Annotated in this window: 59 protein-coding genes, 1 tRNA gene and 1 pseudogene; 33 read left to right on the top strand and 28 right to left on the bottom strand. The window is 59.3% G+C overall.

Going from position 1 to position 54,545, the window contains the following annotated elements; all coding sequences use genetic code 11:
* Positions 1-167: 167 nt before the first annotated feature.
* Entirely contained in the window at positions 168-545 is a 378-nt protein-coding gene (locus tag HCN50_RS16565) for a rhodanese-like domain-containing protein (protein WP_171710752.1), read from the top strand.
* Between the two features lie 162 nt (positions 546-707).
* Here HCN50_RS16565 and HCN50_RS16560 read toward each other — a convergent pair whose 3' ends face one another.
* The gene (locus HCN50_RS16560) at positions 708-1,910 is read right to left on the bottom strand and encodes a M24 family metallopeptidase (protein WP_171710751.1); all 1,203 of its coding nucleotides are present in this window, start codon (positions 1,908-1,910) and stop codon (positions 708-710) included.
* A 447-nt stretch (positions 1,911-2,357) separates the two neighbouring features.
* Here HCN50_RS16560 and HCN50_RS16555 point away from each other — a divergent pair, with 447 nt between their 5' ends.
* From HCN50_RS16555 to HCN50_RS16545, 3 genes are read left to right on the top strand one after another with little or no spacing between them, the layout of a single operon-like run.
* Positions 2,358-3,377, top strand: a complete 1,020-nt coding sequence (locus HCN50_RS16555; protein WP_171710750.1) for a TRAP transporter substrate-binding protein — start codon at positions 2,358-2,360, stop codon at positions 3,375-3,377.
* 36 nt (positions 3,378-3,413) lie between these two features.
* Positions 3,414-5,312 (top strand): TRAP transporter large permease, encoded by a 1,899-nt coding sequence (locus tag HCN50_RS16550; RefSeq protein WP_171710749.1) that lies wholly within the window; start codon positions 3,414-3,416, stop codon positions 5,310-5,312.
* Positions 5,313-5,341: 29 nt separating this feature from the next.
* Positions 5,342-6,991 carry an acyl-CoA synthetase gene (locus HCN50_RS16545; protein WP_171710748.1) on the top strand — a complete coding sequence of 550 codons (1,650 nt, stop codon included), beginning with the start codon at positions 5,342-5,344 and terminating at the stop codon, positions 6,989-6,991.
* A 127-nt stretch (positions 6,992-7,118) separates the two neighbouring features.
* On the opposite strand, the gene HCN50_RS16540 is transcribed toward HCN50_RS16545, so the two are convergent.
* From HCN50_RS16540 to HCN50_RS16510, 7 genes are all read right to left on the bottom strand, one after another.
* Positions 7,119-7,751 carry an antibiotic biosynthesis monooxygenase family protein gene (locus tag HCN50_RS16540; protein WP_171710747.1) on the bottom strand — a complete coding sequence of 211 codons (633 nt, stop codon included), beginning with the start codon at positions 7,749-7,751 and terminating at the stop codon, positions 7,119-7,121.
* Between the two features lie 185 nt (positions 7,752-7,936).
* On the bottom strand, positions 7,937-8,734 hold the full coding sequence (locus HCN50_RS16535; RefSeq protein WP_171710746.1) for an MBL fold metallo-hydrolase: 798 nt from the start codon (positions 8,732-8,734) through the stop codon (positions 7,937-7,939).
* Positions 8,731-9,522 carry a TatD family hydrolase gene (locus HCN50_RS16530; RefSeq protein ID WP_171711409.1) on the bottom strand — a complete coding sequence of 264 codons (792 nt, stop codon included), beginning with the start codon at positions 9,520-9,522 and terminating at the stop codon, positions 8,731-8,733. The genes HCN50_RS16535 and HCN50_RS16530 overlap by 4 nt, the downstream gene beginning before the upstream one ends.
* A 14-nt stretch (positions 9,523-9,536) precedes the next feature.
* A complete protein-coding gene (gene metG / locus HCN50_RS16525; RefSeq protein WP_171710745.1) occupies positions 9,537-11,480 on the bottom strand; it encodes a methionine--tRNA ligase in 1,944 nt (647 codons plus the stop codon).
* 51 nt (positions 11,481-11,531) lie between these two features.
* The gene (locus tag HCN50_RS16520) at positions 11,532-12,572 is read right to left on the bottom strand and encodes a DNA polymerase III subunit delta' (protein WP_171710744.1); all 1,041 of its coding nucleotides are present in this window, start codon (positions 12,570-12,572) and stop codon (positions 11,532-11,534) included.
* A complete protein-coding gene (tmk, locus tag HCN50_RS16515; RefSeq protein WP_171710743.1) occupies positions 12,569-13,255 on the bottom strand; it encodes a dTMP kinase in 687 nt (228 codons plus the stop codon). Before tmk ends, HCN50_RS16520 begins: the two co-directional genes overlap by 4 nt.
* A 2-nt stretch (positions 13,256-13,257) precedes the next feature.
* A complete protein-coding gene (locus HCN50_RS16510; RefSeq protein ID WP_171710742.1) occupies positions 13,258-14,520 on the bottom strand; it encodes a D-alanyl-D-alanine carboxypeptidase family protein in 1,263 nt (420 codons plus the stop codon).
* 166 nt (positions 14,521-14,686) lie between these two features.
* Here HCN50_RS16510 and HCN50_RS16505 point away from each other — a divergent pair, with 166 nt between their 5' ends.
* Positions 14,687-15,631 (top strand): alpha/beta fold hydrolase, encoded by a 945-nt coding sequence (locus HCN50_RS16505; RefSeq protein ID WP_171710741.1) that lies wholly within the window; start codon positions 14,687-14,689, stop codon positions 15,629-15,631.
* Between the two features lie 82 nt (positions 15,632-15,713).
* On the opposite strand, the gene HCN50_RS16500 is transcribed toward HCN50_RS16505, so the two are convergent.
* The 3 genes from HCN50_RS16500 to HCN50_RS16490 form a co-directional block, all read right to left on the bottom strand.
* On the bottom strand, positions 15,714-16,637 hold the full coding sequence (locus HCN50_RS16500; RefSeq protein WP_171710740.1) for a septal ring lytic transglycosylase RlpA family protein: 924 nt from the start codon (positions 16,635-16,637) through the stop codon (positions 15,714-15,716).
* A gap of 940 nt (positions 16,638-17,577) precedes the next feature.
* Positions 17,578-18,018 (bottom strand): arsenate-mycothiol transferase ArsC, encoded by a 441-nt coding sequence (locus tag HCN50_RS16495; RefSeq protein WP_171710739.1) that lies wholly within the window; start codon positions 18,016-18,018, stop codon positions 17,578-17,580.
* Between the two features lie 167 nt (positions 18,019-18,185).
* On the bottom strand, positions 18,186-18,398 hold the full coding sequence (locus HCN50_RS16490) for a hypothetical protein (protein ID WP_171710738.1): 213 nt from the start codon (positions 18,396-18,398) through the stop codon (positions 18,186-18,188).
* A gap of 197 nt (positions 18,399-18,595) precedes the next feature.
* Here HCN50_RS16490 and HCN50_RS16485 point away from each other — a divergent pair.
* The 6 genes from HCN50_RS16485 to HCN50_RS16460 all read left to right on the top strand — a co-directional run bounded on the left by HCN50_RS16485 (position 18,596) and on the right by HCN50_RS16460 (position 24,657).
* Positions 18,596-18,685, top strand: a tRNA-Ser gene (locus HCN50_RS16485).
* A 161-nt stretch (positions 18,686-18,846) separates the two neighbouring features.
* A complete protein-coding gene (locus HCN50_RS16480) occupies positions 18,847-20,058 on the top strand; it encodes a tyrosine-type recombinase/integrase (protein WP_171710737.1) in 1,212 nt (403 codons plus the stop codon).
* A gap of 279 nt (positions 20,059-20,337) precedes the next feature.
* Positions 20,338-20,550, top strand: coding sequence for a helix-turn-helix domain-containing protein (locus tag HCN50_RS34480; RefSeq protein ID WP_210264975.1), 213 nt, complete (start codon positions 20,338-20,340; stop codon positions 20,548-20,550).
* A gap of 1,261 nt (positions 20,551-21,811) precedes the next feature.
* Positions 21,812-22,354: a hypothetical protein gene (locus HCN50_RS16470; RefSeq protein ID WP_171710736.1), complete on the top strand. Its 543-nt coding sequence runs from the start codon at positions 21,812-21,814 to the stop codon at positions 22,352-22,354.
* 1,211 nt (positions 22,355-23,565) lie between these two features.
* Positions 23,566-23,703: a hypothetical protein gene (locus tag HCN50_RS16465; protein ID WP_171710735.1), complete on the top strand. Its 138-nt coding sequence runs from the start codon at positions 23,566-23,568 to the stop codon at positions 23,701-23,703.
* A 162-nt stretch (positions 23,704-23,865) separates the two neighbouring features.
* Entirely contained in the window at positions 23,866-24,657 is a 792-nt protein-coding gene (locus HCN50_RS16460; RefSeq protein WP_171710734.1) for an AbiU2 domain-containing protein, read from the top strand.
* Between the two features lie 293 nt (positions 24,658-24,950).
* Here HCN50_RS16460 and HCN50_RS16455 read toward each other — a convergent pair whose 3' ends face one another.
* Positions 24,951-25,760, bottom strand: coding sequence for a hypothetical protein (locus HCN50_RS16455; RefSeq protein ID WP_171710733.1), 810 nt, complete (start codon positions 25,758-25,760; stop codon positions 24,951-24,953).
* A 186-nt stretch (positions 25,761-25,946) separates the two neighbouring features.
* Here HCN50_RS16455 and HCN50_RS16450 point away from each other — a divergent pair, with 186 nt between their 5' ends.
* From HCN50_RS16450 to HCN50_RS16430, 5 genes are all read left to right on the top strand, one after another.
* Positions 25,947-26,324: a hypothetical protein gene (locus tag HCN50_RS16450; protein ID WP_171710732.1), complete on the top strand. Its 378-nt coding sequence runs from the start codon at positions 25,947-25,949 to the stop codon at positions 26,322-26,324.
* Between the two features lie 379 nt (positions 26,325-26,703).
* A complete protein-coding gene (locus tag HCN50_RS16445; protein WP_171710731.1) occupies positions 26,704-27,204 on the top strand; it encodes a hypothetical protein in 501 nt (166 codons plus the stop codon).
* Positions 27,201-27,614 carry a DUF4236 domain-containing protein gene (locus tag HCN50_RS16440; RefSeq protein ID WP_235977032.1) on the top strand — a complete coding sequence of 138 codons (414 nt, stop codon included), beginning with the start codon at positions 27,201-27,203 and terminating at the stop codon, positions 27,612-27,614. Before HCN50_RS16445 ends, HCN50_RS16440 begins: the two co-directional genes overlap by 4 nt.
* Positions 27,615-27,651: 37 nt before the next feature.
* The gene (locus HCN50_RS16435) at positions 27,652-28,413 is read left to right on the top strand and encodes a hypothetical protein (RefSeq protein WP_171710730.1); all 762 of its coding nucleotides are present in this window, start codon (positions 27,652-27,654) and stop codon (positions 28,411-28,413) included.
* Positions 28,414-29,346: 933 nt separating this feature from the next.
* A complete protein-coding gene (locus HCN50_RS16430) occupies positions 29,347-29,574 on the top strand; it encodes a hypothetical protein (protein WP_171710729.1) in 228 nt (75 codons plus the stop codon).
* 57 nt (positions 29,575-29,631) lie between these two features.
* On the opposite strand, the gene HCN50_RS16425 is transcribed toward HCN50_RS16430, so the two are convergent.
* The 4 genes from HCN50_RS16425 to HCN50_RS16410 form a co-directional block, all read right to left on the bottom strand.
* Positions 29,632-29,835: a hypothetical protein gene (locus HCN50_RS16425; RefSeq protein ID WP_171710728.1), complete on the bottom strand. Its 204-nt coding sequence runs from the start codon at positions 29,833-29,835 to the stop codon at positions 29,632-29,634.
* A gap of 405 nt (positions 29,836-30,240) precedes the next feature.
* Positions 30,241-31,482 carry a HEPN/Toprim-associated domain-containing protein gene (locus HCN50_RS16420; RefSeq protein ID WP_210264974.1) on the bottom strand — a complete coding sequence of 414 codons (1,242 nt, stop codon included), beginning with the start codon at positions 31,480-31,482 and terminating at the stop codon, positions 30,241-30,243.
* Between the two features lie 225 nt (positions 31,483-31,707).
* On the bottom strand, positions 31,708-32,268 hold the full coding sequence (locus HCN50_RS16415; protein WP_171710726.1) for a hypothetical protein: 561 nt from the start codon (positions 32,266-32,268) through the stop codon (positions 31,708-31,710).
* A complete protein-coding gene (locus tag HCN50_RS16410; protein WP_171710725.1) occupies positions 32,265-32,651 on the bottom strand; it encodes a hypothetical protein in 387 nt (128 codons plus the stop codon). Before HCN50_RS16410 ends, HCN50_RS16415 begins: the two co-directional genes overlap by 4 nt.
* Positions 32,652-32,897: 246 nt before the next feature.
* On the opposite strand from HCN50_RS16410, the pseudogene HCN50_RS16405 reads away from it, so the two are divergent.
* The 3 genes and pseudogenes from HCN50_RS16405 to HCN50_RS16395 all read left to right on the top strand — a co-directional run bounded on the left by HCN50_RS16405 (position 32,898) and on the right by HCN50_RS16395 (position 34,444).
* Positions 32,898-33,349 (top strand): annotated as a pseudogene (locus HCN50_RS16405) (hypothetical protein).
* A complete protein-coding gene (locus HCN50_RS16400; RefSeq protein ID WP_171710724.1) occupies positions 33,346-33,789 on the top strand; it encodes a hypothetical protein in 444 nt (147 codons plus the stop codon). Before HCN50_RS16405 ends, HCN50_RS16400 begins: the two are co-directional and overlap by 4 nt.
* On the top strand, positions 33,782-34,444 hold the full coding sequence (locus tag HCN50_RS16395) for an SOS response-associated peptidase (protein WP_171710723.1): 663 nt from the start codon (positions 33,782-33,784) through the stop codon (positions 34,442-34,444). Before HCN50_RS16400 ends, HCN50_RS16395 begins: the two co-directional genes overlap by 8 nt.
* 41 nt (positions 34,445-34,485) lie before the next feature.
* Here the strand turns inward: HCN50_RS16395 and HCN50_RS16390 are convergent, their stop codons facing one another.
* Positions 34,486-34,707 carry a hypothetical protein gene (locus tag HCN50_RS16390; RefSeq protein ID WP_171710722.1) on the bottom strand — a complete coding sequence of 74 codons (222 nt, stop codon included), beginning with the start codon at positions 34,705-34,707 and terminating at the stop codon, positions 34,486-34,488.
* Positions 34,708-35,893: 1,186 nt separating this feature from the next.
* Positions 35,894-36,139, bottom strand: coding sequence for a DUF6894 family protein (locus HCN50_RS16385; RefSeq protein ID WP_171710721.1), 246 nt, complete (start codon positions 36,137-36,139; stop codon positions 35,894-35,896).
* A gap of 117 nt (positions 36,140-36,256) precedes the next feature.
* On the opposite strand from HCN50_RS16385, the gene HCN50_RS16380 reads away from it, so the two are divergent.
* A complete protein-coding gene (locus tag HCN50_RS16380) occupies positions 36,257-36,451 on the top strand; it encodes a hypothetical protein (RefSeq protein WP_171710720.1) in 195 nt (64 codons plus the stop codon).
* A 925-nt stretch (positions 36,452-37,376) separates the two neighbouring features.
* Here HCN50_RS16380 and HCN50_RS16375 read toward each other — a convergent pair.
* Together HCN50_RS16375 and HCN50_RS16370 are read right to left on the bottom strand one after the other, a co-directional pair.
* Complete coding sequence (locus HCN50_RS16375; RefSeq protein ID WP_171710719.1) at positions 37,377-37,628, bottom strand: hypothetical protein; 252 nt, start codon at positions 37,626-37,628, stop codon at positions 37,377-37,379.
* Between the two features lie 284 nt (positions 37,629-37,912).
* Positions 37,913-38,626, bottom strand: coding sequence for a hypothetical protein (locus HCN50_RS16370; RefSeq protein ID WP_171710718.1), 714 nt, complete (start codon positions 38,624-38,626; stop codon positions 37,913-37,915).
* 1,001 nt (positions 38,627-39,627) lie between these two features.
* On the opposite strand from HCN50_RS16370, the gene HCN50_RS16365 reads away from it, so the two are divergent.
* Together HCN50_RS16365 and HCN50_RS16360 are read left to right on the top strand one after the other, a co-directional pair.
* Positions 39,628-39,885, top strand: a complete 258-nt coding sequence (locus HCN50_RS16365) for a hypothetical protein (protein WP_235977030.1) — start codon at positions 39,628-39,630, stop codon at positions 39,883-39,885.
* 123 nt (positions 39,886-40,008) lie between these two features.
* Complete coding sequence (locus HCN50_RS16360) at positions 40,009-40,215, top strand: GFA family protein (protein ID WP_210264973.1); 207 nt, start codon at positions 40,009-40,011, stop codon at positions 40,213-40,215.
* 170 nt (positions 40,216-40,385) lie between these two features.
* Here the strand turns inward: HCN50_RS16360 and HCN50_RS16355 are convergent, their stop codons facing one another.
* Together HCN50_RS16355 and HCN50_RS16350 are read right to left on the bottom strand one after the other, a co-directional pair.
* Complete coding sequence (locus HCN50_RS16355; protein ID WP_171710717.1) at positions 40,386-40,688, bottom strand: hypothetical protein; 303 nt, start codon at positions 40,686-40,688, stop codon at positions 40,386-40,388.
* Positions 40,685-40,885 carry a hypothetical protein gene (locus HCN50_RS16350; protein WP_171710716.1) on the bottom strand — a complete coding sequence of 67 codons (201 nt, stop codon included), beginning with the start codon at positions 40,883-40,885 and terminating at the stop codon, positions 40,685-40,687. Before HCN50_RS16350 ends, HCN50_RS16355 begins: the two co-directional genes overlap by 4 nt.
* 364 nt (positions 40,886-41,249) lie before the next feature.
* Here HCN50_RS16350 and HCN50_RS16345 point away from each other — a divergent pair, with 364 nt between their 5' ends.
* On the top strand, positions 41,250-41,993 hold the full coding sequence (locus HCN50_RS16345) for a class I SAM-dependent methyltransferase (protein WP_171710715.1): 744 nt from the start codon (positions 41,250-41,252) through the stop codon (positions 41,991-41,993).
* Positions 41,994-42,186: 193 nt separating this feature from the next.
* Here the strand turns inward: HCN50_RS16345 and HCN50_RS16340 are convergent, their stop codons facing one another.
* A complete protein-coding gene (locus HCN50_RS16340) occupies positions 42,187-42,630 on the bottom strand; it encodes a hypothetical protein (RefSeq protein WP_171710714.1) in 444 nt (147 codons plus the stop codon).
* A 322-nt stretch (positions 42,631-42,952) separates the two neighbouring features.
* On the opposite strand from HCN50_RS16340, the gene HCN50_RS16335 reads away from it, so the two are divergent.
* A complete protein-coding gene (locus HCN50_RS16335) occupies positions 42,953-43,693 on the top strand; it encodes a hypothetical protein (RefSeq protein ID WP_171710713.1) in 741 nt (246 codons plus the stop codon).
* 203 nt (positions 43,694-43,896) lie between these two features.
* Here HCN50_RS16335 and HCN50_RS16330 read toward each other — a convergent pair whose 3' ends face one another.
* Positions 43,897-44,364, bottom strand: coding sequence for a cupin domain-containing protein (locus HCN50_RS16330; RefSeq protein ID WP_171710712.1), 468 nt, complete (start codon positions 44,362-44,364; stop codon positions 43,897-43,899).
* A 476-nt stretch (positions 44,365-44,840) separates the two neighbouring features.
* Between HCN50_RS16330 and HCN50_RS16325 the strand changes: the two genes are divergently transcribed.
* Complete coding sequence (locus tag HCN50_RS16325; protein ID WP_171710711.1) at positions 44,841-45,647, top strand: helix-turn-helix transcriptional regulator; 807 nt, start codon at positions 44,841-44,843, stop codon at positions 45,645-45,647.
* Between the two features lie 125 nt (positions 45,648-45,772).
* Positions 45,773-46,804, top strand: coding sequence for an MBL fold metallo-hydrolase (locus tag HCN50_RS16320; RefSeq protein WP_171710710.1), 1,032 nt, complete (start codon positions 45,773-45,775; stop codon positions 46,802-46,804).
* 121 nt (positions 46,805-46,925) lie between these two features.
* On the opposite strand, the gene HCN50_RS16315 is transcribed toward HCN50_RS16320, so the two are convergent.
* The gene (locus tag HCN50_RS16315; protein WP_171710709.1) at positions 46,926-47,825 is read right to left on the bottom strand and encodes a LysR family transcriptional regulator; all 900 of its coding nucleotides are present in this window, start codon (positions 47,823-47,825) and stop codon (positions 46,926-46,928) included.
* 111 nt (positions 47,826-47,936) lie between these two features.
* On the opposite strand from HCN50_RS16315, the gene HCN50_RS16310 reads away from it, so the two are divergent.
* The 5 genes from HCN50_RS16310 (at position 47,937) to HCN50_RS16290 (ending at position 51,202) form a co-directional block, all read left to right on the top strand.
* Positions 47,937-49,154, top strand: coding sequence for an arabinose transporter (locus HCN50_RS16310; RefSeq protein WP_171710708.1), 1,218 nt, complete (start codon positions 47,937-47,939; stop codon positions 49,152-49,154).
* Positions 49,151-49,927 carry a carboxymuconolactone decarboxylase family protein gene (locus HCN50_RS16305; protein ID WP_171710707.1) on the top strand — a complete coding sequence of 259 codons (777 nt, stop codon included), beginning with the start codon at positions 49,151-49,153 and terminating at the stop codon, positions 49,925-49,927. Before HCN50_RS16310 ends, HCN50_RS16305 begins: the two co-directional genes overlap by 4 nt.
* A gap of 56 nt (positions 49,928-49,983) precedes the next feature.
* Positions 49,984-50,214 (top strand): tautomerase family protein, encoded by a 231-nt coding sequence (locus tag HCN50_RS16300; protein ID WP_171710706.1) that lies wholly within the window; start codon positions 49,984-49,986, stop codon positions 50,212-50,214.
* A 121-nt stretch (positions 50,215-50,335) separates the two neighbouring features.
* Positions 50,336-50,731: a (R)-mandelonitrile lyase gene (locus tag HCN50_RS16295; protein ID WP_210264994.1), complete on the top strand. Its 396-nt coding sequence runs from the start codon at positions 50,336-50,338 to the stop codon at positions 50,729-50,731.
* 186 nt (positions 50,732-50,917) lie between these two features.
* Positions 50,918-51,202, top strand: a complete 285-nt coding sequence (locus HCN50_RS16290; protein WP_171710704.1) for a hypothetical protein — start codon at positions 50,918-50,920, stop codon at positions 51,200-51,202.
* Positions 51,203-51,289: 87 nt separating this feature from the next.
* Here the strand turns inward: HCN50_RS16290 and HCN50_RS16285 are convergent, their stop codons facing one another.
* Positions 51,290-51,658, bottom strand: a complete 369-nt coding sequence (locus HCN50_RS16285) for a hypothetical protein (RefSeq protein ID WP_171710703.1) — start codon at positions 51,656-51,658, stop codon at positions 51,290-51,292.
* A gap of 339 nt (positions 51,659-51,997) precedes the next feature.
* Here HCN50_RS16285 and HCN50_RS16280 point away from each other — a divergent pair, with 339 nt between their 5' ends.
* On the top strand, positions 51,998-52,378 hold the full coding sequence (locus HCN50_RS16280; RefSeq protein WP_171710702.1) for a nuclear transport factor 2 family protein: 381 nt from the start codon (positions 51,998-52,000) through the stop codon (positions 52,376-52,378).
* A 250-nt stretch (positions 52,379-52,628) separates the two neighbouring features.
* Here HCN50_RS16280 and HCN50_RS16275 read toward each other — a convergent pair whose 3' ends face one another.
* A complete protein-coding gene (locus tag HCN50_RS16275) occupies positions 52,629-52,940 on the bottom strand; it encodes a hypothetical protein (protein WP_171710701.1) in 312 nt (103 codons plus the stop codon).
* A gap of 931 nt (positions 52,941-53,871) precedes the next feature.
* On the opposite strand from HCN50_RS16275, the gene HCN50_RS16270 reads away from it, so the two are divergent.
* Complete coding sequence (locus tag HCN50_RS16270; protein ID WP_171710700.1) at positions 53,872-54,021, top strand: hypothetical protein; 150 nt, start codon at positions 53,872-53,874, stop codon at positions 54,019-54,021.
* Between the two features lie 14 nt (positions 54,022-54,035).
* Here the strand turns inward: HCN50_RS16270 and HCN50_RS16265 are convergent, their stop codons facing one another.
* Complete coding sequence (locus HCN50_RS16265) at positions 54,036-54,194, bottom strand: hypothetical protein (RefSeq protein WP_171710699.1); 159 nt, start codon at positions 54,192-54,194, stop codon at positions 54,036-54,038.
* Positions 54,195-54,545: the final 351 nt, after the last annotated feature.

The raw sequence follows: 54,545 nt of genomic DNA, 5'->3' as shown, positions 1-54,545 counted from the left end.
CGCGACAACCAGTGGGATTGCCACACCCAAAAATATAGCGCAGCATCCTCCAATTGCATGACCGAAATCAAATTGGCCCCTTGCAACCTGCGAGAATTGCGTGCCTCGCGGGAGCTTGGATTAGAATACCCGCCGTTGCTGGTGAGCCCAGATATGGAGAAGGCCCAATGAAAACCGTACAAGCGATGCTCGCCGAAGCCGATGCCGAAGTCCCGCGTATCAGTCCCGACGAAGCTAAGGGATTGCTGGGAAGGGCCGATGTGCTTTTCCTCGATGTTCGGGAGCCAGCGGAAGTTACCGCCTCTGGAAAAGTTCCGGGTGCCATCGCCATACCGCGCGGCCTCGTGGAGTTCAAGGCGGATCCTGCCTCAGCAATGCATGATAAGGCCTTCGACCGGACCAAGACGGTTATTGCTTACTGCGCATCCGGCGGGCGTTCCGCGCTGGTGGGAAAGACGCTGAAGGATATGGGTTACAGCAACGTACGCAATCTCGGCGGCTTCAAAGGCTGGTTGGACGCAGGCGGAGACGTCGAAAAGGGCTGAGGCGCAGGCCAACGTTCGCGCACGACCGTGCATCGCGCGACGGTCGTCGCAACCTTCAAGTCACATGGTCTTCGGTCAATAGACTCGCCGCCGCCAAGCGGCGGTCCACAGAGTTGGCGTGAAGCTGGGCCTTTTTTGACTTCAAAATCCCAACGAACAATCTCACCGCGCCAGTGCACTGCCGCCGATGTTCCAGCCGCGGCTGCCTTCGCCGAATATCTCGTAGCCTGTTGCTGTCACGGCAACCGTGTCCTCCAGTTTGATGAAACCGCGCGTCGGATGTTTCATCGTCGTTTCGATCGAGACCACCATGCCAGGCTCCAATGGCCGGCGCGCGTCCGGATCATCGTAGGGAATGGGGCCCTTGGCCGTCAGGCGAGGGGCCTCGTGGCTGACCAGCCCCATGCCGTGCGCGAGAAATTCGGTGCAGTCGCGTTGGCTCGACTGCGCGAGCAGGTTGTCCGCCGCCGCATAGATTTCGCCGCCCATCGCACCCGGCCGAACTGCGGCAAAGGCGCCCCGCTGGATGGCTTCGATTTCGGCCAGCAGATCCTTGAGCTCGCTATCCGGCTCGCCCAGCACCGCCATCCGCGCCAGGTCGCCAATATAGCCGTGATAATTGCCGCCGGAATCCAGCGACAGCACGTCGCCGCTCTGCCAACGCTCAGCGGAAGGCGCCCGGTTATGGCTGGCGCCGCAAGCCAGCAGGCAATACTCGAAGGTCAATCCGCACTTGACCTCCGCGACCCTCAGCGCGTCGAAAAGCTGCTGCTTCGTCGTGCCCGAGCCATGCTTTGCGATCACCTCGTCCATCGATTCGATAACCAGTTCCGAGGCCTTCTTCAGCTTGGCCAATTCAGCCGGCGCCTTCACGGCGCGCAGGCGTTCAAGCACAAGCAGCGCATCCTTGATCTCGCTGTCGGGTAGGGCGTCCGAAAGGGCCCTGCCAGCGTCCATCGGCAGGAATGGCATCTCGATGCCGATCCGCTTCCTCGGCACGCCCGCGGCCTTGATCAAGCCTGCTGCCAGCGAAACGGCATCCACCGAACCGTTTCCCTCGGTACGCACCTGTGGCACCCACAATGGTGCGACGGCCCTCTGATGCGTTTCCAGCCGGTGCCCGATATAGGCCGCCTTGTCAGGCGCGCCCTTCGGATAGACCACCACGGGCAAATAGCGGCTGACGCCGAGCGCGTCCATGTAATCGAAGAAGATCGCGCGCTCCGCACCGAGCAGATACTGGACATTGTGCTTGGAGGTCGCGACCAGGACATCGAGACCCGCCGCGTCCATGAGCGAATCGAGCTTGGCTGTGTCGAATGGAATGATGCGAGACTCGGTCGGATGACTGACGCGTTCCTGCATGATGAACCTCCGTCGCGGCGGTCCTTAACTAACCGGCCTCGGGGCTTTGTGTTTCGCTTGGAGACTTGCATCGTGGGCGGAAGCAGGAGTGCGCACCAGCGACGAAATGGGCGAGCTCCAATGCGCGATTGCCGTACCCCGGTCGCATCAGCCGAAATATCAAGAATTCGCATAAGGTATATTATGGAATATTTATATCTACAATTAGATCAGATATTTAGGTGGATATGCTGGCAATTCCCGTGAGCTTTGGCGTCGACGCGACCGGAATTGGCTGCCATGGACGATCCGGCTTCGCTGCCATTTCGAACGTTCCTGTTGCCGACACTTGCCGATGCTTGCTGACGCTGCAATAAGCGCGCGAGCGGCGGTGACCGCTGACGATCCCGCGGCCAGCAGGTCCGAAGCTCGGATCTCAAGAACAATAACTCTCAAGGGAGAACTGGAATGAGTTTTTCACGACGCACGCTTCTCAAGGCATCCGCTGCGTCAGCGGTTTTGGGCGGCATCGGCGCGCCATTGGTGGCCCGGGCCCAGACCGCCGAATTTACCTACAAATACGCCAATAATCTCCCGGACGGACATCCCATGAATGCCCGCGCCAAGGAAATGGCGGCGGCGATCAAGGCCGAGACCAACGGCCGGTTCGATCTGCAGATTTTTCCGAATAACCAGCTCGGTTCCGATACGGACATGCTGAGCCAAATTCGCTCGGGCGGCGTCGAATTCTTCACGTTGTCGGGGTTGATTCTGGCGACGCTGGTGCCGGCGGCGTCGATCAGCGGCATCGGCTTTGCGTTCCCGGATTACGACACGGTCTGGAAAGCCATGGACGGCGGCCTGGGCGCCCATGTCCGCGCCGAGATCGCCAAGGCGAATCTGGTGGTGATGGACAAGATCTGGGACAACGGCTTCCGCCAGACCACGTCGTCGACCAAACCGATCAACGGCCCGGAAGATTTCAAGGGCTTCAAGATTCGCGTGCCGGTCTCGCCGCTCTGGACCTCGATGTTCAAGGCATTCGATGCAGCGCCCGCCTCGATCAATTTCAGCGAAGTCTATTCCGCGCTGCAGACCAAGATCGTCGAGGGGCAGGAAAATCCGCTGGCGATCATCTCGACGGCAAAGCTGTACGAAGTGCAGAAGTTCTGTTCGCTGACCAACCACATGTGGGACGGCTTCTGGTTCCTGGCGAACCGCCGTGCCTGGGAAAAGCTGCCCGAGGATATCAGGACGATCGTGGCCAAGAACATCAATACAGCGGCCGTCAAGGAGCGCGAGGACGTCGCCAAGCTGAATGCCGGGCTGCAGCAGGAACTGGCCGGCAAAGGCCTCATCTTCAACCAGCCCAACGTGACGCCGTTCCGTGACAAGCTGCGCTCCGCCGGCTTCTACGCGGAATGGAAAGGTAAATACGGCGACCAGGCCTGGGAGCTGCTCGAAAAGTCTGTCGGCAAGCTGTCGTAATTGCATCGCGTCAAAACAAGGGTGCAGGGGGCCGCAATGGCTCACGCCGAGCTCAGTGAATTGATTGGCGGTGAGGCGGCTAAGTCCCCTCGCCGCCGTTCGTTGCTGGCGTCCATCGAACACGCCGTGGGAATGCTGGTTGAGATCCCGGCGGCGCTGCTCGTCGTCGCCGAAATCGTCATCCTCTTCGCCGGCGTGGTGGCGCGCTACGCGCTGCACCGGCCGCTGATCTGGTCGGACGAACTGGCCTCGATCCTGTTCCTGTGGCTCGCCATGCTGGGTGCTGCCGTCGCGTTCCGCCGCGCTGAGCACATGCGGATGACGGCGGTGGTCGCGAACGCCCGGCCCGCCATGCGCGCCTATCTCGATCTGGTCGCGACAGCAGCGGCGCTGGCGTTTCTCATCCTGATCGCCTGGCCGGCTTACGAATACGCCTACGAGGAAAGCTACATCACGACGCCAGCGCTGCAGATCCTCAATAGTTGGCGTGCCGCGGCGCTACCGGTCGGCATTGGCCTGATGGCGCTGTTTGCCTTCCTGCGGCTCGTCCGTGCCAGCAACGCTCGCACGGTGCTGGGCGCAATCCTGTCGGTCGCACTCGTCATCGGAATATTCTGGCTGCTCAGGGGATCGCTCAAGCCGCTCGGCAATCTCAATCTGATCATCTTCTTTGTCGGCGTCGCCGGCTTCTGCGTGTTTGCCGGCGTGCCGATCGCGTTCGGCTTCGGACTTGCGACCTATGGCTATCTGGCGCTGACGACCGGCACGCCGCTGATGGTGCTGGTCGGGCGGATGGACGAGGGCATGAGCCATCTCATTCTCTTGTCGGTGCCCCTCTTCGTCTTCCTCGGTCTGCTGATCGAAATGACCGGCATGGCGCGCGCCATGGTGGCGTTCCTGGCGAGCCTCTTGGGCCACGTCCGCGGCGGGCTGCATTACGTGCTGGTCGGGGCGATGTATCTGGTCTCGGGCATCTCAGGCTCGAAGGCTGCCGACATGGCGGCCGTGGCGCCGGTGCTGTTTCCGGAAATGAAGGCGCGGCGCGCCAAGCCGGGCGATCTGGTCGCCCTCCTCTCCGCAACCGGTGCGCAGACCGAAACCATTCCGCCAAGTCTGGTGCTGATCACCATCGGTTCAGTCACCGGCGTCTCGATTGCGGCGCTGTTCACCGGCGGCCTGCTGCCCGGCCTGGTGCTGGCGCTCACGTTGTCGGCGTTGGTGTGGTGGCGCTACCGGAACGAGGATCTGCGGCACGTCACGCGGGCAAGCGCTGCCGAGATCGCGCGGACTTTCGCGATCGCCCTGCCCGCCATCGCGCTGCCGTTCGTGATCCGTTACGCCGTGGTGGAAGGTATTGCGACCGCGACCGAGGTGTCCACCATCGGCATCGTTTACGCGTTCATCGTCGGCTATTTGATTTACGGCCTCTTGATCTACCGCAATTTCGACTGGCGGCGGATCATGCCAATGTTGGTCGAGACTGCGTGCCTGTCGGGCGCGATCTTGCTGATCATCGGCTGCGCCACCGGCATGGCCTGGGGCCTTACCCAGTCCGGCTTTTCGCGGACGCTGGCGGCCGCCATGACCGGCCTGCCCGGTGGATCGGCGACGTTCATCGCGGTCTCCATCGTGGCCTTTGTGATCCTGGGCAGCGTGCTCGAGGGCATCCCGGCGATCGTGCTGTTTGGACCGCTGCTGTTTCCGATCGCCCGGGCGGTCGGCGTCCATGAGGTCCACTACGCGATGATCGTAATTCTCGCGATGGGTATCGGGCTATTCGCGCCACCGTTCGGAGTAGGCTATTATGCGGCCTGCGCCATCGGACGCGTCGATCCGGCCGAGGGTATCCGGCCGATCTGGGGCTACCTGCTGGCGCTGATGGTCGGTCTGATCATCGTGGCGATCTTCCCGTGGATTTCCATCGGGTTCTTGTAGAGTCGAATTTCTCGGATGGGACAAAGCCGATGAGCGCAGCCCACAACCAGTATTCCATCGGATTGGACAAGACGCCGGCGAATTACGTGCCGCTGACTCCGCTGAGCTTCCTGGCCCGCAGCGCCGCCGTCTATCCCGATCTCGTCAGCACAGTCTATGAAGGCCGCAGCTTCACCTGGGCCGAGACCTATGTGCGGTGCCGGCGCTTTGCGTCCTGGCTCGCCGGGCGGGGCATTGGCCCCGGCGATACGGTCGCGGCGATGCTGCCGAATGTTCCGGCCATGAACGAGGTGCATTTTGCCGTGCCGATGGCAGGCGCTGTGTTGAACGCGCTGAACATCCGCCTCGATGCACCCTCGATTGCCTTCCAGCTCGACCATGGCGGCGCGAAAATCATCCTGGTCGATCCGGAGTTCTCCTGCGTGATTGCGGAAGCACTGACGCTGATGAAGGGGCCAAAACCCTTCGTCGTCGATGTCGACGACGCGGCGTTTGCAGGCGACAAGCGGATTGGTGAAATCGAATTTGAGGCGGCGGTCGCTGCGGGCGATCCGACCTTCGTGGCAAGGCTTCCCGGGGACGAATGGGACGCGATTGCGCTCAGCTATACCTCGGGCACGACCGGCAACCCAAAGGGTGTCGTGACCCATCACCGCGGCGCTTATCTCAACGCGGTCAGCAATATTCTAGCCGGCAACCTCGGCCAGCATCCGGTGTATCTGTGGACGCTGCCGATGTTCCATTGCAATGGCTGGTGCTTTCCGTGGACGGTGGCGGCGTCAGCCGGCATCAACGTCTGCCTGCGCAAGGTCGATCCGGCCAAGATTTTTGAGCTGATCGCAAAGCACGGCGTCACCCACATGTGCGGCGCGCCGATCGTCTACAACACGCTGATCAACGCGCCCGGTGCGCCCAAGGGCGACAAGGCGCGCCGCGTGGTCGGCCTGATCGCGGGCGCAGCACCTCCGGTGGCCGTGCTCGAAGGTGCCGAAAGCATCGGCATCAAGCTGACGCATGTCTATGGGCTGACTGAAGTCTACGGGCCCGCCTCTGTCTGCGCCGAGCAGCCGGGCTGGGACGAACTGCCTCCCGACCAGCGCGCGCAGCTCAAGCGCCGGCAGGGCGTGCCCTACCCGCTGGAGGAAGCCGTCACCGTGCTCGACCCTGAGACCATGCAGGAGGTGCCCCGCGATGGCGAAACCATCGGCGAGGTGATGTTCCGCGGCAACATCGTCATGAAGGGCTATCTGAAGAACGAGAAGGCGACGCAGGAAGCCTTCGCCGGCGGCTGGTTCCACACCGGCGATCTCGGCGTGCTCGACGAGCACGGCTATGTCATCATCAAGGACCGCTCCAAGGACATCATCATCTCCGGCGGCGAAAACATTTCCTCCGTCGAGGTCGAGGACGTCCTCTACAAGCATCCGGCAGTGCTGTTTGCCGCCGTCGTCGCCAAGCCCGATTCCAAGTGGGGTGAAGTGCCCTGCGCCTTTATCGAGTTGAAGGAAGGCGCCAAGGCAACGGAGGCCGAGATCATCGCCTTCTGCCGAAGCCACATGTCCGGCTTCAAGACGCCGAAGGCCGTCGTGTTCGGCCCGATCCCAAAGACGTCGACCGGCAAGATCCAGAAGTTCATGCTGCGCAATCAGGTGGAATCGGCGAAGGCGATATCGGCTTAGATTTGTAACGTGGACAAAGCCGACGGGTCTCGCGAATGCGTGCCCGATGACAGGCTCCACGTGCCCACATGCGTTTCGGAATTCGCGAGCGATGGTGGGCGCGGCACTTTGCGCGCCTTTGCCCAGCCTACGGCCTCTCGGTCTTGACCGGCGGATAATATTGCGGCGCCTCAGCGCGTTCGAACATGCCATAATCGCGCATGACCTCGAACACGCGGAAGTACTCCGTGCTCGGATCGGCAAACAATCGGGGACCGAATTTGATGCCGGCTTGATCGTCGGGCAAGTCGACCAGATGCGCAAAGTGCCCGGCGCGGTAGACGCTCGCGAAAGCGTCGCGCCGCCATTCGGTTTCGGCCGGTAGCGTGGCATGCCTCGATTCCGAGGCGAGAATATAGGTAGGCTTGCGTCTTGCCGGATCATTATAGGGGGTGCGTCGTTCGGGCCGCCAAACCGATTGTCCGGGCCGTTCCTCGTGGATGACCTGGGCGACGCGGATGCGGTAGTCCGCAAAGACCCTCTCGCGGCCGATGGTTTGGACATCATGATGCCGGGCGTGGGCCCTCCAGGCCGTCAACGTCCCCTCGTCTTGCCAGATTTGGTAGGACAATAGCAGGTTCTCCCGCGTCAAACTTTTGAAGCGATCGATGAAGCGGCAGCCGCCCATCGCCTCAAGATCGGGCTTCAGCGAGGCCGCAAGATCGAGATATTGATCGCGGTGCCCAGGCTTTGTCTGGACTTCAAAGAACAAGCCAATCATCGACATTCCTCCGCGGCCTGCGGGTCGGGTGTACGATGCGACCGACCCTGCTCTGTCTGGGTTCTCAAGCGCCAGCTTGATCCCCTCATAGGCCGGCATGAGGCCCCGCGAAAGGCCCCGCCGGGGTGTCTTTTAGTCGACAATGTGCGCTGCTGAGGAAGGCCAGGAATCCCGTCCTGCGAGTCCTAACCAAGCTCCAGCCGCATTCCGTCATAGGCCGGCACCACCCCCTCCGGCAGGCTCTGCCGCAGCACCTCGTAGTCGAGATCGGAATGCATGTTGGTGATGACGGCGCGCTTCGGCTTGAAGCGCTCGATCCACGACAGCGCATCCTTGACGCTGAAATGGCTGGGATGACCGGCATAGCGCAGCCCGTCGACGATCCACAGGTCGAGATTCTCAAGCGCCGGCCAGCTCTCCTCGGGAATGTCGTGAAGGTCGGGCGTGTACGCGGCGCTCCCAATCCGGAAACCCAGTGCAGGTATCTTGCCGTGGTGAACCAGGAAGGCGGAGAGTTTCAGAGGGCCGCCCTTCCCTTCGGTCGTGTGGCTCTCGCCCGCCTCGATCGAATGGCGCGTCAGGATCGGCGGATAGTCGCTGCCTTCCGGCGAGATGAAGCAGTAGGAGAACCGCGCCATGATGTCTTTGGCGGTCGACTGGTTGAAATAGACGGGAATGCGCCGGCGCTGATGCAGCACGACGGAACGCAGGTCGTCGATGCCGTGGGTCTGGTCGGCGTGCTCATGCGTCAGGAATACCGCGTCGATATGGTCGACCTCGGCATCGATCAACTGTTCGCGCAGGTCGGGCGAAGTGTCGATCACGATCCGCGTGGTGCCGTGGGAACCGTTGCGCTCGACCAGCAGCGAGCAACGGCGGCGACGATTCTTCGGATTGTTGGGATCGCAGGCGCCCCAGCCGAGCGCCGGGCGCGGCACGCCGGCGGAGGAGCCGCAGCCAAGGATCGTCAGCGTCACCGTCATGCGGCAACCTTCGGTGCCGGTACCTTGGAGAACAGGCGAAAGAAGTTTTCAGTCGTCTGCCGCGAAATCTCCTCCAGCGAAACGCCGCGCGTCTCTGCCAGCACCTTGGCGACTTCAACCACGTAAGATGGCTCGTTGCGCTTGCCGCGAAACTTGCCGGGCGCCAGATATGGTGCATCGGTTTCGACCATGATGCGGTCGGCCGGGAGTTCGGCGGCGAGTTCGCGCAGTGCGTCGGATTTCTTGAAGGTCAGAATGCCCGTGAACGAGATCGACAAGCCCAGACTAATCGCCTTCATCGCCAGTTCGCGTCCGCCGGTGTAGCAATGCAGCACCGCGCGGAACGGGCCTTTTGCCACCTCGTCTTCAAGAATGCGGCTGCAGTCCTCATCGGCTTCGCGGGTATGGATCACCAGCGGCAGGCCAGTGGCGCGCGCGGCTGCGATATGTGCGCGAAAGCCGCGTTCTTGCGCCTCGCGCGAGCCGTGCTGGTAGAAATAGTCCAGCCCCGCCTCGCCGAGCGCCACGACCTTCGGATGCTTGGTCAGCTCGATCAGCTCGCTCGCGGGAATGCCGTCCTCCTCATCGGCGTGATGCGGATGGGTACCGACGGAGCAATAGACGTTGGGAAACCGCTCGGCGATCGCCAGCAGGCCGCCGAGCCGCTTGACCCGGGTCGAGATGGTGACGATGCGGCCGATACCTGCCGTCTCGGCGCGCGCGACCAGGGCGTCGAGATCCTCGGCAAAATCCGGAAAGTCGAGATGGCAGTGGCTGTCGACGAGCATGGCTTGCAAACGGCTCAATCGGCCTTTGGTTCGACGTAGCGCGGAAATACGCCGACCGGCGCAGGAAGCGTCGTGCCCGCCTTGATCCGCGTGCCAAGCGCCGCGAAGTCCCTGAAGTCTTGGGGAATGCCAAGACTGTCGAGCAGCTTGCTCGACGCATCCGGCATCGCGGGCTGGGTCAGGATCGCGACCTGGCGCACGACTTCAGCGGTGACATACAGCACGGTCTTCTGCCGCGCAGGATCGGTCTTGGCGAGCGCCCATGGCGCCTCGCCCGCGAAGTAACGGTTGGCTTCCGCCACGACCGCCCATACCGCGTTCAGCCACTGATGGATCTGCTGCGTCGCCATCGCGCTGCGCGAGGCCTCCAGCATGGCGTCGGCCTGCGCCAGGATCGCCCTGTCGTTGTCGGAGAACTCGCCGGGCTCCGGCAGCACACCGCCAAGCTGCTTCGCAATCATCGATAGCGAACGCTGCGCCAGATTGCCGAGATCGTTGGCGAGGTCGGCATTGATGCGCGCGACGATTGCTTCGTGGTTGTAGTTGCCGTCCTGGCCGAACGGCACCTCGCGCAGGAAGAAGTAGCGCATCTGGTCGACGCCGTATTGGTCGGCCAGATTGAAGGGGTCAACGACATTGCCGACCGACTTCGACATCTTCTCGCCCCTGCTGAACAGGAAGCCGTGCGCGTAAACCCGCTTCTGTACGGGAATGCCGGCCGACATCAGGAATGCCGGCCAATATACCGCGTGAAAGCGGATGATGTCCTTGCCGATAATGTGCACGTCCGCAGGCCAGTAGCGCCAGTTCGGATCGTTTTCATCGGGAAAGCCGACACCTGTAATGTAATTGGTCAGCGCATCGACCCACACATACATCACGTGCGCGGGATCGTTGGGCACCTTGACGCCCCAGTCGAACGTCGTGCGCGAAATCGACAGATCCTTCAGACCGCTCTTTACGAAACTGATGACCTCGTTGCGGCGCGAATCCGGGCCGATGAAATCCGGCCGGCTTTCGTAGAGCTGCAGCAAGCGATCCTGATAGGCGGACAATTTGAAGAAGTAGCTCTTCTCCTCGACCCACTCGACCGGGGTGCCCTGCGGGCCGCGACGCACATTGTCCTCGCCGAGGACGGTTTCCTCCTCCGCGTAATAGGCTTCGTCGCGCACCGAGTACCAGCCGGAATAGGTGTCGATATAGATGTCGCCGTTCTGCTGCATCCGGTTCCAGACCACCTGGACCGAACGATGATGGTCAGGCTCCGTGGTGCGGATGAAGCGGTCGAACGACACGTTGAGGCGCTGATCCATTTCCATGAACCGGCCGGCGTTGCGTGCGGCAAGCTCAGCGACGCCCATGCCTTCGGCTTCGGCGGTCTGCACCATCTTCAGACCGTGCTCGTCGGTGCCGGTGAGGAAAAACACGTCCTTGCCGTTCAGCCGCTGAAACCGCGCCAGCGCGTCGGTCGCGATCGCCTCATAGGCGTGACCGATATGCGGGATGCCGTTGGGATAGGCGATCGCGGTGGTGATGAAATAGGTGTCGCGTTCGGCAGCAGCCGCCGGCGCGGCCGACGGAGCCGGCGTTGCGCGCGGTGCGGCGGCCTTCGGCGTTTCTGCCACGGGCGTCGGCTGCACCTCTGGCGTCACTTCGGTCGCTGCGGCACGCTTCTTCGATGCGGCTTTTTTTGCAGGCTTTTCAGCCGCTGTCACGGCAGGTGCTTTGGCCGCTTTCTTGGTGGCCTTTTTCGCCAGTTTCTTCGTTGCTTTCTTGGGCGCTTTTTTCACGACCTTGCCGGCAGTCGTCTTCGCCGCCTTGCCACCCTTCTTCGCGACGCGCTTGCTCTTGGCCGCCCGCTTCTTCACCGCCGTCTTCTTGCCGGCGCGGTTGGCTGGCGACTTGCGAACCTTCTTCGCCTTGCGCTTTTTCGAAGCTTTCTTTCCAGCCTTCGCCACCACGAATTCCTTTATATGTCAAAATTGTCGGGATTGTTGTCGGAGGGAGCGTTACCGCGTTGCTTCCGCGAGCATTCCGAACACCGAGAAAACCAGCGGTTTTCGCTCGAGATTGTACGATTCGGTGTCGCGCGCGGCGCGGACGATCTTTTCCCATACCTCCGCCAGCCGTGCAAGGCGGGGCAGATTTGCGTTGGCGTCGCCGGCGCGCAGCTTTTCGGCGATCCAGCGATCGATGCCGTCGATGAAAGCAGCCAGCGCCACCCGGTCGCTGGTGCCAAGCGCATCGCCGAGCGCGTGCAACTCGCGCGGATCGACCTGCGGCAGCGTCGCCAGCAGCGCCGCGGTCCGCTGCTGCAGCTTCAGCGCGTCGCCGCCGAGCAGCGTCAGCGCACGGGACACGCTGCCCTCCGCAGCATCGGCGGCCTCCGACAGCGCCGGATCGTCGGGCGCGATGTCGGCGGCCCGCGCCGCCGCGCGAATGACGTCGTCGGCCGCGAGCGGCCGCAGCGGCAGCTTGCGGCAGCGGGACAGGATTGTCGGCAAGGCACGCGCCGGCGAATGGCTGACGAGCAGGAACAGCGATCGATGCGGCGGCTCCTCGAGAATTTTCAGCAGCGCGTTGGCAGCGTTCGGATTGAGCTCGTCGACGGTGTCAACAATACAGACGCGCCAGCCGTCCACCGCCGCGGTCGAACCGAAGAACGAAATCGTCTCGCGCGTCTCGTCAACGGTGATGACGGTTCGCATGACGCCGCGATCATTGAGGCCGCGTTCCAGCACCAATAGCCCGCCATGCGCGCCGGCAGTGATCTGACGCGCGACGGAACCGTCCGGATCGATCGCGAGCGTCTCGACGCGCTGTACCGAAGCTTCGGTGGGCTTAGGGTTCGCGAGCACGAAACGGGCCATGCGATAGGCCAGCGTTGCCTTGCCGATGCCCTGCGGGCCACCGATCAGCCAGGCATGCGGAATGCGCCCGCTGCGATAGGCATTCAGCAGCGCCGCTTCGGCCTCGCGGTGGCCGAACAGATCGGCCGTTTCGCGCGGATGCCTGACCGCTGGCTCCTGCTCGGTCTTGCGTGCGCTCATGCCGTGCCCGCCGGAGTGGGAATCGTGAACACACGCTCGCGCAGCGCCGTCCAGACGCGCGCGCCGACCATGTCGGCATCGGCGTCGGCGTCGATCAGCACGCAGCGTTGCGGATCCTCGGCTGCGATCTGCCGGTAAGCGTCACGCAGATTCTGATGAAACTGCAGATCCTCCGCCTCGAAACGATCCGGCGCGCCGCTGCCGCGGCGAGCCGCGGCCCGCTGCAGGCCGACTTCCACCGGGATGTCCAGGATGACGGTCAGGTCGGGCTTGAGATCGCCGATGGTCACACGCTGCATGGCGTTAAGCACGATCGGAGAGACCTGGCCTAGACTTCCCTGATAGGCGCGGGTCGAATCCGAGAAGCGGTCGCACAGCACCCACGTTCCCTGGCTGAGCGCGGGCTGGATCACGGTGCGAACGTGATCGTCGCGGGCGGCCGCAAACAGCAACGTTTCCGCATCCGGCCCCAACAGCTTGCCCATGCCCGACAGCACGAGGTGCCGCATGATTTCCGCACCCGGCGAGCCGCCCGGCTCGCGGGTGACGATGGCGCGCAGCCTGGCCGCCGCAAGGCGTTCGGCCAGCTTCTTGATCTGCGTGGACTTGCCTGAGCCCTCGCCGCCTTCAAAGGTAATGAACTTCCCGCGTCCGGAAGGCCGCTGCAGCGTTGCCTGGGTCATGCTCAGAGCTTCTCTGCACTCGCGCGGAACATACCGATGACGAGCTCGCTGGCTCCGTCGATCGCGCGGCGCATGGTCGAACCGGTGCCGATCGCTTCAGCGGCATAGACCGGCGTCTCCCCCGCGATATGGGTGCCGCGCCAGACCTTGACGACGCCGACCGGCTGGCCGGCCTGCACCGGCGCCCGCACCGGGCCATTGTAGACGATGCGCGCAATCAGTTTTTCACTGCCGTTCTTCGGCACCATCACCTTGATCGGCACGGGGCTGGCAAGCTTCACCGAACGGCTTTCACCACCGAACACCTTGGCATAGCCGACAGGCTGATCGGCCGCGAACAACGTGCGCGTTTCGAAATTGCGGAACCCCCATTCCAGCATCTTCTTGGCCTCAGAAGCGCGGTCGTCGGGATCCTCCAGGCCATTGATCACGACGATCAGCCGCGTGTCGTTCTGCACGGCGGAGCCGACCATGCCGTAGCCACCCTCCTTGGTGTACCCCGTCTTCAACCCGTCGGCGCCGTTGAGCGTGTTCAGAAGCGGATTGCGATTCTGCTGCCGGATCTTGTTCCAGGTAAATTCCCTCTCGCCGAACAATTTGTACATGTCGGGATAGGTCAGGATCAGGTGGCGGGCGAGCTTTGCCAGCTCCCGCACCGTCATCTTGTTGGCCGGATCGGGCAAGCCGTTGGAATTGCCGAATGTCGACTTGGTGAGGCCCAGTTCGCGGGCGCGCTTGGTCAGGAAGTCGGCAGCGAAAATCCGCTCGTTGCCGGCCATTCCCTCAGCAAGCGCAATGCAGGAATCATTGCCGCTCTGGATGATCGCGCCCTTCAGCAGGTCCTCCACCGAGACCTTGCTGTTGAGGATGGCAAACATTGTCGAGCCGCCGGCCGGCGCGCCGCCCTTGCGCCAGGCGTTCTCGCTGATCCGGTATTCGTCGGTCAGCTTGACCTTGCCTTCCTTGATGGCGTTGAAGACGACCTCGACCGTCATCAGCTTCATCATGCTGGAGGGCGCGCGCAATTCGTCGGCGTTCTTCTCGAACAGCACGCTGCCGCTGGAAGCTTCCATCAGGATCGCAGTCGGCGCATCACCGTCGAAGCCGCCATCTTCCTTCTTCGGCGCTCCTTGCACGCTGTTGTTGGCGGCGTACACGATCCCGCCCCAGCCGACGGCGAGCGCGAGCACGCCGGCCATCAGGCCGCGCCATTGGATGACGGCCGCGGCGCCGGATCTGCGGGGAACGGAAGTCTCTGCTGCCATCGGCGATGTCCTGAATCCGCGCGTTCTAACAGTTGGAAGTGTCGCAAACAACACAGGTTTCTTGGATTTAGCGCCGTGTCGACCGGATTGCGGCAGCGCGTGAAGGAACGTATCGTGGCGATGCTGCAAGTTCCCCACAAGATACGAAAAACGGGGCGGAAACGCGATGCCATCCTCACGCACTATTTCCGCCAACGGGTTGGACTTCTTTGTTGTTGAGCAGGGCGAGGGTCCGCTGGTGCTGCTCTGCCACGGCTGGCCCGAACTGTCCTACTCCTGGCGGCACCAGATCCCCGCGATCGCGGAGGCCGGTTTCCATGTCGTCGCCCCCGACATGCGCGGGTTTGGCCGGACCAGCGCGCCGGCCGACGTCGGCGCCTACACCCTCTTTCACAATGTCGGTGACATGGTCGCGCTGGTGGATGCGCTGGGACAAAAGCAGGCCGTCATTGTCGGCCATGATTGGGGCGCGCCGGTCGCCTGGCACGCGGCGATGTTCCGGCCCGATATCTTCACCAAGGTTGCGGGCTTGAGCGTTCCACCGCCCTCCCGCGGACGCGGCTTGCCGCTCGAAACCCTGCGCAAAAACGGCATTACCAATTTTTACTGGCAGTATTTTCAGACCCCCGGCGTGGCAGAGGCTGAGCTTGAGCGCGATGTCGCGGCGACAATGCGGATCGTGCTGGGCGGACGCGGGCTCGCCGATCCGGCGGCCCATCAATTCGTTCTTGAGGGCCAGGGGTTCCTCGCCGGGGCCGCTCCGAATCGGCCGTTGCCGAACTGGTTGACCGAGGCCGACATCGCCTATTTCGCGGCCGTCTATCAGGAGGCCGGCTTTCGCGGCGGGCTGAACTGGTATCGCAACATCGACCGCAACTGGGAACTGACGGCGCCGTGGCAGGGCGCGCAAATCCATCAGCCCTCCCTGTTCATCGCGGGGTCGAGGGATGGCGTCATTACCGGATTGATTGGCACCAAGCAGGTCAAAGAGATGGACCGCGTGCTGCTGAACTTGCGGCAGAAGCTCATTCTCGCCGGGGCCGGCCACTGGATTCAGCAGGAGCGGCCCGATGAGGTCAACGCCGCCCTGCTCGCCTTCCTGAAGGAGTAGCTATAGTTGACGCGTTTTCTTGACGCGAACGGGGCACAATCGCGGAATAAGTCCGGGATAGGCTTTCGCTAGAAAACGCTACCTAATATAGGCCGCGGCCACTGAGGACTTCGCTTGGCCCCCGCGGATCGACCGGCAGGTGAGCCGGGCCGGGAGCGGCATAGCTCGGATTGCTTTCGTAAGATACGGCGCGCAGGTTCTCCGCCGCCCGGCCGCGCGAGCGGCTGGAGGCCGACATTTCGGAGGTCGCGTTGATCGAGGCGTAGTCGGCCGAGGTGTTGCCGAGGTTGTAAGGCCGGCCCTCCGGCAGCGGAATTTCGCCCCGGATCCGGCCCGCGGACGACGGCATTTCGGGAACAAACGGACGGGCCGAGGCGACCCGGACTGTAGACGGGGACGGCGCCGGCTCGCCGGTCCGGAGCGTCGCCAGGAGCTGGCGGTCGTCGGAACCCTCGAGCGGCGCCCGGCCGACATATTCGACCCGCACACGAGCGACGCCATTTGCTTTGAATTCAAGCAGTTCTGCGGCCTTGTTCGAGACGTCGATGAGGCGATTGCCATGATAAGGGCCGCGGTCGTTAACCCGAACGATCAGCGACTTGCCGTTCCGGACATTGGTGACGCGGGCGTAGCTCGGGATCGGCAGCGTGGGGTGGGCCGCGGTCAGCGAGGTCATGTCAAAAACCTCGCCATTGGCGGTCAACCGGCCATGGAAGTCGTCACCGTACCAGGAGGCCATTCCCTCGGCGCGGTAGTTCGGGTCCTCTTCCGGTACGTAGATCCGGCCTGCGACGGTGTAGGGCTTGCCGACGCGATAGGTCCCCCCGCCCTTCGGAACGGGCTCTCCGAACGCCACCACACGAGGGCTGGAGGAGACGCCATATTTGGGATCGATGCGTTTGGCGAACTTGTCGGACGAAGCGCAATTGGCAAGGACAAGGCATGTTGCCACGGCAACTGTACCCCGAACCGCCCGCAGGATCGTTATTGGCCGTCGAATCCCCATCACCCCAATTACCATTTTCAGCGGCCGACTGCCTGTGTCGAAGCGTTGCGGCCTTACCCCACGATGCGGCCCACCTCCGCATCACGTCGTGAAGATATCGCAACCGGAACACGGCGGAAATGGGGTCTGGCCCGGCATGGTGAATGAATGGTTGCTTTCTGCACTCGTCGACTGACCGGCGAAAACGTCTCGATTCACGATGTATGCGCCCTTCGTCGTAGCCTTTCTGTGCCGCTTTCAAACAATCTGTTGCATCAAATCATCACTCACGGCCGATCTGCGAATCCTGCCGGTGAATCTTTTTGACTGTGCAACGCTGCAGTCGTTCTGTGCGTTGCAGGGGCGCATAAGGATTTGTGCGATGATCGAGACGGTTACAGCAGTGATGGGTTTGGTGAGTGCAGGCATTTTCTTGGCCCACGCATTTGAAGGCTATCGTTATAGGGCTTGAGGCTTGAACGTCTGGCGGTTTGGGGACCGCCCGACTTCGGATCTATGGCCCGTCCGGCTCCGTGCAGGATTCGGAAAGCTTTAATAAATTCGGACGAGCATCGGATGTGGTAGGTGTCTCATGCGCAACCACGACATGGTCTCAAACGGATTTCTCGCTCTGACCACGGCAAGCTTCGTGCTGCTGTGCTCGAGCCTGCTGGCGGTGGCGTTCGGCTAATCCAAGCGCCCGACCAATTGCGGCGACCGCGCCGGGATAAGCGCATGCCGGCCAAGACCAGCAACTACCGACCTCGCCGGCCCATTGCGACCAAGGCCATCGCCGCGCGTTCGTGGCACGTATGAAGTGCTCCATACAGTGTGCACGTGAAGGCACTGAAGAGTTGCCCAGCGGTTTGAAGCACCGATCTTCAAATTCTGGAATGGCCATCTCGCTTAATATCGAGACGGTCTATTAAAGAGTGCCCAAAGAAGGTTCGATGCGGTGCAATCAAGAGCTTCGCAATTGTGCAAGCAGGCCATCAACCCGTTCGTCGATCAGCGCCAGTGCAGTTGCTGGCTCGGCAACCGCGACATCGTCGACTTCCCAATATTCTACTCTCGAACGTATCTCGGGGAAGCGCCGCCCGACCATTGGTCGATGCTCGTCATCTTTCAGTGCGATGATGAGGTCCGCCATCTCGAAATCGGCGGCTGAACACGAGATTGGGAGCCGATCGTGTCCCTCCAGCTCGATGTTTCTCGCCAATAAAGCCTGCAGGGCAATCGGCGAAATAGGCCCGACATTCTCGGGCGAGCCTTTCTCCGCCAATCCTCGCGAAAATGCCCGCCAGGCCAATCCCACTTTTCTGGCGCGGGAATTGAACAGGACTTCCGCGTAACGGCTTCGGTAGTAGTTGCCGGTACAGAGGAACAAGATCTGGCGCTTCACTGCTTGCACTCTCGTCAGGGCGGCCCGACGCACGACGGTTCCGGACGACACGCGCCGGGCCTACCACCAGGGGTCACCCCCCGGAATGGTCTAATCAGGCTGGGGCTGATTCTTGGCAGAATTGGGCGCGCGCTCAAAACAGGGAAACGGGGCCGCCATCCCGATTGTCAACGAGCGGCATCCTTGACCTTCGGGCGAGCGGCTTCCTTCGCTCGCTCGGCTTGCCACGCGTCGTAGGCTGGCGTCCCGGGCCTCGGGGGCGCATCGGCCGGCAGCCCGCCCAGCCAGCTCGGCATGTCGGCAACCGGATTGCTGCCACTGCTCGCACAGCCTGCAAGGCAGGTCGCGCCAAGCAGCAGGATTGGCAAGCCGCGCGTCATGGGACCCTCAAGGAGCCAGAGTGCTCCACGAGCCTACAACAGCGCAAGCTCCGAAAGAGTTGCTGGACATGCGCGTGGCAGATGTGGTGATTGTGCGCTGGCCTCAGGGTCGCCCGAGAAAAGGGTAGCAAAGCGGTAGCATCGTGCTAGGTTCGTTCTCTGCCGCGATATAAGAACGATAACGATCTCAAGGTCTTGGAAGGGTGGCCGAGTGGTTTAAGGCACCGGTCTTGAAAACCGGCGTGCCTGCAAGGGTACCGTGGGTTCGAATCCCACCCCTTCCGCCACTACACTGTTCTCCCACGTTCGCCACTGTTCGGAAGACTCAATAAAAACAGCATGTTGCCTGGCTTGGTGCCTTTACTAGTTCACCGACGTTCGCCAGAATTGACCGTGCTGTTCGTGGTTTTTTCCGTGAGTTTGGCGGACGATTTCGTCGGAGAGAGCAATGGCTGGAAGGCTGAATCCGCTGGAAGTCGCTCGTCAGGTCACGCCAGGTAAATACCCTGACGGCGATGGTCTCTACTTGGTCGTCGCTGGCGCGAAATCCCGAAACTGGTCGTACCGATACTGGGTCCGGGGGAAAGAGCGTTGGCACGGGCTTGGCTCGTTAAACGACGTTTCGCTGAAAGAGGCCCGGATCAAGCGCGATGCAGCTCGACAAAAGGTGCGCGCTGGTGTCGACATCGTTCAGGCGAAGCGATCGGCACGTGAAGAGGCGAAGGCAGCGGCTGCGGTGGCCGACCTTCCGACGTTCAAACAGTGCGCCGAGAAGTATATTGAGGAGAACTGGGGAAAGTGGAGCAAGAAGCACCGCGCCCAATGGCCCTCGTCGCTGCAGCGGTACGCCTACCCGACGATCGGCCATCTCTTGATTGGCGACATCAGGCCGAGCCACATTTTTCAACTGCTTCAGCCGATCTGGGTCGAAAAGGCGGAAACGGCGAACCGAGTTCGCGGACGGATAGAGACCGTTATCGCGAAGAACGTCGATATTGATGACAGTGAATTCCGAAATCCTGCTGAATTAACAAGGCAACTTCGGGAAAAGCTGCCTAAGCGTCCTAAGCGTACGCAAAGGCATCATCCTGCTCTTCCGTACGCCGAGGCGGCGCAGTTTATGGCGGAATTGATGCAGGCAGCTGGGACTGCGGCCGCGGCCTTGCAGTTCCTGATCCTTACGATAGCTCGCACCAACGAGGTGCTCGGGGCCCGGTGGTCAGAGATCGACGCCCCCCGAGCTATCTGGCGCGTTCCAGGCACGCGAATGAAGATGGGCGAAGACCACAGCGTGCCACTTTCCGGACCTGCAGTGGCAGTACTGAACGATATGCGAAACGGCAGCCAGAGCGATTTCATCTTCCCGGCCAGCGATGGCGGACCCTTCTCCGATATGGCGATGCTTGCGGTTCTCAAGCGTATGAACCGCCGCCATGTCACGGTGCATGGCTTCCGCGCGAAATTTGCTACCTGGGTAGAGGAATGCACTGAATACCCCGACGGCGTGCGTGAAGCTGCCCTTGCGCATAAGTATAAGGACGAGACCACAGCCGCCTATCAACGCGGCGAAAAACTCGAAAAGCGTCGCGCGCTGATGAGCGACTGGGCAAACCATCTATTCAGCAATCAAGCGAATGTGACAGCACGGGACGCGGCGTAACGAGTTGAGCAAGCATTGGGTGGACGCCCGCGTACGTCCTCTTTCCTTTTCGTTCGCCATGATCTATAAGTCGTGGTGTCAGATGGTTCGCGTAAGCATTCGTGAACTTGGATCGCGCGCCGCGGTCGTCGCATCTGACCCACCATCCTATTTCTCGCGCCGAGAAAAGGTGGAGCAACCCACGGCGGTCGTCATTGACCGGCTAGGTTTGCTTTGCCAGATCTCGCACGGCGAGCAATCGAGCCGAGATATTGAAACCGCCTCACCTGGAGGCGCAAAGTGGCTATTCTCGACAAGATTCCAGAACCTGTAAGCCAAAAACATAAGGTGTCGGAACCAGAGCAAGGGCTCCGCGATCAACACCGAGCTTGGAGCATTGGTCAGTTTTGCCAGTACTTCGGCATTGGTCGAACGACAGTGTACGAGCAGATCAAACTAGGTCGACTTCGCGCGCGGAAGATCGGCAAGCGGACCATCATTACTTATCGCTGAAGAGTGGCTCCGGAACCTCCCGCGCGTGGAGACGAAGCCATGAGCATTGTCTCCGCCGCCAACCATGCATGGGTTCCTTGTTTTCAACACGGGCGACACGAATTGAGCGAACTATGGATCGTGGTCACTCCGGCTCTTGATCCTTGGGCTCGTCGCCGACACGGTCAGTTCGAGGCTCGCCGTTCTGGGGACGATGAAGTTCTTTGTGTGTCTCGGCGACCCTCATTGGACGCTTCTCGCGTTTTACTAAGTCGCGGATTTGGATCGTCCAACATGATCGCCATGGTCCACGCCAGCAACTCATCGGTGGTGACTCTTAGATCCTCAATCGGCGTTGCGGCTGCTCTAGACGTCATGGGTATGCGCTTCGTCCGCCGCAAGGCCAGTCCAAGGCCTATGGCGAGCTCTACGGCGCGTCCGAGTGGCACCGGTGTATCTGGCCTGCCTGAGCAAAGATGTGAGGCTGTAGGAGCCCCGCATAACCCCGAGGCCATCGCAGCACATTGGCAGCTCGAGGAAACAATACGACACGCCAGCACCAGAGCAGGTGCGCCTCCGGCAGGTTCGCGCTGACCTACGACCGCGTCGTCTATGGTGAGCGCGCTCTGATGGATGGTGCTCGGATGTCCCACCACCATCAACGCCTCACCCAGCGTCGACGCGAGAATAGCGACGGGTCGAGATCGGCCATGATCCCGTTGCCGGTGAATTGAGGTTTCTCGATTGCCGACGATGAATGACCGCAAGGCGCCGCACCTCAAAGCGGCAGCGTGCCAGCGCTAGACCGGCCAGTCCGGAACGGAATCAAACAGGTATCCCGTGGCCCATAGGGACCTGACCCATACGGTACCGCGCAACCCGCGGAACGGTCGAGGGCATCGGATATCGGCAGCGGGATGACCTCCCGTTCGGTCCCGATGTGAGAGCGCCGAAAAAAGCTCTCGGAGCCGGCACGGGGACAACGTGGCGGGCCTGCGATGGCAAAGGGAAACGAGTATCCGGTCTGTCTACAGGCAGACTCTGCTTGGTCAGCAGCTGCGGTAAGGGCGATAGCTCAGACCGTGGGGAGAAAGGGCGAAGCCTTGGGTTAAAGCTGCAATTTGGCCTGAGAGAGCCGACACGGCGCTTAAACCACCGACATTATGAAACTGAACGCGTTGGACTGGCGAGGCCATAAGTGCACCTCCCTCTCCCCCTCGAGTTCGCGCTCTGGATATCTTCGTGATAAGGATTGATGTGTAGTAACGTTTGAGCGCACCGTATGCCAGCACTGTCCAAACCTAAGTATGAGATCGTCGCTCAAGCTCTAGCTGCAGGTAAGAGTCAGGCCGATGCCTATCGAGCCGGCGGCTACATCTATAAACCGGCCAACGCAAACAGGCTTTGCAGAAGTCCTATAATTGAGGCTCGTGTCGAGGAAATCATTGAAGAGCGTGCCGCAGGTGAAGCCAGGGCTAGGGGGCTAGGGATACAACGCGCCGGGCTAACCGAAGAATGGATTATTGTGCGGCTAAAGCATGTGATCGATCTTTCGATCCGCGGGCTTCCTGTCTACGACCGCAAGGGCAATCACCTCGGAGTGTTCAAATCCAATTTGGACGCAGCTATAAACGGGCTAAAGGCGGCAGCTCACATCGCCGGATTGCTGGTCCAAAAGCACGAGATTGGCGCGTCCGGAGCATTCGCGCGGATGACTGATAAAGAACTCGAGGACGCATTGATTGAGCAATGTAAGGCAATCGGGCTGTCCGATAGGTCGGTGAGAGAGATTCAGGCCTCCATGGAAAAGCTCCCCGGAACGTAGTCGCTGGAGTCGCCCGGTCGCATATCTAAAGATCCCGAGGCGGAGCCGCCCTCCTCCATAAATGGTGAGGAAAGCCCTGCGATATCGGAAAAATCGCCCATCACGGTCAACAAAACTACGGTCGTTAGCCACGGCCACCGCGCTTGAGGGGCCTTGCTTCCGGTAGCTCTGAATAGGATCCTCAATTTAAACGGTTTTGCAGTTCTAGCAGCCTCATCCTGGCCAGTACCAGCCAATCCCACTTGGCCTTGATCTATCTGAACAATCCGACGGCTAAGCGCTGTCCAATGTAGGCTTATCACAACTCGTCCCAACCGGTTGGGTAGCAAACATGGTAGCAAGCGGTAGCTGAATCGCTCGATCTACCGTATGTCCTATGTGGTCCAGCGAATGCCTCCCTCCTCTCCGGTTGTCACCCCAGGGACGAAGCCGAAAGCGCTGGTGCTAAACTCCGCGCCCGCGGGTTATTGGCGGCATCGCCGAACGCGGGGCCTCTCAATCCCGTGAACTGACTTCACTGCCTCGGTTCCGAAGAAGCGATCCCGCAGCCATTTTCCTTTTGAGTGAAGACGGCCGGAAACAATCTCCTGCCATTCTTACTCGTGACGGGCTCAAGAGGCGCTTTGCTTCTCGGCGCGTTCCTCCCAAGACTTGGGCCGCCGAACGCCGGCGGCCCTTTTTTGCGAGCGGAGTTGCCATCACCAGGCGGCGCCGGGCCGCTGCCGGGTTGCGCTTCCAGTGAATGGCCGTGTTGGGTCGTGGGGCGCCTGGTGAAACGGCTCTGGCGCGCGGCTGGGGGCTAATGGCGCCATAGCCGTCCCAAGATGCGCTTTTTCGAGTGCCGAAATCACCATGCCGGGATAAAGCGGCAAAACCGTGTGAGCGGCCCGGCGTCGCCAAGCGGCGTCTATTACGAACGAGCGGCTTCTTTCGCTCGCTCCGCTTTCCAGGCATCGTAAAAGAATCAGAACGTGACGCGTTAGGGGCTCAAGGAGGGGTGTGCAATGAGAAGCATCGCATTGGTCTTGCCGACGCTTTTTCTGTTCTCTGCCGTCAACGCCTTAGTGGCGCGGCAACGCGTGGCCCGCGGGCCAGGATGAAGCTACGTGATTGGCGCTTCATCCGGTCTCCCGTTCAATCAACTGGGGGCTCACATGCCATCAATGAATGAAAGTGCTCTACGGGCTCGAGCTCAAAGAGCGGCCTACACCATGAAGAAGTCGCTGGATCGAACGATCCACCTGGACAACATAGGCGAGTATATGCTCGTCGACACTGAACGGAATTTCGTCGTGCTCGGCGAGCGTTTCAACGCTTCGCTAGAGCAGATCGCCGAATATCTGGATTGAGAACATGAAGCCGCCGGCGTGACGCTGGCGGCTTTCTCTACCCTCCCTACCGTGGGGCGAGGCCGCCAACAAGCGACTGATTGCCAAAACGATCGATCCCAGACTGGGGGAATCTCCCTTTGCCCTTGGCAGGGCTAAGGCTGACGGTTAAAGGTCGACTCAATGGCAAAACGCAAAACACCCAGCGAGCAAATTGCAGCAATGTCCGTGGCTGCGCGTGTTGAGCTCGCGAAGAAGCTCACTGATCGTGTCACCGATCATCTTCTCTACGTTATCGAGCTGCACGAGAACAATCGTATCGTAACCTATTCACCCATTCTTGCGTCCCAGATTCCAACCTCACACGCGGCGAACGCTTTTTCCACTTTCCAGCGCGGGCTGCACCAGATGGAAATCGTGCGACTCTGCGCGCTTTGGGACAGCGTGGATCTGCAGAAAGAAAATATTCCAACGGTCATTGCGCTAATCGATCATCCCGGCGTCGTAGACATGCTGGCGGGAGAGATGGCATCTCATTGGAAAGATCGGCCATTAGGTCACATCAGCGATCTTCCGTCCGAGCCGGAAGTTCGCACGTTGGTCATCGACTCCATTCGTCGACACGAAAGCGAATTTGGCGATCGCCAAGCTACTAACTTGCGGCAAGAACTTGACAAGGCCATCGCGGAAACGCGATCAATGCTGATCTCGTCAAAACATGCGTCGGTAATGAATCTACGTGACAAGCATTTGGCCCACTCGCTCGTGGAGAGCCGACGGGAGCAAAAGGTAGGGCATGTCGATCCGATGAAATATGGTTATGAGCGGGACATGTTGGATGCTTCGATTCGGATAGCCACCGCACTGATGTGTTGGGTAAGAGGGGCGAGCTTCGATTTCGAAGAAATCCGGCAAATTCATCGCGCCAATGCGGAGTCACTTTGGACACAATGCTCGTTTGACATCAAAAGGTAGGTTTAGAGCCTCTTGCTCTCGCCTACATTGCGGTTGGATACAGGTTGGATAAGCCACCCAAGAAATGAAACTGCCGGCTTTCACCAACGGCTCGCTACATCGCGATTGTCTCGACACTGGTTTTCCTTGCCTCAGGCGTCGTCCGGTCTATTTCACGAAGCTCGGCCACGATGTGAGCTGAGCGAAAAGGAGCTACCGTCGACACAGATGTGCGCCCGAACCGCAACGCAAGCGCGCCGACATCACGATCTCGATCCTCAATAGAGGGGATATTCATGAGGTGCCGCAGGACATCATTGTCCTGCCGTCGCATTGGGGGGAGCTTGAGCGCCTCGCGCCGCCTCTGCGCTTTGTATCGCATCGATCTTACTTCTTGGCACCACGCTGGACACGAGGATTGATGCATTGCTGTGAAGGTCGCCCGCAGGAACTCTCGCTGGAGTTATTTTGAAATCCTGCCTCATTTCGCCGATCGTGGCAGCCACCCGTTCGCCGAACAAACCATAATCCGAATTCATCGGCAGAATAATGTAAGTGGATAGGGACTTAATTCGAAACGACGATACGATTGTTTGTGTGTGTGCGAAATCGACACTCCTGTAGTTGAAGTATCCAATTCCCTCTTTGCGAGTACCATCGTAATAGCTCTCATCCGTGTCGAAGGCCTCCAGGCAGAGCGCGTACAGATCGGTTGATACTGGCTGTAGGTTGATCAAACCGTCAAAGATGCGGCTATAGCTGGTGTACTCGGCTTTGGTCTTTGGCCTGGTCGCAACCATGTGATTGAGATGCGTCTTGATCAGCCAGTTCAGCCTAAGCGCTCGGAGATCGATGCCGATATTGGCGACGCTAGCATGTGAAAATATCTGCTTTATGAGATCGACCCCTGCGCTGTCACAAGGGGCGAGCTTGCTATTACACGTCCTGCATACATGGTTCGATGTCGGCTCGTAATTCTTCAGCACCTTTCCGCGCAGATGATCAGCCGAAACGTTGTTCTTGACGGGATTTCCGAACACCTCTCTGAGCACCGCTGCTGAGATGATGTGCTCGCCAGAGAACTTGACGTCGCTCTTAGTGCAGTACGGACAAGTCTTCGCCATGAACAGTCACTCCCAATTCATGCCCAGCATATAGCGACATTTGGTGATCAACGCGAGGATGGGCACGCCTGAGTCGCGACACGTCAATGACTAAGGAGAGACAATCACCGCTCATTGTCGTGGCGCTGCCCTTGCGCTCGACCGCCAGTTGCAGTTGAATACCGCTGGGTCTGGGGAGTTCATAGAATGCGCATTTTGGGAATCGTGGCGCTGGGCGCCGCGTTGGGTGGCTGTGCCTCGTCAGCGGCAGACATCACGCCGACTTATGTGTCGCCCGTTCAGTACTCATCCTATACGTGCCAGCAGTTAGGGCTGGAGGCTCAGTCGATATCCGCGCGCGCGGCCGCTCTCTCCGGCGCCCAGGACAGCCAGCGCACCAAGGATACGCTCGCGACTACGGCCGCGGTTGTGATTTTCTGGCCGGCCGCCTTCTTTGTCGGTGGCGACAAGCAAACAGCCGCCGAGCTCGCCAACATGAAGGGCCAAATGGTTGCTGTAGAGCAGGCTTCCATTGCCAAGAAGTGCAACATCCAATTCCAGGGGCAACGCCCACCGGGCGCATAGGAAAATCACCCACCACGAGGTGCCAGTGCGAGCGCCGCTTATCCTTATGCTGTCGGTGATATGTTACCAGCCAGCACTCGCGGCTTGCGGTGATAATGGTGGCCCTGGCTATCGCAACAGCTCCGAAAAATGCGTTGGCTGGGAAGCGCTCGCGCGACAGTGTGGAAATCCGCCGACGACAAAATGCACGGCCGAGCGCGTGGCTTCTGGCGCCGATGACGCTGTGGCGAAGGGTGCCGCGATCCGCTCTCTAATGGAGCGGTCGCACGAGATGGCCAAACAACGTTCGGCAGATCCTGTACGTCTATGACTAGATCGCCGGCTCCGCCGCGTTAGCCACCGGTTCGCTAATAACCACGACAAGATTGGTGAGATGAAAATGGCAGGCCCGGTCGATGCCTTCTTGAAGATCAGCCTTGCGGTGTCGCTCCTCGGAGCCGCGGGGAGCGTCGGCTATTACTATTCAGTCTATCTTCCAGCGAGAGACGTCCAGATGGACAACGAGCGCCGCCTTGAAAAAGCACGCGCTGACATTGCGCGCAAAGCAGCAGAGGAACGTGCCCGAGAGGAGCAGGACGCAGCAGAGCAACGGCGCGCATTAGAACGAGGCGCAGCTCAAGTTAACTATGAAGCCTGCATATCCCGTGTAGAAAATACCTATCACGCGACGTGGGCATCCAACTGCAAGGGTGTCGCAGAGAAGGTTCGCAAGGCGCGCGCTAGTTGCACGTTCGGCCCAACGACATGCGACTCAATCCACGCCGCGCCGGATCCGGGCCCAAACTGCTCTTTGCCAACCACGATCGCTTCATCGATTAACGCCAGCATGCAGCAAGGCAAAGATCGCTGCCTTCAAGAGAGCAAGGCGGGTCTGCAATGACGGCACCCACCACAGCTTCATCGGCGACTTCCCCCTTGCTCTCGCCCTCCGGTTGCGGAACACTTGCCCTGAGTTTCGCAAGGGGGCAGTGCGACATCATGGGGCTGCGCTTTCGAAAGACATTCTCAATCATCCCCGGCGTCAGGCTGAACATTGGCAAGAAGAGCGCGAGCGTCCGGATCGGCGTGAAGGGTTTCGGCTACACGACCGGGACGGCCGGAAAGACCATTTCCGCCTCGTTGCCTGGCACGGGCTTGAGCTTCTCCCATAAAATAAAAGCTAGCGCGACGACGACGGGCATCGGGGCAGTGCCTGCATCGGATGGCCGACCGCGGCGCCCGTGGTTCTTGCTGATGATTGTCTACGCGATTGCAAGCCTGATCTGGTGGAAAATTCTGGACCCAACTTAGGACGATCGACGCGATGAATCCCGGAGTCCCGAGACTCGTGCTGCAGTTGAACCCGAATGGCGTGGCTGCACCAACCCACAGGGCAGTCGTGGCCTGCCGCGAAGTCGTCGACTTCTATTTCGATGCATTGGCTCGCGCCGATCTCTCAAAAAAGCCTCCAGCGCCCGAGGGAAGTTTTTTTAGGTTCGATCTTACAGGGAACGACCTGTCGACGGCCGACCGTCGCGCGCTGCACGAGAACTGGATACTAGCGAGGGCATTCCAAGAGTTGGTGCGTGGGGTCCGCGCCTCGCTTGAGGAGGCCTATTTCTTCATCGAGTTGCTTGCTGCAGGTACCATGACCGCGCCGTCATCAGGGACGTTGGAGGAGATACTTGCTCCCTTTCGAAAGAAAGCTGCAGATCTCAGATTTCCTCCTCTTTTGGCTCACGTCAATTCGCGGCTGGATCGGCCGCTCGAATTCTCCGATGCATATAGATCGATGCAGGCCGCGCGGAATTGTCTAGAGCATCGGGATGGGATCGTGGGTAAGTCCGACGCCGGGCCAAATGGGATTATGAATCTGCAGTTTCCCGCACTGAAGGGTTTTTTCCAACGCGATGGGCAAGGGGTCGAAATCTACCAGGGGATTGCAGTCGACGCAGGAACAGAAATAGAAGTTCGGGTCGTGGTTCGCTCGCGAGAGTTCAAAATTGGCGAACGGTTGACAATAACCGCTGCCGATTTTGATGAGATAGCGTTTGCCTGTTTTCAGTTTGCTGCCCAGCTCGCAAAGCTATTGCCGAAGCCGGCGGTCTAGCGATCGGCGCCGGACCTCAGCGGCTCTAGCCGGCGACCAGCCGCATGAGGTGCGCGGCCTAAAGGTCCAGCGCCTCCCGCTCTTCTTTCTTGTCATAGATCCGCATCAGCTTCGGCGGCAGGTGGGGTTGATGCGCCTCGGCGACGTGCGGCGCCACTCCAGGCGTCGAGGTCCGACCAAGCTACCGGCCAGCAAGAATGGGGGCACCTGATGAAATTACGCCTCCCCTCGCCCTTTTGCCGATCAAGAGAAGGCAGCGCGCCGGATCCTGAAGATCGCCAGCGCCCTCGAGCCGGTGCAAGGCCGCATCCACAGCCATGTTACAGCGGCCCCCCGGCGTGCGGGTTAAATTGCGCGGAACTGTTTTGGCAGCGGCCGATTGAATCATCCCCAACGCGCGCAAGGAGCGCTGCTGCCATGCGCCTTCAGACATATCGAGACGAAACCCGCTCTCGACACTTCGATTTAATCGGCGGAGGCGGCCACCCTTGGTCGATTGATCTGGTCGCCGTAACCGCTGCTTGCCTATTAGTGATGGGCTTCGCCTGGGCCGTCGTAGCCCTGTGGGTCCGCTAGGCGGGATGTATCAGCGGACCCCGCCGGGCCGATTGTGCCGCAGCCAGGCGCCAGTCGCCCGGATGATCATCCATTGTGGCGACTACAAGTGCGCGCATTCGATTGTGATCGACACTGACTGCTCGCCCGCGAGCCTGTGGCTGTCCGATCTGGCGGCCCTATTCGTCTGCACGGTCTGCGGTCATCGCGGTGCCGATGTCAGGCCCTTGTTTGAACAGGCCCGAGTGGGAGCTGGCCGCGAAGCAAACGGCCGCGCGGGGTGAAATCGTGCGCCAGGATCCGCGCGCATCATCAGGGGGATGCCCAAGTCGGGAAAAACAGGAAGTAGGAACTTCTCATCATATCGGAGGCAGAGTGATGGACGATCGAGAACAGCGAGAAATCGAAGACCGCCGGAAATTTCTGATTTCAGCCGGCAGATTTGCGGCCGTAACACCTCCAGCGATCACGCTTTTGCTGTCCACTTCTTTGACGTCAGATGCAATCGCGCACTCCGGTGGGCGCAATGGCGGTGACAAGCCCGGCAACAATGGCTGGGGCAATGGAGGCAATGACGGCGGCAACAAAGGCGGTGAATATCGCTGACATATGGCCCGCCAGCGTGCGATTCTTGACAGGATTGGACTAGTCGTTCGGAGCAGGTTACGACGCGTCACCGGCTTTCCTAGGCCCGCCGATGCTGTAAGGCTTGTTGAGGAAGTAATCGCGGTTGCCCAACGCCTTGTCGGCGTACTGATCGATCGCGACGGTGATCGCCTGGACGTGCTGATAGCAGTAGCCTTCACGCGCGGCCCGCTGGCGCACTTCAGCAAGCGCCCTGATCCATGGCGAGTTGTAGTGAGACACCCGGACTTGTGCGCGTCGTCGTGTTTCAGGGCCCCGGAGGCACTACGCCCTTCAATTGGCTGGCCCTCCACGGGCCCTGAGGTGATGGGGTCCACGCTTCTGTCTCCCGCACTGGCGGGCAGTTAGCGCGTCCAGCGCATAGCGCATTCTGAATGCTCATCGAGTAGCGGATTTCTACTCCGTGGGTCGCAGATCGGGTTCCTGCTTGGGTCGCCAAGGTTCCGGCGGGAATACTCAAATGAAACCAATACTTACGTCGTTGACGAAATTTTCTTAGTACACGGTTTACTTAGAACAATCGGGGAAAATTGAGGACATTCGGGGACAGTTCGGGACAGTAATTCCCGAAGAAATTCCCGAAGTGTTGCGCAGGGCGGCACAACAAGAAGTGGCTAGACGTCATGTCTAAGCTAGCCGTACTTGGAGCTCTTTCATCTTCACGCAGGCTTGGAAGATCATGTTGAGCACAGCCTCGATCTTTCTGTAGTCGTAACCGATGGTGCGCGACCTTTGGTCGAGAAAGTTATTTTTGTATCGATCTTTGTTAATTAGGGCGCCTTGATACGCGCTTAGACTGCTGTTGAAGCTGCTCCATCTAACGCAGGCATTTTCATCCAGTTGTAGGTAGCATTCGAGTGCAGCTGCTTTACCGTTGATATCAAGCCTGTGTTGACCACTCGGCCCTATGGTCTGGAAGGAGCGGAATTCATCGAGATCGGGCAATTTGAGGATCCTCATGTTGGCCGGCACGTTCAGCTGACTGCATCGATTGAAACTGAAAAGTCCCTCGGCATCGTTGTCAAAGAGCACAACGATATTGTTTTGGATTGATATGCTAATCAGCCCCTGGACGAACTTGTAGAGGTTACCGGTGCCGGAGAACGGGTAGCCCTCCTCCATGTCTACGAAATCAAAAAAATCAGCAATGTGCGGCCGCAGAATTCTGAGAGCGTGCTTCAAGATTGCCGCATCTGAACTGCCCTCGGTGACAATCAAGAATCTTTCTGAGGCCTGCAGGTGGTGAACAAATTCGTCGCGTGCAGCCCACCCCCCTTCCTCAACATCTTTATAAGCCCATATGACCGGCAACGTTGCGGCGGCGGGATTTTCAGCCAGTAACCGGAGAACCGAGTGACTACTTAGATTTTCCATGCCTTCAGCAGCACTCCACAGAACGCGTCGCGTCTCACCCTCAGGCAATTTCATACCGAGTTTCGGAAATACCTGCTCCCTGAAAAATTCTCCGAAATCTTCGTCTCCTTGTGAGACAGTTATCGCTAGTGAACTGACGTCGACACTGGAAAGAGCTTTCTTCAATGCTTCGAACTCAAACACTTCAGCATCAAAGCCATTCTGGTTCGCCAGATAGATAAATTCCAAGTGGCATTGGTCGATCGTATGCCCCAGCAATTCGATGCGATCCTTGACTTCCAAGAGCGGCTTTGAGAGGCCTTCCCTGTACTCAACTCTGATCTTCCATTGCATTTCGCCGGCTTCGTCGACGTAGTCGCTGCCCTCGACCACGTAGTAGTACGGCACAAGGGTCACATCTGATGTTTGGAAGAAAGCGCTATGGTCCGTGAACCCGCGATTTTTTCCCCAATCAACTTGTAGATTGCCGACCGTGAGCTGAATCATCGACCCCATATCAAACCCCTAACGAATCCCCATGCTCGTTCAGTTCGATTTTGTCTTGTTCTGGGATTGGTCCAATTTTCCGCGACCGCACGCGCGAGCGTTCGATTAGTGCTCCACCATCACGCGGTACAGAGCTCGGAGGGTTCGCCAATCGCGGAAATGCGCGCAGGATGCGGCTTCCTTGATAGACCAGTTGAGGGTTAAGTAGGTTTCCGCTCCGACGCTGGCCTAACGTCAGTGAGCACCGCCGGTAACGAATGCTGACGGCGCATTTTCCGCTTCTACCTGGATTAAAGCCGAGGAGACTTTGACCGCTCTCGCCGCCTGTTTGCGGCAACCGTCAATGAGCAGCGATGCAACAATCGCTGGCCCAATCGTAATTATTGCAACTGGCGATTTGAAGATCATCATCAAAATAAGTATCTTCATTCCGTCATGGACTATCTTTTTAACTTCGCTGCGCACTTCCAGCGGTAGATTCTCGATTGCGCGGTGCAGGTCACTCATTTCCCCGGGCCTTCGCTTTCGAGCAATCGCAAGAAAAAGGAAATTCGGAAGCGTCAAATCATGCGCAAAACGGATGTTCATCTCGAGTGAACGCCGAATAACGCGGTAATCTTGGGATTTGAAATTCAAGCGGCCATCGGCAGCCATATCGAAAATATGATCTCTCGCTTCGAACAGCCTTTGACGCGCAAAATCGGTACACACCCATTGCCATGGGCCGTAAATAACAAAGAGAAGAGCGGCCAGAACAACTAGACTGACCAGCGCACTTGAGGCGATTGCGGTCATTTCGGTTTGTCCTTCGGGTTGGTCTTGCCCTTCGGGGTTAGCCCAGAACTAGAACGATTGGGATCGAGTCGGGTTTCCAAATCCCTAATGCGACCCTGCATTTGTTCCACCTTGCGCTGCCGTGTAATTCGCTCGACTACGGCCCATGCGGTGGCTACTCCTGCCAAGGTCAGCGTGAAAGCGAATTGAACATTTGCAAGAACCGCAAGTTCGAAGGCTAGCTTAGTCGTCTGTCCAGCCAATGTCTCTATGGCTTCACGGGCGATGTAGACCCCAAAAACCGCTCCCGAGACCTTAATGAGCGTCCGGAACGTTCTGTACTTTTCTTCTAGCCTTGCAATCTCGATCCGTTCATGGCTTCGAACACTGACGGGTTTGCTCACGGGGAATCACCTTAAATGATGACTCCAATACCCGAATTTCAAGTTCGCGGAAGGGTATCCTATCGGCCCGCGCACTACTTTACGTCCTACCATACAACTTCGAGGAGATTGAAGACCCTTCAATGACCAGGTCGAGGCTTCCCGTGCGGCTTTGCTAAGCGCTTCTACAGATTGAAGTTGGGCCCGTCCCGAAGCGCAAGAAGTAGTGGTATTTGCTGCCAGGCTCGGCTTGGGTTTTCATATTGAATGGCCCCGAAATACCATCCAACACCTGTCTCCGGCAGCCACCGTAAGGCGCTCGCCAAGGAGCTCACGCGCGCACGCGCAATGACGTCGATCCTCGCGCGGCGCGCGTCCGAAACACGCGCGGCCGGCGAAGCGATGATCCGCGAGGCGGACGATCTGCTGTGCCAGAGCTGGAATGAGCGCATGTGGCCGATGGCGAGCCGGTAGAACCCTCGCCTACGGTCGATCAGGCGATCAATGGTGGCTATCCGTGGCTCGAGATCGCCTGTTCGCGTTGCCGCACGCCGCGCACTGTCGACCTGGCATCGCTTCCACACGTGCCAACCACCTGCGTGCACGACCTCGCCAGCCGGCTGCACTGCGAGAAATGCCGCAAGACTGGCAAGCGTCCGCCGGCGGAGCTTCGGCAACTCACGAAGCGGCGGCTGCATGATCCGGACGCGATGCCATGATCGAACTGACCCGCCGCCGTGATCCTCATCGACCCGACCGCTGGAAGATCTATTTCGGCGATGTCTGTGTCGGCGATATCGGCCCCCGCGCCGGTGTTCCCACCACCGTGGACCAATGGGAGTGGTACTGCGGTTTCGTTCCGCCGGCGCGTCGCGGTGTTGACGCTGGGGGCACTGCTATCGACTTACACGATGCGCGAAAGAAGTTTGCAGATGCGTGGCAGAGTTTGCAGACCACCTTCACGGACGACGACTTTGCTGAGTACCGCTACGCGCGCGCCTGGACTGCATGGAAAGAGAGAATGTGGAAGGACGGCCGCAAGCTGCCGACCCAAACGCAGAACGGTCGCTCGCGATGCTTCTGCGGCTCGGAGATTGACATCCGCGGTATGGCAGCGCACGTCAGAGCCGCCCACATAACCGAATCTGCCAATGTGTAACCTCTACTCGATCACAACCAACCAGGAAGCCATCCGCGCCCTCTTCCGCGTGATGAACCGCTATGTTGGCAACCTCCCGCCGATGCCGGGCGTGTTTCCGGATTATCCCGCCCCCGTCATCCGCAACGCCGGCGCCGAGCGCGAGCTCGTCCTGATGCGCTGGGGCATGCCGCCACCGCCACGAACGGGCGGACCTCCAGTTACCAACATCCGCAATACCTCCTCGCCGCACTGGCGCGGCTGGCTGAAGCCGGAAAACCGTTGCCTGGTGCCGTTCAATAGCTTTGCAGAATACGCGCCCGAACCGAACCCGGAGACCAAGAAAAAAGACGTCGTCTGGTTCGCGATCAACGACGATCGCCCCCTGACCTGCTTCGCCGGCATATGGACTGAGTTCAAGGGTGATCGCGGCACCAAATCGAAACCGATTCCTGGTCCGCATCAGATCTATGGCTTTCTCACCACATCGGCGAACGCCGTCGTCGAGCCGATCCATCCGACGGCCATGCCGGTGATCCTGTTGACAGACGAGGAGCGCGACGTCTGGATGCGCGCCCCGTGGGATGAGGCCAAGGCACTGCAGCGGCCGTTGTCCGACGAGGCGATCAGCATAGTCGCCCGTGGCGCTGACAAGGAAGACAAGGTCGCCGCATGAAATTCGCTACCTCGTAGCGGCGAACCGGTTGGCCGCTTGCCTTACTGCACCCCAAGTTCCTTGATCGCCAGAGCCGAAATTTCGGCAGGATCGCGAACCCCAGTTTGCCCGATCTCAATTATCTTCTTGGCCACCATCTCGGCTATCGGGTCGCTCCGGTCAACAAGGCCCATGGTCCGCAATGCTGTCTCATAGGCCGTCGTCAAGCGACTGATTTCCTCCGGTCCCATCGGCATGTTCTGCAATAAGCGATAGATCGGCATGGTCCGGCCCCCAAGAAGCAAGATCATACTATATGCACCACGACGGGAAAAAGTGGCAGGCACGGCGAAACCACGGGAACAAATTTGGGGCGCTAAGAGTCATCCCCGCAGCCGGTTAGTCCCCCTGCCCCATTGGCCGGCTGCATAGGGCGCGACCGTGGTGATGCCGGTCGCGTCCTTCTTTTTTGTCCGATCTGGGATCAGAATTCGCGATTTCATTGCGTGGAACGCAATGACCGTATCGACATTGGTTCCCTTTAAGGGCGCACGTCAATGCGATACTGCCCCAGGTGCGACAATACTCGCTGGGTTTGCGAAGACCATTTTACTCTGCCGTTCTTGGGTGAACGGGCCTGCGGTTGCGGCGGCGCCGGCGCACCTTGCCCGGACTGCAACATAACCGACCCGGACGATCCAGACGAGATCCCCGCAATGCCGGCCGGCTTCAAGCCCGATCTAAGCTAATCGAGCGCCTGGAGTGACAAGCCACACTGCGCAGCGAAAAGGGCCTCAGCGGGGACGTGCTGAGGCCCTCTTGGAGCTGAGGTGTCGCATCGACATGCGACGCGGCTCAACTCACTTCCCGCCGTTCGCGTTCCTAACGCGACAGCCGGCGCTCGACTCGCTTCCGGCTGCTGAGACCCTAGTGGCGGCAATCATCTGGGTCATTCTTGCGAAACTGGGTCGACCAAGAGAGATCCGTGAGTGCATCAAATGAAACGGCTCCGGGGTGAGGCCGTGCGTTGACCGGAGCCGTTCGACCTTTCTTAGAGAAGGTTCTACTTCCGGCTGGAGCTACTCAGCGACACAAACCGGAAGCCTCGAGTCTACTCGTCAGAAGCGTGGTCGTTCCTAAAATTGGAGCGCACGCGGTTCACGGCGCGTCCCAGCCTTTGGACCCGCCAATGTGGACGCCGCGGAAAAGTGGTTCGCCAACTGAGGCGGCCTACTGCTGAGGAAGTATCACGGGCCCGATCACCAACCGATATGTCGGGACCCAAGCCGTGTTCCAACTTTCCATCGTAGCCCCGCAAACCGAGCATTCAAAGCTGCTGATCTGTCTGCTCGCGGCCATGGATTCGGAGCGGTTATAAACCGCGCCGCACTTGCAAGACCTATGATGCGATTCAGCCATACGGTCATTATGCGCTCGGGCGCTTGCGATAGCCACTGTTAAATCCCGGTCTCAGTGCCTGTGCCGATCAATCTCAAAGGTGAACCTCACCTGGAGAACCGGACCGTCGTCGTCACGGACTTCGATTGACATCCGGTGGTCCGCTCCGTTGTGGTCCCTTCTGACCGCGTCCCGCGCCATGTCGGCTAGTGAGCGGGCGGCCTCTTCCTGCACCCGCTCAATGCTGGGAAGTTCCAGCCCTTCCTCGTCAGGGGCGAGATCGTCACCCTCTCTTAAGTCAAAGTAGTAGCGTCGCATAGGGCACCACCTTCGCCCCGGAAGTAGAACCCTGAAACTGAGAGGTTGTTCGCGGAAACAATAGGAACTATGTCCGTTTTCCTGAACTTGAGTCCGCGCTCAGTAAGGCCGCGTACCATGAACACCCCGGACCAGGACGTCGTATTACAGTCGATGGAGGATGCCAGGCGCATCCTCGGGGAATACATCGCGCTCCGCCCAAACGATGCCACGAGAACGGTGCACCGGCTAATTGCTGTTCTCGATCGAGAGGAAGTCGTCCACGCCCTGAATCGGATGAAGCTGCGCCGCACCATTCGGCTTGTGGAATGAAGCGACCCCGGCAATACGCAACGCACCGGGGCCGCCTGTCAGTGGAGATTACCCCGGCCGGGGACGCAGCCAGGGCAACCAGACACTAGCTGCGCGGTGCCGGTGCCCGTCGTGAAATAGGTATTGGTGACGCGGCCGAGGCGGGTCGCCAGGCGCTGGCGCACAAACGCCTCGACCTCGCCATTTCGCGTGGCTGGCTCGAGTTGCACGAGAGCGGAACGTTTGTAAAGTTAACGCAGAGCGGCGCCGATCTATTTGCCTAGCGCGTGGACTCTTAAATCGCGATGTCCGCTTATCCCCCGACAGCGGCGGAGAAGCGGATATTGCACAAGGTCCGAGAAGGGCCAATTGGCGACATGAATTGCATTGACAAATGAAAGAGGCCGACAGACTGAGGTGGTTCTACTCGGATGTTGGTCTTGGTGCTCGCCAAAGAAGCGCTGCCAAAGCGAGAACAGATAAGCTCGCGAGAATGATGAGAACCTGCTCGGTTTCGCCGCTGAAGATAGTCCGAGACGGGACGTAACCCTTCTTTGCGGGAAGAAAGTTTACTGGAGCAGACGTTAACACCCAGAACAGGATCAGAGCCCGCGCGCCGAAGAAAAGTGCAGTCGTCGCGCAAACCAGCGCGAGTAAGCGACTTAAGAGCATCTTCATAGAAGACCTTACTAGCAAAATGAGGCGCTGCGAAATTCAGCTCGTGCAGTCGAACCTAGGCAGGGTTATCGGTACGAATTTCATACTCCGCGCTATACACCAAGAGGTAGCATTGTCCAATACTTGGCCGGACCAGCCGAGGTCTGCTTTGGGCCAAAAGCGGCGGTGAGGACCTGCGCGGCCCGATGTCCGGTCTACTGCTGACAACCGACGTGACGAATGCTTGAGCGTTGTTCGGCTAAGGGCCAAAAGGCGACTTGAACGTTGGCTAAACTTCCTGGTCCCGCTTGGGTAGCAAACCCAGAATTAGCCAACCGAAGAAGCTTACGATCACGAACGACATCATAAGGACGAACACAAATAGGGTCGGTTCTTCGCGATAAGTGACCGAATGAAACGTTGTAAATCGTCCGGCGTAGAAAACTCGCTGCGCAAAAAGCGCGGACAATACCTGAGCGAAAGCAATCAGCCACAACAAGGCTACCGGAACAAGAGTTGCCAGCGCTTTGAACGTGCGCATCCTCGCGGTTGATCTTGCAGTAATTTTGACACCCCTACCCATGATTGCCCGCCTTCACGCTCGACGCGGAAGCTAGACGTTAAAGGCTAAGAGCCAGGTGCGCTGATAGGGCGCATTTGATTACATTTGTACACTTCCGCTTTGGGTCAAAATGCGACGTCGCTCGGACTTTACAGCCACTTCTGCTTTGCTCCCGACGGCGGACATCATCCGGCCCGTCGGCATGTCCGTTGAGGGCCACAAGCGGTCATTCGATCAAATGCCAAGTGACGGCCATCGATAAGCTAGGAGCGTTGAAAATCGCCGCCATGCAGACCGAGCGGAGCGTTCCTCGAAGTGAACTCGCCATCGATATAGCCACCGTTGAGACGGTGCAACCAGCTTAGTCGGCCTTGAACTACCCTAGTTAGCTGCTCGCCGCTGATACCGAAAGAATTGAACGGCCAAATACCCGTTGGCACGATTTCCAACGTGGCGCGCGTCAGCCTTGCGCCGGATCCGAACTGCTCCGCGATATCCGGGCGTACTCGTTCCGCCGTCAACGGATCATTCATATCGCGAAACCGGACAAGCATAGGAAGGCTGCCCAGCGGCAGCTCCCGTTTGCCGGACAAGCGTCGGAGCTGCTTGATCCCTTCTTCGACTAGCCTCGGTAGGCTCCCGCCGGGAAAGTCGAATGCGCGGAGGACTATCCATTCCGGTCCTGACCGGCTGTCGGTATCTGGCTTGAGCAGCGCAAACAGCGTCCCTCGCTTCCCGAGGTCAAGGACAACGGCTTCACCCCTGAAACTCACGGAAAGCTCGGGCTGAGCGGCAATCTGTGGCTGCTTTGTGTAGGTTACTTCGATGACGCCCGAGCCGGACTTGGGCTGGCCGTCAACCTCGGCTTCAAGGGTTAGGCGATAGCGCAGCGTTAGGCTCGGATACGCCATACGGTAGGCCAGCACAACAGCCCCGATGCAGATGATAGCGATGGTGGCGAGCCTGAGCAGTTTCATCGTACGTTGTCGCTGATTGACGCTGCGCAGTTAAGCAACCGAAGGTTAAGCCTGCGTTTCTGCAGCAAGTGAAGCTGCCGAGGCCCGCTTCGGGTCAAAACGCGAAAAGCTCAGCGTGAGCAAATCTAGTCCGCTAGGGTCCCACTTAGCGGACCTCCATGGCAGGTCTCACCACTTCTTTGATGGGACCACAAGGCCGACGTTAGTAAGTGCCTTCCTCAGTTCTCCGGTCTGACTTGCAATTGCGGGTACCGCTCCGCCATCCCGTTAAGTGGCTGCTTCGGCTCCTCTTGTCGGATACGCCACGTCAAACCTCCAAAGGCAGAATCCGAAAACTCCACCTAAGACTGCGCCAGCGATTGCGCTCGCGAGGACGAAGTGAAGGTGGTTTTGTGGATTTACGTAGAAGATCAAGTGAGCGATGAATCTAGCGTAGGTGATCGATGCCCCCAGGAGAGCCCCACAACCGCTGAGAACGAAAACCGTTGAGATGGTCGCAGGCTGCCGAACGAGACCTATCAAAGGGAAAAGGATGCAAGTCACTGGCCAGGCGAATTGTGCCCCGATCATGCTCGGGACGATCAGCAGTGCCAAGGTGGCCTTTGCGCCGCCGACAAATATCGAAGTCAATAAACTCCAAACCAAATTACAACTAACCCTGGGAACGCCAGAGATCCAATGTAGCCAGCTAAGAACGTGAGCGAGACCCCGACAGCGACGCTGAAGAATATCCGAGAATGGGACCTCGCCATGGTGCCTTTGTGCCCAAGTACAGCTGAATTTTTCATGTGCGATTTCGATCAAATGCCTTAGAAGCCATACACGCTCCCTTCCGCTTAGGGTCACAAGCCGCAATGCTCCCGGCGAGTCAAATCACGTCAGCTCTGCCTGCGAAAGGCGACCTGAGCGAGACCTGCCAAATCCGTCGCGATGGGCCAGTAAGGGACATTGAGAAATTGGGCGCTCCCAGTTAAACAGGCCACTACCCCAGGGGCGGAGCCATGAGGATCGAGTTGAACGACCTTGCTGCTTTTCTGTTGGAGGCCAAGCGGCGCACCTACGCCGGTTTGGACGATGACGCGACTGTGACAGCAGCATTGCTCGATGGTTCTAAGCAGCTTGAGCACCAAGCAAGTCCGTATGCATATCGAGACATTTATTTCGGTATGGGGTTCTTCGTTGGACAGGAGACAGTATCGAAGGATGGCCAAGGTGCCATTGACGTTATTGCGATAACTCATGTCATCGACTTCGAATGAAGCGGGGCCGCGATATGGCATATCAATGCGCCCCGCGAGCAAGGCTCGACGAAGGAACTTGTAGATCACTAGAAGACTCTCTCGATCCACGATATCCGGGATCGGCGCCACCACTGTAACACATTGACCAAACGACTCTTCTGTTCGACGTGCGGCTCCACGGTCTATTGGGAGAGCGAAAGTTTTCCTGGACGCGTCATTGTTGCCATCGGAAACTTCGCCGACCCGAGTTTCCCGGCGCCGACCGTCTCGGTGTGGGAGGAGTCACGCCATCCCTGGGTCTCGTTGCCGCCCGATACTCCGCTCACGCGAACGGCGAAGCAGGGGTGACCACATCACATCTGAGGTCCGTTCCGGGTCATGAGCGCCGTTTTGGCGGCCAAGCTGCCGCTTCCGGTCTGCCCTGAGCAGCAGACGTTGGGACTGGCTGTTGGCAGGTCTCTGAAGGGCCAACAGCGGACCTTATACGCGCTATAGCGCTTGAGGGCGGCCTTAAGCTTCTATCGGGCTCTTGAAGTGAGATTGCTAATCAACACTCCGAGCAGCATGGCCGCTAGGAACGGCGGAACGAAAAACATGGGATAATAGTATGCATAGAAGACGCCGACACTCATCGCGTTGAGTGACCCCGGATAGATTTTCTCCGCAGCTATGACCCCTGCAATGACCGAAACGACAAGTGATGACATTGCGCCAGTCCATGAACCGAACAACGCTCCGATGATCCAGCCCAATACCGCGCCGGGGATGGCGGCGAAGAAAAAGACGAGCCCCCAAACCCAAATGATTGCTGCGTTAGTCATCTGAGGCGATCTTGATAGAGTTTATCTGCCTTTATGAAGGCGAAGATCGCGCCCACCATAGTGGGCAATCCGAAGAACATCCACAAGCCGAACGCGATCGGGGCGCCATCGGACCCAGCACGCGCACCCATGGCCGCGATTAAAACGGTTGGGAGGAGCAGCACGAAACCGACAAGTACGAGTAGGATTTTCTTCATGAAGACAATTCTAGGCCGCGGACGTTAACAACCCATCCATTTGTTAGCGGACACTCCGGATTCAGCTAGGACACCCGGGATAAATACGGACAACCCCATGGCTCCTAAGGAATGTAGGACCAATTCAGGAACAAGAAGGTTCGTTGGCCGGATGTCCGATTTGGGTCATGAGCGCCGTTTTGGCGGCCAAGCCGCCGCTTCCGGTCTACCCTGAGCAGCAGACGTCCTGACGGGCTGTTGGCAGGTCTCTGAAGGGCCAAAACGAGACGCTCCGTCGAAACATCTTGGAGTTGCAATAGGCCTGCGACACGTGCACAACTGCGGTGCAGATTAGTGGCATTGGTAGCGCTTAGAGGAGCCCGAAATGACTGAAACTCCAACCAAGCTGGCGAATCTAAGCGCAAGTTGGGAGGCTGAGGCACGGCAATGGATTCAATGGGCGCGCGCTCCGGGACACGACAGCTATTGGCGTTTTCACCGTGACCAATTTCTTCGACTTTTGCCTCCGCCGGGACGGCAAACCTTAGATATCGGATGCGGCGAAGGACGTCTCGCCCGTGACTTGAAACAACTCGGCCATCGTATCATCGGCGTCGATAGTTCGCCATCTCTCGTCACTGCCGCCCGAGAGTCCGATCCCTCAATGGACGTGCGCTTGGCGGATGCTTGCGCGCTCCCACTCGATGACGCCTGCACGGATTTGGCTGTCGCTTTCATGTCACTTCAAGATATCGATGAAATGCCTGCTGCCATTAGAGAAGCCGCGCGCGTTCTGCAACCAGGCGGGAGACTTTGCTTGGCGATCGTCCATCCGATTAATTCCGCCGGAAAGTTTGAAGAGGCGACTGCCGACGCGCAGTTCGTCATCAAAGGTGACTATCTTCATGCTTTCCGCTACGCCGATGCAGTTGAGCGCAACGGCTTGGCGATCACGTTCAACAGCCAGCATCGGCCTCTGGAGCATTATTTTTTGGCTTTGGAGGAAGCCGGATTTTTGGTCGAGGCCCTTCGTGAGCCGGCTCTTCCAGACCACTGCATTATCGTGGGACCTGGCCGCCGGTGGCAGCGCATACCCTACTTCCTGCATTTGCGCGCGGTTCGCCCGTAGAATTTCAGTTGGAGCCGTCGCGCGTGAGAAATCAGCGGAAACGTCGTGGCCCCCAGGACTCTCGCCAAGCTGCCCATAGCGGCTTTGGGTCACAAGCGGCGGTCCGGCCGGTCATCTCGTCAGGTCCGGTTCTCCTCCGAGAGCGGCCTTTGCGGCCGCTCAGGGGCAGTTCGGCTGAGGGCCAGAAGCTGACTTAACCGGCCACCTGCATGCGGGAGAATGCCGCTAGATAAGCGGACCAATCAAAAGCGAACGGACCTACGCCGGTAATCTTCGTTTCAGGTTCGAACCCATTCTCGTATGCAAAGTCAGACCACTGCACGGAAGCGTCATCTCGACGAGAGATAAAAACCGTGATGGCTCCGCAAGCGAAATCGCCACATTCGGGGCAACCGAACAAAACCGCACGGTGGCCGCCTCCAATGCGCACCTCTGACGTCAGCATATTCACTGACTTGACGTTGAAGCGGCTGGCCAGATCAGGCTCGAAACGAGCATCCGAAAGACACCCGCACATGTCAGAGGCAGACGCCTGAGTAGCTTCAAAGAGGGACACGCCATTGACGACAAAGTCGAAGGTGTGCCGCTCGGTGGAGCCTGTCCGATGGAGTGGCGCAAGTTGGAGTTGGTCAGCCATTCGCATCGCTCGCGGTCTATCCGTGTATTTGATCCAGTGCCACCCTAAACATTTTTGGTCGGGTACAGCCAGACCGCCAAGTCCGCTTTTTTGGTCACAAGCGGCGTAGAGGCGAGCATGGACCGGGTCCGGTCTGTCCCTGTCAGCCGACATGACAAAGAATTGGGCGGGTGTTCGGCTTAGGGCCAGATGCAGAAGTCTCGCCACGAGCCTGCATTCTGCAACGCGAAACATCGGAAATCGCCTAGAAGCCGGGTTTCGCATTAGCGGAGCATAAACAATTGAGGCATCATAAGGAGATAGCAACCTAGGCTGGTGATCAATGCGCCGTTTTACATTATCGCTGTTCATGGTTTTGGCTTGCATCCTGCAGGCAGAAGCCGAACCAACATCCATTCGCTGCGACGGCCAATACTATCAGCAGCAGCCGCAACGTTACTTCGTAACCTACGACCTCGGGACAAATCATTTCGTATTTGAGAACCCCGGTGGAAACAAACTACCGGGCGAAATCATCGCGGTAAGTGACGCGCAACTGGACTTCAGCCTGAGGGCCGATGGAGGACGTATCCTTTTTTCCTTCGACCGCAAGCGCAACGCGATGACGTGGCCGGGAATGCCCGCCAATGAACTGGCAAGATCTTTACTGCAACACTCCTGCACGGAAGTCCCTGGCAGAACAATGCTCTCAGCCTTCTATCGGCCTGAGCCGTTTGATCCGAAACGTCTCGACCCCGTAGACGCCTTTTCGCTTACCTGCACAGGCGAGATGGGTGCATATTTCGTAACTCTGGATCGCGCTACAAGAATCGTCGTTCTAGAGACATACGCGGCGGGCCAGACCATGTCGGGCGAGATTACTGGAACGGACGATGGCGTCATGAAGTTCGCCGTCGCTGGCCGCCCCGACCGGTTTGACTTGGTTTGGGACGAGCGCAAGCGATTGCTGACCTGGATCGGGGTTGCAGGCAATCAGTCGAGGCCGACAAAAACTCATGAATGCGCTGTGACGAAGCCGCGATCAATCATGGAGGGTTATTCCAGCCTAGCGCGCTGGCGCTGAATGCGCTTGCGCGTTTGCGGCTGCTTTGGGTCAGACTCAGAAGTATCTGGCAGCGCGAACTCTCGTCCGCTCCTCCTCAAAGAGGTGACTAAGCCGCGTCTTCGCAGATGGGCGGCTTGGGGCCAACAGCAGTCGTTTCAGCAAACGACTCGCTGCTGCCTGCGAACCCGAAAAGTGAGCCGGCGGCTTGACCCGGCCGTCAGTTATTGAGAGCGACCCACTGTTCCTTTCGGGCATGCGGTCTGACTCACTGGGGTTACAGCCTGGTATTTCCTTTCGACGATGATGTATTGAATCGTGGTGTCTCCCACGTTTGCAAACTCATGCCATGGGGTCGGAGGCGCATCGAACAATGCGCCGGCGGTTACATTGATCTTACGTATTCCTTTCTCGTCCTCGATCTGTCCTTGGCCTCCGCTTACCACATAACTAAGGTAACCCGGGTGTGAGTGGCAGACGTGCACAGCCCCCGGTGGGAACGTGCACCGAGCGACGCGGACATGCGCGTCCTCAAAAAGTTTCTCGCAAGGTTTCTTGCCCTGCCACTCAACAGATAGCCCGTCGGGCACGTCGTCGGCGCTTGCCGCATCGACTCCGCCGAAGATAACGAACGGCGCGAGGAGCGCAGCGGCAGATAAAGCGATCAGGGCGCGGGTGAATGAAATGTTCATGAATTCCCTCCCTTGTTATCCGACGTTCCAGATGACCAAGGATCGGCGTGAACGATAGCGGTCGCTCACCAAGAAAAAGCGGCTTCTATTGATTGTCCGAATGCTTGGCTGTCTATGTGCGCAGCCGAAGAAGCAAGGGGCAATTCCGCCACCTTGGAGCTTTAGGTTACGTCGTGGCAGCCGCCTCTTCAAGAGATTGTGGGCGCGCTCGGCTATCGGAATCGGATGTGTTTTCCGTTTAAGGTCATTCGCGACCGATCTAGCCGGTCCTGCCTGCCATTTGACGTCCACTTTGACCTGAAAGCGACCTGATAGTTGCGCGCACGCGAAATGACGCGAAGGGCCCATAAGCCGAAAAGTACGGTTCAGATCGCCAAGACTGATCGGCTTGGCACCTGTCCTTGCCGAAAGCCAATTTGTGGTAACATGCAGATCGTTGGACGGCGTCGGGTGGCGCCGAAACGGGATGGCCGTCGATGGATGTCAGACGAAGGACCCCTCATAACGCGCTTCGCAGCATCGTTCGCTCATTCGAGGAACGCCGCGGAACATTGGGTCCCGAAGGGCTGACGTGGCCGCTGACGGCGCGGCCCCACCAGATCATCGACATTTATCTGGGCGATCCTTTCCGCCTTCGAATTGATGGTGGTCCCCTGCAGACGGCCGCAGAGACAGTTGTAGTCGGCCCGCAGGGGTCACGCCGGATCCAGCTCTACATGTCAGGCGAGGTTCACATCTTCAATATTCTGCTACAGCCGGCTGCGCTCAACCGCCTCGTCGGCCTCGATATGACCTCTCTTGTTAACGAAGGCATCCCGGCCCGCGACGTTCTCGGCAAGAGCGCGGTGCTGCTGAGCGGCGCCGTACGTTCAGCTTCTGACTTCGACGCGCGCGTAGCCGCTGCAGAACGTTGGTTCGGGATGATGCAGGATGACAGTCCAGCCCAGGATGGGATCGACTATACGTCCCGTCTGCTGCTGGCTTCACGCGGTCGCGTCCGTATCGACCAGCTTGTGAAGCAATCGGGCCTTAGCGCGCGCCAATTCCAGCGGCGATTCACTGTCCAAGTGGGTCTTTCGCCCAAACTTTACGCGCGTACGGTTAGGTTTGACGCAGCCTTGACGGCCCATCGCAACGAACCGTCGAAACCTTGGACCGGCATCATCCATTCAGCGGGATATTTCGATCAGGCGCATTTCATCCGCGAATGCCACGGATTAGTCGGGGTCGCACCAAGTCAACTTGTCGGCGACTGGGATAACATTTTTTCCCCGGATGGCTGAAATATACAAGCGCACCGGCTGAAGACGGCTTTTGCTATCTCGCAAGAGGACTCGGCCAAGGTGCGCCCGCATTTGTGCCGATCAGATACGTGCGACGGATGCGATCAAGCAAAGGAATTTTCTCAATGGCGGCAACTGGCGGGACGACAAAGCGACGATGCATTCTGGCAGGTACCGCGGCTGTTTTCGCACTGGTCTATTCGATCTCGGGCGCCGCAGCGGCTGAAGACAAGCCTCCGATGTCCAAGGACATCGTCGTGACGCTGCTCGGTACGGGTGCGCCCCTGCCGAGTCCCGCGCGTTTCGGGCCGGCAACATTGGTTCAAGCCGGCGGGCTCAATCTGCTTTTCGACGCTGGGCGCGGCGTTACCGTGCGTCTGTTTCAATTAGGCATGTCGTTCGGCAAGGGCATCGACGGCGTCTTTCTGACCCACTATCATTCAGACCATGTCGCAGGATTGCCTGATCTCTGGATGACAGGATACATGTTTGGACCGTTTGGATCCCGCGCCAGAGCCCTGCGGCTATGGGGGCCATCGGACGGGACTACCGCGCCAAGCGGAGTGGCGAAAATTGCAAAAGGCCTTGCCGAGGCGTTCTCTGATGACGTGCGCATCCGTCAGGCGGACGAACATATCCCGGCGGCTGCCACCCAGATCGAGGTGCACGACTTCCATGGAGACCGCGTCGTGTTCGACGAAGCCGGCGTCAAGGTCACCGCGTTCGCGGTCGATCACGGCGAGCTCATCAAGCCATCCGTGGGTTATCGGATCGACTACGGTGCAAGGTCTGTCACGATTTCAGGGGACACGAAGTTCGACGAAAACCTGATCAGGCACGCGACGGGAACGGACCTCCTGATCCACGAAGTTTTTGCGATGTCGGAGCAAATGGCAAAGTTGCCGCAGCTCAAACCGATCGCCGCTCATCACACGTCGCCTGAGGAAGCCGGGACGGTTTTCTCGCGCGTGAAGCCGAAGCTTGCCGCCTATTCGCACATCGTGCTTCTCGGAACAGAGGTGCGTGAGCTCTTATCACGGACGCAAAGCACCTATCAGGGGCCGCTGGAGGTTGGAGAAGACCTCATGCGTTTCACCATCGGTGACCGCGTTGTCGCAAAGAGATGGCACTCCGAGCTTCGAAAGTATCCAGATTAGCTCATTTCCGCTTAGGGTCACAAGCCGTAATGCTCCCGGCGAGCAAATCACGTCAGCTCTGCCTGCGAAAGGCGACCTGAGCGAGACCTGCCAAATCCGTCGCGATGGGCCAATGGCAGACCTACTTCCCGCGATACCGTAGTGCGTCGACTAGTAGCGAGAATGCTGGCGAGGGCTGGCGCCGACTGGGATAATAGAGATGGTACCCGGAGAAGGGCGGACACCAATCTGTGAGAACTCGGACCAATTGACGCTTCGCGATGAAAGATTGGACGTGTCCTTCTGTGAGATAAGCCAGTCCGAGGCCCTTTAGTGCCCCTTCCAGTAAGAGTCCCGCGCTGTTGAACACGAGCTGGCCTTCGACGCGAACGTTCAGCTCTCGGCCGTTCTTCTCGAATTCCCACGCGTAGAGGCTGCCCCCGTGGGTCGGCAGACGTAGGTTGAGACAATTGTGGCTCGTTAGGTCTTGGGGCATCTTGGGTCGCTTCCGGCTCGCGAAGTAGGCCGGCGAGCCCACAACCGCCATACGGAGGTCAGAACTTACGCGAACCGCGATCATGTCCTTGGCAACCAGTTCGCCAGGACGAATGCCGGCGTCGACCTGTTGTGCGACGATGTTTGTGAGACCATAGTCGACAATCACTTCGACGTTTATGTCGGGATAGTTGGGCAAAAGCCGGCTCAGCGCCGGGAAGAGAATCGCGTTGGCCGCATATTCTCCGGCCGTAAGCCGAATCGTTCCCGCCGGTTTCTCCCGCAGCTCGCTGAGTGCCGCCAAATCGGCATCCATTTCGCTGAACTTGGGGCCGATGCTTAGGAACAGCCGTTCCCCGGCTTGCGTTGGCGTGACGCTGCGAGTCGTCCGATTTAGAAGTCTGACGCCAATCCGTTCTTCGAGATTCCGGACGATCTGACTGAGGGCCGACTGCGTCATGCCAAGCTGCGCAGCCGCGCGCGTAAAGCTGCGTTCCCTCGCCACGGCGAGGAAAGCAAGCAAATCGCCGGCATCGTCTCGCTTCATTGATAAGCCGACCTAATAGCTCCAATCAAAACTTATCATCTAATCGCGTGAGAAGAAACGCCTTAGGTTCATCCCGCAGCCGAAACAGACCGGCCAGGAACCCACGACCCGATGAAAGAAACTCAGAACGCAATCGCAATCACGACGGACGTAGCGCTGCCTTTTACCACGACGCTGCTGCCGATCATGGGCGTGGTGTTCGTCGCCTTCCTCGTGATCGGTATGGCGATGCCCGTACTTCCTCTCCATGTGCACGACGGGCTGGGTTTCGGCCCGTTCGTGGTGGGTCTGGTCGCCGGCAGCCAGTTCGCGGCATCGTTGATCTCCCGACCGTGGGCGGGGCATTTCTCCGATGCGCGCGGAGCGAAACACGGCGTGGTCGCGGGCCTGCTAGCGGCGGCCGCCGCGGGACTGCTCTATCTGCTCTCGTTCGGCTGCAGCGGATCACCGCTGATTTCGGTCGCGATCCTCCTTTCGGGCCGTGCGCTGCTCGGCGGGGCGGAGAGCTTCATCATCACGGCCGCGGTGAGCTGGGGATTGGCGCTCGCACATTCCCGGAACACAGGAAAGGTAATCGCCTGGGTCGGGTCGGCAATGTTCGCAGCCTTCGCGATCGGCGCTCCCGCCGGCTCGGCGCTCTATGTGGCCTACGGGTTCGCGGCGATCTCGCTCGCGACCACATTGGCGCCACTCGCCGTGCTGCCCCTCGTCGCCCTTCTGCCGGCAGTTGCACTGGTGAAGCACACGCACACCTCGCTCGTCGAAGTGATCGGGGCGGTCTGGCTGCCGGGCCTGGGCTCGGCGCTCGGCTCTGTGGGCTTCGGGGCGGTGACGACGTTCGTCGCCCTGCTGTTCGCAAGGAGGGGGTGGGCAAACGGATGGTCGGCCTACACCGCCTATGCGGTCGCCTTTATCCTGGCGAGGGTGTTCTTCAGCCATCTGGCAGACAAGATCGGCGGAGCGAAGGTCGCGCTGGCCTGCGCCGCGATCGAAGCCGTCGGCCAGGCGCTGATCTGGCTTGCCGTCCATCCAGAGATAGCGCTCGCCGGCGCAGCGCTCACCGGCTTCGGCTTCTCGCTTGTCTATCCCGGCTTCGGCGTCGAAGCGGTCCGCCGCGTGCCGGCGCAGAGCCGAGGTCTCGCCATGGGCGCCTACACCGCGTTCCTCGACGTTGCCCAGGGCCTTGCCAGTCCCGCGCTCGGTCTGATCGCCGCCGGCTCGAGGCTGAACGCTTTGTTTCTCGTCAGTTCGGCGACCGTGCTTTGCGCTTCGCTCGTCGCCTGGTGGCTGATCGCACACCCGATAACTATGGAAGGAGCCCATCAATGAGATCGTTCGCAGCGACACTATTTTCGTTCTGCCTGTTCGCCGGCGCCGCCGCACAGACGCCCATCGTAGGAGCAAATGCCATGCCCAAGCCAGAAGACATCCGCGCCGTGTCGCCGGCGCTCGAAGGCTATGCGCAGAAATTCGTCATAGACGACCTGTGGAAGCGACCGGGCCTCTCCCGCCGCGACCGCGGCATTGTCACCGTCGCGGCCCTGATCGCCCGCGACCAGACCGTAGAACTGCCGCACTATTTGGCTCTCGCGCTCGACAATGGCGTGAAGCCCTCGGAGATATCGGAGATCATCACGCATCTGGCGTTCTATACTGGCTGGGCGAACGCGATGGATGCGATTCCCGCGGCGCGCGAGGTCTTCAAGAGCCGCAACATCGGAGCCGACCAGCTCCCGCCGGACTCGGGACCGCAGCTCCCGCTCGACGAGGCGGCGGAGAAGCAGCGGGCGACCCGTGTGGGAGAGCAGTTCGGCCAAATCACGCCCAGCCTCGTCCAGTATACGACCGACGCTCTTTTCCGGGACCTTTGGCTCAGGCCGGCGCTCGCTCCGCGGGACCGGAGCCTTGTTACCGTGAGCGCTCTCATCGCGACCGGTCAGGTCGCGCAGATCACCTATCACCTGAACCGGGCGATGGACAACGGACTGACGAAGGAAGAGGCCGGCGAGGTGCTTGGCCATCTCGCCTTCTACGCAGGCTGGCCGAACGCATTCTCGGCGGCGCCGGTGGTCAAGGACGTCATCGAAAAGCGGCGCCAATAGTCAGCCAACACTGGATCGCGTGAAGAACACCAAATGATTTTGGAAAGGACGGGCCCATGCCCCACGTCGTCGTGAAGCTGTATTCCGGACAGTCAAACCAGCAGAAGGCCGCGCTGGCCGAGTCTGTCACAAAGGCCGTGATGGACACGCTGGGCTATGGCCAGAACTCGGTGTCGGTCGGGATCGAAGACGTGGAACCGAAGGACTGGGCGAGCCAGGTCTACGGGCCGGACATCGTGGACAAGCCGGAGACTATCTTCAAGAAGCCCGGCTACGACACTCACTGAACGGAGAAAGGTGATGATCACCCGCAGAGGCGTGCTCATCGGCGGCGGCGCCGCCGCTTTGATCGATATTGGCCGAGCGTCGGCGCAGACGATCGCCCCCTCGAAGGAGGTTCACATGGATATGGACATCAAGAGAAATGGATCTCGGCCCTCACAGAAAGGCTCGCAAGACTGGTTCACCGGGCCCGTTCGAATCGACCCGCTATTCCAGCCGCAGGATCCGGCTCGCGCCGGCGCTGGCCAGGTCACGTTCGAGCCTGGCGCCCGGACAGCCTGGCACACGCATCCACTTGGGCAAGCGCTAATCATCACAGCCGGCCTCGGCTGGGTGCAGCGCGAAGGCGGCCCGATCGAGGAGGTCCGTCCCGGCGACGTCGTGTGGTTTCCTCCCGGACTGAAGCACTGGCACGGCGCTTCGCCGACGTCGGCGATGACCCACATCGCCGTCCAAGAATCCCTCAACGGCAAGAATGTGGATTGGATGGAGAAGGTAAGCGACGAGCAGTATCGGAAATGATCACAGGCGCGCCAGCAGTTCATGTCCGCTTCGGGGTCACAAGCGGAATCTAAGGCGGTGATGTGAAGTCCGGACTTCCCTCAATACCGGACCTGCCGCAGGCGAGAAAGTTCGTCAGCTTCGGGCCAATTGGCGACATACGACCGATGGCGTATAGAGTTCCAGTTTTCTCCGTCGAGTGTCGCGATGAACGAGCTTCCAACAGGCCGAGCCAAACTCTACTGGCTGATCGATCTATTCCTGTCCGATCATCATAACATACGCACGTTCTGCAGCGAATTTGAGCGGGCCTACAATGTTGAGGTCGACCGCGCCGAGTTATCGGCAGACGAATTGGTTGTCTTCGGCGGCTTGTTCGACAAAGTGGTCATGTACTCGCCGTTCGACGACGATTTGAAAATTTATCCGCTCTATGTCAGTGGGCAGCAAATTAGGGAGGCCGCTTTGGCCGCGCGTACCAGACTGAGCTGAATCGTCTGGTAGGCTTGGATGCGTATCGGACGACGCGACTTCCGCTATGGATCAATGGGCGACATGCGCGCTCGCACGCGCTCACAATCAATGACAGCCTAGCTCTTTCTGATCGCAATACGGCGCAAATTTCGCGCGCTGCTGATCAGGAACCAACCAGGCGTCAACGCCCCACGGCATGTAGCTAACCATAGTAGCGATTTGATCTCCGTTCGACGTGCTGGCCCAAACAAATCCATATGTACTAGGCGGAGACTTTATTCGCTGCGGACCTTTGAACTCACTTGGATTTACGCCACGCCCCGCGCATTCACGAAGAAACTCTTGCTTCGCTTGGTCTCGCGCGGTCGCCTCGTTACTTCCGACATAAAGAACGGCTTCTTGTGCCGTCAAACCGAGGACAATGGCAAACAGTCCTCCGGCAACCCATAACAATAATCGGGCGAGTTTCTTCACTGCTTTCTTCCAAGGAAAATCGCGCTAGTTTATCCCAAAATGTCAGAGCCTCAATGTCCGCTTGGGGTCAAAATGCGAAGAACTCAGCGTGAGCAAATCTAGTCCGCTCCGCCCCACTAAGCGGACCTCGATGAGGCGTCCCGCCACTTCGCTGATGGGCCACAACCGGACTCATGCAGCGCAGCGTCGCTCGACCAACTTGTTAGCGCTGTTTTAGCAAAGCCAGTTCATTGCTGAGGTCCTAGCGTGGCGAAGGTGGTCATGTTAGCGGTGGGAGTTCTCCCCGTCCCGGGCTGGTGCCACCGCGCAGCAATGTCCTCATGCAGGAGGGAAGTTGGGATGGAAAACCGCGAGTTTCGAGCAGCTCTGGAGCGCCACTGGGCCGCGTCCGACGTGAACGACTTCGAGGCGGAGCATGAGATTTACCAAGAGGACGCGGTCCTCGAGTATCCGCAGTCGGGGGAGCGCATCCGTGGTCGGCATAACATTAAGGCATCCCGTTTCGCACAACCGAACAAGAAACGCTTCACGGTGCGGCGGATACTCGGCGCTGCCGACCTCTGGATCACTGAATTCGTCCTGACCTATGACGGGCAGCCGTCTTATACGGTGAGTATTATGGAGTTCAAGGACGGGAAGGTGGTCCGCGAAACTCAATACTTCGGTGATCCGTTCGAACCGGGCCCTTCGCGCGTTCAGTGGGTTGAGCGGATGCATTGAAACGTTTGCGGCGCGTCTGGGCAGCTCGACACTGGAAACCGCGATCAAATCACGCCGAGAACTACCTTCCCTCTCGTCTCGCGTGTGGGAATACGTTGTTGCCGTTGCGAGAGCACGAATATCCAACCCTGTCCTTCGGCGAAGAAGCTCTCTTCGGCGGCGGGCGCAACAGACCGAGTCCGGTAGGGGTCAAGAGGCGCCGTTCGAAAGATCATTCGGCTGCTTCCGGTTCACCCAGACGAGCCGACGCTCAAAGAGCAAGGCAGGACTTCGCTTTTGGGCCAAATCCGGACTCATGCAGCGCAGCAGTCCTCGGACGGTGCTCGAGGTTGGCACCTTCGAAGAGAGGTTCCTTATTGAAGGCCGACGCAGCAATTGCTGCACCAGCACTTTCCGGCACGGCAAGTGGCGCAGTAGCTTCCGTACTTTTTGCAACGGGAATTAGCGCCACAGGTTGCGAGCGGCGGCGGCATTCGTTTTGACTGCTTGAACGTGGGCGCTTGAGATATTGATGGGCCCCACCATCCTTGGCCCCACCATCCTGTTTGTTGTGCTGAAGCATTTCCAGACACCAATAGTCCGCTCATTAGAAAGACAGCGAGCAAAGCTCCACGACATATCTTTGCGAATGACATAGGAAGACTCCCAAAGCTGGTTCTACTGCCATCCTAGGATGACTGTGCGCATTCAATCCTCCATTTGACATCCTCCAGGCGATCACACTGATGATCTGTCAATCACTTGACTGAGCGATACAGGCATAGGACCGCGTCCCTGCCTGAAGTCAGTACAAACATTCTGCGACGGGATGCGAACAAGGAATGTGAACCAGATCACGGCTCGCAAGTCATTTATGAACTCGCGTCGCTCATGAAGAACGATCGGTCACGGCACCATCCCCTGGGCAGCCTTCCGTGCGTTTCCGACCGAACTATAGCACACCCCGATGAGGGGAGACTGCTGCGCTGCGGGATTTCAATCCGGTCTATGTCGGCTCGGGGTCAGCGTCGGAAAAGACACCTAAGACTACTGTTGGCTCAACCACGCCACCGGTTCTGGCGCTTCTGACACGACCAGCTCCACTGGAAATGCGTCGGCACGTCCGGCGGGAATGCCAGATTGCTGACAAACACTGTAGGATAGCCGCGAACCTAAGTTAAACCGCGCTTCATCGCGTGGAACGTAATAACTGGCATCGATTTGGTTTTCCTTTGCTACCGGGCGGAATTTCGATGCGGTACTGTCATCGGTGCGACAACACTCGGTGGTTTGTGAAAATCACCTCGATCGACCGTTCTTGGGAGAAAGGGCCTGTGGTTGCGGCGGCGCCGGCGCACCTTGCCCGAACTGCAATAGAAATCCCGCCGATCCTGACGATGTCCCGGCGATGCCGGCGGGATTCAAGCCCGATCTGAGCTAATCGAACGCGGCTGGCCGACGTTGCATGACGAGCCCACAGCAAAGGGCTCCAGCGGGGACGTGCTGGGGCCCTCGTGATCCTCGAGATCGCCAATTCCGTCGAGCCAGTGCAGGGCCGCATCTACATCGAGAAAATCAACGGCCCGTTCCTGTTCGACGACAAGGGCACGCCGGCGGAATACCGCACCGGCCTCGCACTCGCGATCGAGCGGCAGCGGCAGTGAGCGGCAGATCGGGATCAAGCCGTCAGCCTGGGCCTTCGCCGAGCTGACTGCTTCGCTGCTGCTTCGGCGAGCCGGATCTGCTCCTTGAGTTTCTGTGGTTCGGCGAACTGTTTGGAAAGAGTTTGGCTGCGCAATATTGCTTTGGCTTTGGCTATTCGGACCTTCTGTCCCATTACAATGCCCTCCAGCTACGCAACAAACCGAATACTAAAGCCGCTCTATGATCTCAGCCATCTATCAATCGGGTTAGATGGCGATCACGAGTTATGACTTATCGAAATGCTGAATTGTTCGCGTGACGCATCACTTCAGGAAAGAACCACGGGACGCGAGACGAGATTACCGCCAACTATGATGGCCCCATTCCATTCAGGGGAGCGGCCATGACAAGACCGTTGGGGCGGTTCCAAAATCAAAGAGGACGTAAGCCAACGCGGCCTTAACAACCTCGAAGGTGAATTTCACCTGCAGCACTGGCCCACTATCGTCCCGGACCTCGATAGCCATCCGAGGGCACGAGCCGT

Origin of the sequence: Bradyrhizobium archetypum (assembly GCF_013114835.1) — a bacterium.
In the GTDB taxonomy this organism is placed as follows: Bacteria; Pseudomonadota; Alphaproteobacteria; order Rhizobiales; family Xanthobacteraceae; genus Bradyrhizobium; species Bradyrhizobium archetypum.
The sequence above is the reverse complement of the archived record's forward strand: the minus strand, read 5'-3'. Positions and strand labels throughout refer to the sequence as shown.

What these genes read in the sequence shown, in the direction of transcription:
- HCN50_RS16290 (WP_171710704.1), top strand. Translation starts at nt 50,918, where the DNA reads ATGAACGAGCTTCCAACAGGCCGAGCCAAACTCTACTGGCTGATCGAT.
- HCN50_RS16350 (WP_171710716.1), bottom strand. Translation starts at nt 40,885, where the DNA reads ATGAAGAAAATCCTACTCGTACTTGTCGGTTTCGTGCTGCTCCTCCCA.
- HCN50_RS16300 (WP_171710706.1), top strand. Translation starts at nt 49,984, where the DNA reads ATGCCCCACGTCGTCGTGAAGCTGTATTCCGGACAGTCAAACCAGCAG.
- HCN50_RS16560 (WP_171710751.1), bottom strand. Translation starts at nt 1,910, where the DNA reads ATGCAGGAACGCGTCAGTCATCCGACCGAGTCTCGCATCATTCCATTC.
- HCN50_RS16500 (WP_171710740.1), bottom strand. Translation starts at nt 16,637, where the DNA reads ATGGGGATTCGACGGCCAATAACGATCCTGCGGGCGGTTCGGGGTACA.
- HCN50_RS16385 (WP_171710721.1), bottom strand. Translation starts at nt 36,139, where the DNA reads ATGCGACGCTACTACTTTGACTTAAGAGAGGGTGACGATCTCGCCCCT.
- HCN50_RS16565 (WP_171710752.1), top strand. Translation starts at nt 168, where the DNA reads ATGAAAACCGTACAAGCGATGCTCGCCGAAGCCGATGCCGAAGTCCCG.
- HCN50_RS16455 (WP_171710733.1), bottom strand. Translation starts at nt 25,760, where the DNA reads ATGGCGAAGACTTGTCCGTACTGCACTAAGAGCGACGTCAAGTTCTCT.
- HCN50_RS16550 (WP_171710749.1), top strand. Translation starts at nt 3,414, where the DNA reads ATGGCTCACGCCGAGCTCAGTGAATTGATTGGCGGTGAGGCGGCTAAG.
- HCN50_RS16395 (WP_171710723.1), top strand. Translation starts at nt 33,782, where the DNA reads ATGTGTAACCTCTACTCGATCACAACCAACCAGGAAGCCATCCGCGCC.
- HCN50_RS16470 (WP_171710736.1), top strand. Translation starts at nt 21,812, where the DNA reads ATGCCAGCACTGTCCAAACCTAAGTATGAGATCGTCGCTCAAGCTCTA.
- HCN50_RS16480 (WP_171710737.1), top strand. Translation starts at nt 18,847, where the DNA reads ATGGCTGGAAGGCTGAATCCGCTGGAAGTCGCTCGTCAGGTCACGCCA.
- HCN50_RS16365 (WP_235977030.1), top strand. Translation starts at nt 39,628, where the DNA reads ATGAGGATCGAGTTGAACGACCTTGCTGCTTTTCTGTTGGAGGCCAAG.
- HCN50_RS16400 (WP_171710724.1), top strand. Translation starts at nt 33,346, where the DNA reads ATGATCGAACTGACCCGCCGCCGTGATCCTCATCGACCCGACCGCTGG.
- HCN50_RS16265 (WP_171710699.1), bottom strand. Translation starts at nt 54,194, where the DNA reads ATGGGACAGAAGGTCCGAATAGCCAAAGCCAAAGCAATATTGCGCAGC.
- HCN50_RS16390 (WP_171710722.1), bottom strand. Translation starts at nt 34,707, where the DNA reads ATGCCGATCTATCGCTTATTGCAGAACATGCCGATGGGACCGGAGGAA.
- HCN50_RS16370 (WP_171710718.1), bottom strand. Translation starts at nt 38,626, where the DNA reads ATGAAACTGCTCAGGCTCGCCACCATCGCTATCATCTGCATCGGGGCT.
- HCN50_RS16505 (WP_171710741.1), top strand. Translation starts at nt 14,687, where the DNA reads ATGCCATCCTCACGCACTATTTCCGCCAACGGGTTGGACTTCTTTGTT.
- HCN50_RS16335 (WP_171710713.1), top strand. Translation starts at nt 42,953, where the DNA reads ATGCGCCGTTTTACATTATCGCTGTTCATGGTTTTGGCTTGCATCCTG.
- HCN50_RS16555 (WP_171710750.1), top strand. Translation starts at nt 2,358, where the DNA reads ATGAGTTTTTCACGACGCACGCTTCTCAAGGCATCCGCTGCGTCAGCG.
- HCN50_RS16295 (WP_210264994.1), top strand. Translation starts at nt 50,336, where the DNA reads ATGGACATCAAGAGAAATGGATCTCGGCCCTCACAGAAAGGCTCGCAA.
- HCN50_RS16415 (WP_171710726.1), bottom strand. Translation starts at nt 32,268, where the DNA reads ATGACCGCAATCGCCTCAAGTGCGCTGGTCAGTCTAGTTGTTCTGGCC.
- HCN50_RS16320 (WP_171710710.1), top strand. Translation starts at nt 45,773, where the DNA reads ATGGCGGCAACTGGCGGGACGACAAAGCGACGATGCATTCTGGCAGGT.
- HCN50_RS16340 (WP_171710714.1), bottom strand. Translation starts at nt 42,630, where the DNA reads ATGGCTGACCAACTCCAACTTGCGCCACTCCATCGGACAGGCTCCACC.
- HCN50_RS16535 (WP_171710746.1), bottom strand. Translation starts at nt 8,734, where the DNA reads ATGACGGTGACGCTGACGATCCTTGGCTGCGGCTCCTCCGCCGGCGTG.
- HCN50_RS16280 (WP_171710702.1), top strand. Translation starts at nt 51,998, where the DNA reads ATGGAAAACCGCGAGTTTCGAGCAGCTCTGGAGCGCCACTGGGCCGCG.
- HCN50_RS16545 (WP_171710748.1), top strand. Translation starts at nt 5,342, where the DNA reads ATGAGCGCAGCCCACAACCAGTATTCCATCGGATTGGACAAGACGCCG.
- HCN50_RS16420 (WP_210264974.1), bottom strand. Translation starts at nt 31,482, where the DNA reads ATGGGGTCGATGATTCAGCTCACGGTCGGCAATCTACAAGTTGATTGG.
- HCN50_RS16325 (WP_171710711.1), top strand. Translation starts at nt 44,841, where the DNA reads ATGGATGTCAGACGAAGGACCCCTCATAACGCGCTTCGCAGCATCGTT.
- HCN50_RS16375 (WP_171710719.1), bottom strand. Translation starts at nt 37,628, where the DNA reads ATGCGCACGTTCAAAGCGCTGGCAACTCTTGTTCCGGTAGCCTTGTTG.
- HCN50_RS16275 (WP_171710701.1), bottom strand. Translation starts at nt 52,940, where the DNA reads ATGCTTCAGCACAACAAACAGGATGGTGGGGCCAAGGATGGTGGGGCC.
- HCN50_RS16510 (WP_171710742.1), bottom strand. Translation starts at nt 14,520, where the DNA reads ATGGCAGCAGAGACTTCCGTTCCCCGCAGATCCGGCGCCGCGGCCGTC.
- HCN50_RS16430 (WP_171710729.1), top strand. Translation starts at nt 29,347, where the DNA reads ATGGACGATCGAGAACAGCGAGAAATCGAAGACCGCCGGAAATTTCTG.
- HCN50_RS16450 (WP_171710732.1), top strand. Translation starts at nt 25,947, where the DNA reads ATGCGCATTTTGGGAATCGTGGCGCTGGGCGCCGCGTTGGGTGGCTGT.
- HCN50_RS16305 (WP_171710707.1), top strand. Translation starts at nt 49,151, where the DNA reads ATGAGATCGTTCGCAGCGACACTATTTTCGTTCTGCCTGTTCGCCGGC.
- HCN50_RS16345 (WP_171710715.1), top strand. Translation starts at nt 41,250, where the DNA reads ATGACTGAAACTCCAACCAAGCTGGCGAATCTAAGCGCAAGTTGGGAG.
- HCN50_RS16445 (WP_171710731.1), top strand. Translation starts at nt 26,704, where the DNA reads ATGGCAGGCCCGGTCGATGCCTTCTTGAAGATCAGCCTTGCGGTGTCG.
- HCN50_RS16330 (WP_171710712.1), bottom strand. Translation starts at nt 44,364, where the DNA reads ATGAACATTTCATTCACCCGCGCCCTGATCGCTTTATCTGCCGCTGCG.
- HCN50_RS16460 (WP_171710734.1), top strand. Translation starts at nt 23,866, where the DNA reads ATGGCAAAACGCAAAACACCCAGCGAGCAAATTGCAGCAATGTCCGTG.
- HCN50_RS16355 (WP_171710717.1), bottom strand. Translation starts at nt 40,688, where the DNA reads ATGACTAACGCAGCAATCATTTGGGTTTGGGGGCTCGTCTTTTTCTTC.
- HCN50_RS16315 (WP_171710709.1), bottom strand. Translation starts at nt 47,825, where the DNA reads ATGAAGCGAGACGATGCCGGCGATTTGCTTGCTTTCCTCGCCGTGGCG.
- HCN50_RS16540 (WP_171710747.1), bottom strand. Translation starts at nt 7,751, where the DNA reads ATGATTGGCTTGTTCTTTGAAGTCCAGACAAAGCCTGGGCACCGCGAT.
- HCN50_RS16380 (WP_171710720.1), top strand. Translation starts at nt 36,257, where the DNA reads ATGAACACCCCGGACCAGGACGTCGTATTACAGTCGATGGAGGATGCC.
- HCN50_RS16310 (WP_171710708.1), top strand. Translation starts at nt 47,937, where the DNA reads ATGAAAGAAACTCAGAACGCAATCGCAATCACGACGGACGTAGCGCTG.
- HCN50_RS16490 (WP_171710738.1), bottom strand. Translation starts at nt 18,398, where the DNA reads ATGACGCGCGGCTTGCCAATCCTGCTGCTTGGCGCGACCTGCCTTGCA.
- HCN50_RS16520 (WP_171710744.1), bottom strand. Translation starts at nt 12,572, where the DNA reads ATGAGCGCACGCAAGACCGAGCAGGAGCCAGCGGTCAGGCATCCGCGC.
- HCN50_RS16465 (WP_171710735.1), top strand. Translation starts at nt 23,566, where the DNA reads ATGAAGAAGTCGCTGGATCGAACGATCCACCTGGACAACATAGGCGAG.
- HCN50_RS16440 (WP_235977032.1), top strand. Translation starts at nt 27,201, where the DNA reads ATGACGGCACCCACCACAGCTTCATCGGCGACTTCCCCCTTGCTCTCG.
- HCN50_RS16530 (WP_171711409.1), bottom strand. Translation starts at nt 9,522, where the DNA reads ATGCTCGTCGACAGCCACTGCCATCTCGACTTTCCGGATTTTGCCGAG.
- tmk (WP_171710743.1), bottom strand. Translation starts at nt 13,255, where the DNA reads ATGACCCAGGCAACGCTGCAGCGGCCTTCCGGACGCGGGAAGTTCATT.